Annotated in this window: 56 protein-coding genes and 1 tRNA gene (2 of these 57 running past the window's edge); 21 read left to right on the top strand and 36 right to left on the bottom strand. The window is 66.9% G+C overall.

Annotated features, from left to right (window positions below):
• From ALTAJ2_RS01180 to ALTAJ2_RS01205, 6 genes are all read left to right on the top strand, one after another.
• On the top strand, positions 1–218 hold the 3' portion of the coding sequence (locus ALTAJ2_RS01180) for an NAD-dependent epimerase/dehydratase family protein (protein ID WP_007108699.1). It extends 712 nt beyond the left edge of the window; only the last 218 of its 930 coding nucleotides appear in the window; the start codon falls outside the window, past its left edge; its stop codon occupies positions 216–218.
• A gap of 133 nt (positions 219–351) precedes the next feature.
• On the top strand, positions 352–1518 hold the full coding sequence (locus ALTAJ2_RS01185; RefSeq protein ID WP_007108698.1) for a lysylphosphatidylglycerol synthase transmembrane domain-containing protein: 1167 nt from the start codon (positions 352–354) through the stop codon (positions 1516–1518).
• A gap of 14 nt (positions 1519–1532) precedes the next feature.
• A complete protein-coding gene (locus tag ALTAJ2_RS01190) occupies positions 1533–2714 on the top strand; it encodes an alpha-1,4-glucan-protein synthase (protein ID WP_007108697.1) in 1182 nt (393 codons plus the stop codon).
• A gap of 39 nt (positions 2715–2753) precedes the next feature.
• The gene (locus ALTAJ2_RS01195) at positions 2754–3914 is read left to right on the top strand and encodes an extracellular solute-binding protein (RefSeq protein ID WP_007108696.1); all 1161 of its coding nucleotides are present in this window, start codon (positions 2754–2756) and stop codon (positions 3912–3914) included.
• On the top strand, positions 3911–5524 hold the full coding sequence (locus ALTAJ2_RS01200; protein ID WP_007108695.1) for an ABC transporter permease: 1614 nt from the start codon (positions 3911–3913) through the stop codon (positions 5522–5524). The genes ALTAJ2_RS01195 and ALTAJ2_RS01200 overlap by 4 nt, the downstream gene beginning before the upstream one ends.
• Entirely contained in the window at positions 5521–7581 is a 2061-nt protein-coding gene (locus ALTAJ2_RS01205; RefSeq protein WP_007108694.1) for a DUF7846 domain-containing protein, read from the top strand. The genes ALTAJ2_RS01200 and ALTAJ2_RS01205 overlap by 4 nt, the downstream gene beginning before the upstream one ends.
• A gap of 80 nt (positions 7582–7661) precedes the next feature.
• On the opposite strand, the gene ALTAJ2_RS01210 is transcribed toward ALTAJ2_RS01205, so the two are convergent.
• From ALTAJ2_RS01210 to ALTAJ2_RS01255, 10 genes are all read right to left on the bottom strand, one after another.
• A complete protein-coding gene (locus ALTAJ2_RS01210; RefSeq protein WP_007108693.1) occupies positions 7662–8417 on the bottom strand; it encodes a dolichyl-phosphate hexose transferase in 756 nt (251 codons plus the stop codon).
• 173 nt (positions 8418–8590) lie between these two features.
• Complete coding sequence (locus ALTAJ2_RS01215; RefSeq protein WP_007108692.1) at positions 8591–10240, bottom strand: GMC family oxidoreductase; 1650 nt, start codon at positions 10238–10240, stop codon at positions 8591–8593.
• Complete coding sequence (locus tag ALTAJ2_RS01220) at positions 10237–10755, bottom strand: gluconate 2-dehydrogenase subunit 3 family protein (protein WP_007108691.1); 519 nt, start codon at positions 10753–10755, stop codon at positions 10237–10239. The genes ALTAJ2_RS01215 and ALTAJ2_RS01220 overlap by 4 nt, the downstream gene beginning before the upstream one ends.
• Before the next feature lie 88 nt (positions 10756–10843).
• Complete coding sequence (locus ALTAJ2_RS01225; protein WP_007108690.1) at positions 10844–11596, bottom strand: SOS response-associated peptidase; 753 nt, start codon at positions 11594–11596, stop codon at positions 10844–10846.
• A 776-nt stretch (positions 11597–12372) separates the two neighbouring features.
• Positions 12373–12453 (bottom strand) — tRNA-Ser (locus tag ALTAJ2_RS01230).
• Between the two features lie 27 nt (positions 12454–12480).
• Entirely contained in the window at positions 12481–12744 is a 264-nt protein-coding gene (locus ALTAJ2_RS01235) for a hypothetical protein (RefSeq protein WP_007108688.1), read from the bottom strand.
• Between the two features lie 7 nt (positions 12745–12751).
• A complete protein-coding gene (locus ALTAJ2_RS01240; RefSeq protein ID WP_007108687.1) occupies positions 12752–13138 on the bottom strand; it encodes a Rid family detoxifying hydrolase in 387 nt (128 codons plus the stop codon).
• A 90-nt stretch (positions 13139–13228) separates the two neighbouring features.
• The gene (ilvA, locus tag ALTAJ2_RS01245; RefSeq protein WP_007108686.1) at positions 13229–14440 is read right to left on the bottom strand and encodes a threonine ammonia-lyase; all 1212 of its coding nucleotides are present in this window, start codon (positions 14438–14440) and stop codon (positions 13229–13231) included.
• A gap of 430 nt (positions 14441–14870) precedes the next feature.
• The gene (gene citZ / locus ALTAJ2_RS01250) at positions 14871–16019 is read right to left on the bottom strand and encodes a citrate synthase (protein ID WP_007108685.1); all 1149 of its coding nucleotides are present in this window, start codon (positions 16017–16019) and stop codon (positions 14871–14873) included.
• 387 nt (positions 16020–16406) lie between these two features.
• Complete coding sequence (locus tag ALTAJ2_RS01255) at positions 16407–17063, bottom strand: helix-turn-helix domain-containing protein (protein ID WP_007108684.1); 657 nt, start codon at positions 17061–17063, stop codon at positions 16407–16409.
• A 219-nt stretch (positions 17064–17282) separates the two neighbouring features.
• On the opposite strand from ALTAJ2_RS01255, the gene ALTAJ2_RS01260 reads away from it, so the two are divergent.
• Entirely contained in the window at positions 17283–17477 is a 195-nt protein-coding gene (locus ALTAJ2_RS01260) for a cold-shock protein (RefSeq protein WP_006185778.1), read from the top strand.
• 169 nt (positions 17478–17646) lie between these two features.
• On the opposite strand, the gene ALTAJ2_RS01265 is transcribed toward ALTAJ2_RS01260, so the two are convergent.
• Positions 17647–18009, bottom strand: coding sequence for a cell division protein SepF (locus ALTAJ2_RS01265; protein ID WP_006185779.1), 363 nt, complete (start codon positions 18007–18009; stop codon positions 17647–17649).
• Between the two features lie 188 nt (positions 18010–18197).
• Here ALTAJ2_RS01265 and ALTAJ2_RS01270 point away from each other — a divergent pair, with 188 nt between their 5' ends.
• On the top strand, positions 18198–18962 hold the full coding sequence (locus ALTAJ2_RS01270; RefSeq protein WP_007108683.1) for a DUF1028 domain-containing protein: 765 nt from the start codon (positions 18198–18200) through the stop codon (positions 18960–18962).
• A 9-nt stretch (positions 18963–18971) separates the two neighbouring features.
• Here ALTAJ2_RS01270 and ALTAJ2_RS01275 read toward each other — a convergent pair whose 3' ends face one another.
• A complete protein-coding gene (locus ALTAJ2_RS01275) occupies positions 18972–19421 on the bottom strand; it encodes a CBS domain-containing protein (protein ID WP_007108682.1) in 450 nt (149 codons plus the stop codon).
• A 175-nt stretch (positions 19422–19596) separates the two neighbouring features.
• Complete coding sequence (locus tag ALTAJ2_RS01280) at positions 19597–20076, bottom strand: RNA-binding protein (RefSeq protein WP_007108681.1); 480 nt, start codon at positions 20074–20076, stop codon at positions 19597–19599.
• 137 nt (positions 20077–20213) lie between these two features.
• Between ALTAJ2_RS01280 and ALTAJ2_RS01285 the strand changes: the two genes are divergently transcribed.
• Positions 20214–20510: a DUF7562 family protein gene (locus ALTAJ2_RS01285; RefSeq protein WP_007108680.1), complete on the top strand. Its 297-nt coding sequence runs from the start codon at positions 20214–20216 to the stop codon at positions 20508–20510.
• Positions 20511–20513: 3 nt separating this feature from the next.
• Here the strand turns inward: ALTAJ2_RS01285 and ALTAJ2_RS01290 are convergent, their stop codons facing one another.
• Together ALTAJ2_RS01290 and ALTAJ2_RS01295 are read right to left on the bottom strand one after the other, a co-directional pair.
• Positions 20514–21305, bottom strand: coding sequence for an ABC transporter permease subunit (locus ALTAJ2_RS01290; RefSeq protein ID WP_007108679.1), 792 nt, complete (start codon positions 21303–21305; stop codon positions 20514–20516).
• Positions 21302–22210, bottom strand: a complete 909-nt coding sequence (locus ALTAJ2_RS01295) for an ABC transporter ATP-binding protein (protein ID WP_007108678.1) — start codon at positions 22208–22210, stop codon at positions 21302–21304. The genes ALTAJ2_RS01290 and ALTAJ2_RS01295 overlap by 4 nt, the downstream gene beginning before the upstream one ends.
• A 141-nt stretch (positions 22211–22351) precedes the next feature.
• Between ALTAJ2_RS01295 and ALTAJ2_RS01300 the strand changes: the two genes are divergently transcribed.
• Positions 22352–23650, top strand: coding sequence for an RNB domain-containing ribonuclease (locus tag ALTAJ2_RS01300; protein WP_007108677.1), 1299 nt, complete (start codon positions 22352–22354; stop codon positions 23648–23650).
• A gap of 191 nt (positions 23651–23841) precedes the next feature.
• Here the strand turns inward: ALTAJ2_RS01300 and ALTAJ2_RS01305 are convergent, their stop codons facing one another.
• From ALTAJ2_RS01305 to rtcA, 5 genes are all read right to left on the bottom strand, one after another.
• Entirely contained in the window at positions 23842–24129 is a 288-nt protein-coding gene (locus ALTAJ2_RS01305) for a hypothetical protein (protein WP_049900039.1), read from the bottom strand.
• Positions 24130–24178: 49 nt separating this feature from the next.
• A complete protein-coding gene (locus ALTAJ2_RS01310) occupies positions 24179–24856 on the bottom strand; it encodes an IS6 family transposase (RefSeq protein WP_007108675.1) in 678 nt (225 codons plus the stop codon).
• 233 nt (positions 24857–25089) lie between these two features.
• Positions 25090–25632 (bottom strand): GNAT family N-acetyltransferase, encoded by a 543-nt coding sequence (locus ALTAJ2_RS01315; RefSeq protein WP_007108674.1) that lies wholly within the window; start codon positions 25630–25632, stop codon positions 25090–25092.
• 193 nt (positions 25633–25825) lie between these two features.
• On the bottom strand, positions 25826–26779 hold the full coding sequence (gene kdgK1, locus ALTAJ2_RS01320; RefSeq protein WP_007108673.1) for a bifunctional 2-dehydro-3-deoxygluconokinase/2-dehydro-3-deoxygalactonokinase: 954 nt from the start codon (positions 26777–26779) through the stop codon (positions 25826–25828).
• A 182-nt stretch (positions 26780–26961) separates the two neighbouring features.
• Complete coding sequence (gene rtcA, locus ALTAJ2_RS01325; protein WP_007108672.1) at positions 26962–28065, bottom strand: RNA 3'-terminal phosphate cyclase; 1104 nt, start codon at positions 28063–28065, stop codon at positions 26962–26964.
• A gap of 111 nt (positions 28066–28176) precedes the next feature.
• On the opposite strand from rtcA, the gene ALTAJ2_RS19880 reads away from it, so the two are divergent.
• On the top strand, positions 28177–29016 hold the full coding sequence (locus tag ALTAJ2_RS19880) for a hypothetical protein (RefSeq protein WP_239647680.1): 840 nt from the start codon (positions 28177–28179) through the stop codon (positions 29014–29016).
• Between the two features lie 239 nt (positions 29017–29255).
• Here the strand turns inward: ALTAJ2_RS19880 and mutL are convergent, their stop codons facing one another.
• From mutL to ALTAJ2_RS01380, 9 genes are all read right to left on the bottom strand, one after another.
• Entirely contained in the window at positions 29256–31475 is a 2220-nt protein-coding gene (mutL, locus tag ALTAJ2_RS01335; RefSeq protein WP_007108670.1) for a DNA mismatch repair endonuclease MutL, read from the bottom strand.
• A 108-nt stretch (positions 31476–31583) separates the two neighbouring features.
• Positions 31584–32384, bottom strand: a complete 801-nt coding sequence (locus ALTAJ2_RS01340) for an SDR family NAD(P)-dependent oxidoreductase (protein WP_049900034.1) — start codon at positions 32382–32384, stop codon at positions 31584–31586.
• An 829-nt stretch (positions 32385–33213) separates the two neighbouring features.
• Positions 33214–35907 carry a DNA mismatch repair protein MutS gene (gene mutS / locus ALTAJ2_RS01350; RefSeq protein ID WP_007108667.1) on the bottom strand — a complete coding sequence of 898 codons (2694 nt, stop codon included), beginning with the start codon at positions 35905–35907 and terminating at the stop codon, positions 33214–33216.
• A gap of 278 nt (positions 35908–36185) precedes the next feature.
• On the bottom strand, positions 36186–36485 hold the full coding sequence (locus ALTAJ2_RS01355; RefSeq protein WP_239647681.1) for a hypothetical protein: 300 nt from the start codon (positions 36483–36485) through the stop codon (positions 36186–36188).
• Positions 36486–37151: 666 nt separating this feature from the next.
• Entirely contained in the window at positions 37152–37421 is a 270-nt protein-coding gene (locus ALTAJ2_RS01360; RefSeq protein WP_007110638.1) for a hypothetical protein, read from the bottom strand.
• Positions 37422–37516: 95 nt separating this feature from the next.
• Complete coding sequence (locus tag ALTAJ2_RS01365; protein ID WP_007110637.1) at positions 37517–37747, bottom strand: hypothetical protein; 231 nt, start codon at positions 37745–37747, stop codon at positions 37517–37519.
• A gap of 130 nt (positions 37748–37877) precedes the next feature.
• Positions 37878–38123 (bottom strand): DUF7861 family protein, encoded by a 246-nt coding sequence (locus ALTAJ2_RS01370; RefSeq protein WP_007110636.1) that lies wholly within the window; start codon positions 38121–38123, stop codon positions 37878–37880.
• 78 nt (positions 38124–38201) lie between these two features.
• Entirely contained in the window at positions 38202–39020 is an 819-nt protein-coding gene (locus ALTAJ2_RS01375) for a hypothetical protein (RefSeq protein WP_007110635.1), read from the bottom strand.
• Entirely contained in the window at positions 39017–40129 is a 1113-nt protein-coding gene (locus ALTAJ2_RS01380) for an ABC transporter ATP-binding protein (RefSeq protein WP_007110634.1), read from the bottom strand. The genes ALTAJ2_RS01375 and ALTAJ2_RS01380 overlap by 4 nt, the downstream gene beginning before the upstream one ends.
• 125 nt (positions 40130–40254) lie before the next feature.
• Between ALTAJ2_RS01380 and ALTAJ2_RS01385 the strand changes: the two genes are divergently transcribed.
• Positions 40255–41007 carry a universal stress protein gene (locus tag ALTAJ2_RS01385; RefSeq protein ID WP_007110633.1) on the top strand — a complete coding sequence of 251 codons (753 nt, stop codon included), beginning with the start codon at positions 40255–40257 and terminating at the stop codon, positions 41005–41007.
• Between the two features lie 69 nt (positions 41008–41076).
• Here the strand turns inward: ALTAJ2_RS01385 and ALTAJ2_RS01390 are convergent, their stop codons facing one another.
• The 5 genes from ALTAJ2_RS01390 to ALTAJ2_RS01410 all read right to left on the bottom strand — a co-directional run bounded on the left by ALTAJ2_RS01390 (position 41077) and on the right by ALTAJ2_RS01410 (position 46920).
• Positions 41077–41826: a universal stress protein gene (locus tag ALTAJ2_RS01390; RefSeq protein WP_007110632.1), complete on the bottom strand. Its 750-nt coding sequence runs from the start codon at positions 41824–41826 to the stop codon at positions 41077–41079.
• A complete protein-coding gene (locus tag ALTAJ2_RS01395; protein WP_007110631.1) occupies positions 41823–43244 on the bottom strand; it encodes an APC family permease in 1422 nt (473 codons plus the stop codon). The genes ALTAJ2_RS01390 and ALTAJ2_RS01395 overlap by 4 nt, the downstream gene beginning before the upstream one ends.
• A 95-nt stretch (positions 43245–43339) precedes the next feature.
• The gene (locus ALTAJ2_RS01400) at positions 43340–44335 is read right to left on the bottom strand and encodes an LLM class flavin-dependent oxidoreductase (protein WP_007110630.1); all 996 of its coding nucleotides are present in this window, start codon (positions 44333–44335) and stop codon (positions 43340–43342) included.
• On the bottom strand, positions 44332–45693 hold the full coding sequence (gene thiD, locus ALTAJ2_RS01405) for a bifunctional hydroxymethylpyrimidine kinase/phosphomethylpyrimidine kinase (protein WP_007110629.1): 1362 nt from the start codon (positions 45691–45693) through the stop codon (positions 44332–44334). The genes ALTAJ2_RS01400 and thiD overlap by 4 nt, the downstream gene beginning before the upstream one ends.
• A gap of 168 nt (positions 45694–45861) precedes the next feature.
• Positions 45862–46920: an AIR synthase family protein gene (locus ALTAJ2_RS01410; RefSeq protein WP_007110628.1), complete on the bottom strand. Its 1059-nt coding sequence runs from the start codon at positions 46918–46920 to the stop codon at positions 45862–45864.
• A gap of 234 nt (positions 46921–47154) precedes the next feature.
• On the opposite strand from ALTAJ2_RS01410, the gene ALTAJ2_RS01415 reads away from it, so the two are divergent.
• The 7 genes from ALTAJ2_RS01415 to ALTAJ2_RS01440 all read left to right on the top strand — a co-directional run bounded on the left by ALTAJ2_RS01415 (position 47155) and on the right by ALTAJ2_RS01440 (position 53479).
• Positions 47155–47814: a heme NO-binding domain-containing protein gene (locus ALTAJ2_RS01415; protein WP_049900926.1), complete on the top strand. Its 660-nt coding sequence runs from the start codon at positions 47155–47157 to the stop codon at positions 47812–47814.
• Positions 47807–49435: a methyl-accepting chemotaxis protein gene (locus ALTAJ2_RS01420; RefSeq protein ID WP_049900922.1), complete on the top strand. Its 1629-nt coding sequence runs from the start codon at positions 47807–47809 to the stop codon at positions 49433–49435. The genes ALTAJ2_RS01415 and ALTAJ2_RS01420 overlap by 8 nt, the downstream gene beginning before the upstream one ends.
• Positions 49436–49518: 83 nt before the next feature.
• Positions 49519–50415, top strand: a complete 897-nt coding sequence (locus tag ALTAJ2_RS01425) for a dihydrodipicolinate synthase family protein (RefSeq protein WP_007110625.1) — start codon at positions 49519–49521, stop codon at positions 50413–50415.
• Between the two features lie 81 nt (positions 50416–50496).
• On the top strand, positions 50497–51600 hold the full coding sequence (locus ALTAJ2_RS01430; RefSeq protein ID WP_050031411.1) for a putative sulfate/molybdate transporter: 1104 nt from the start codon (positions 50497–50499) through the stop codon (positions 51598–51600).
• 41 nt (positions 51601–51641) lie between these two features.
• Positions 51642–51773, top strand: coding sequence for a hypothetical protein (locus ALTAJ2_RS20220; RefSeq protein WP_275574376.1), 132 nt, complete (start codon positions 51642–51644; stop codon positions 51771–51773).
• A complete protein-coding gene (locus ALTAJ2_RS01435; protein WP_007110622.1) occupies positions 51766–52245 on the top strand; it encodes a DUF7384 family protein in 480 nt (159 codons plus the stop codon). The genes ALTAJ2_RS20220 and ALTAJ2_RS01435 overlap by 8 nt, the downstream gene beginning before the upstream one ends.
• A gap of 103 nt (positions 52246–52348) precedes the next feature.
• Positions 52349–53479, top strand: coding sequence for a guanosine monophosphate reductase (locus tag ALTAJ2_RS01440; RefSeq protein ID WP_007110621.1), 1131 nt, complete (start codon positions 52349–52351; stop codon positions 53477–53479).
• A 22-nt stretch (positions 53480–53501) separates the two neighbouring features.
• Here ALTAJ2_RS01440 and ALTAJ2_RS01445 read toward each other — a convergent pair whose 3' ends face one another.
• Complete coding sequence (locus tag ALTAJ2_RS01445) at positions 53502–54053, bottom strand: XTP/dITP diphosphatase (protein ID WP_007110620.1); 552 nt, start codon at positions 54051–54053, stop codon at positions 53502–53504.
• A gap of 169 nt (positions 54054–54222) precedes the next feature.
• On the opposite strand from ALTAJ2_RS01445, the gene ALTAJ2_RS01450 reads away from it, so the two are divergent.
• Positions 54223–54489 (top strand): cupin domain-containing protein, encoded by a 267-nt coding sequence (locus tag ALTAJ2_RS01450; protein WP_007110619.1) that lies wholly within the window; start codon positions 54223–54225, stop codon positions 54487–54489.
• 25 nt (positions 54490–54514) lie between these two features.
• Here the strand turns inward: ALTAJ2_RS01450 and ALTAJ2_RS01455 are convergent, their stop codons facing one another.
• Positions 54515–55165: a helix-turn-helix domain-containing protein gene (locus ALTAJ2_RS01455; RefSeq protein ID WP_007110618.1), complete on the bottom strand. Its 651-nt coding sequence runs from the start codon at positions 55163–55165 to the stop codon at positions 54515–54517.
• Between the two features lie 83 nt (positions 55166–55248).
• On the opposite strand from ALTAJ2_RS01455, the gene ALTAJ2_RS01460 reads away from it, so the two are divergent.
• Positions 55249–55561, top strand: partial view of an NADH-quinone oxidoreductase subunit D gene (locus tag ALTAJ2_RS01460; protein WP_007110617.1) — the beginning only. 1358 nt of this gene lie beyond the right edge of the window; only the first 313 of its 1671 coding nucleotides appear in the window; it begins with the start codon at positions 55249–55251; its stop codon lies beyond the right edge, outside the window.

Consider the following 55561-nt stretch of genomic DNA (forward strand, 5'->3'; position numbering starts at 1 on the left):
CGACGACCTCGGTCGACCGGATCGCGACCATCGTCGCCGAGGAGTTGGGCGTCGATCCCGACCGCGAGTACACCGGCGGCGAACGGGGCTGGACCGGCGACGTGCCGAAGATGCGCCTCTCGATCGAGAAACTCTCCGCGCTCGGCTGGGAGCCCCGACGCTCGAGCGACGAGGCGGTGCGACGGGCGGCCCGCGAGATCATCGACGAACTGCAGTAAGCCGAGCGGCCCCGCGTTGAACCGACCGGCTGCCGTCGTTTTCTGCCCCGGAAAACATACTCCAGAGTGACGTTATCGCCCGCCAGGAGGTGTTTTAGGTGGGCTTAAATATCTGGGCTCGAAGGACCCGAGCATGAACGACGGGGGCGAGGGATCGGGCGCGCGAGACGCCGACCGCGAGTCGGGGAGGGAGGGCGAGCGATCCGCGAGGGATCGGCTCGCTACGGCGCTGACTCGTCGTCGGCTGACGATCGCGGGAACGATACTCGTCCTCGTGGGCCTGCTCGTCGCCCTCCGAGGGATCGATCTCCGGACCGTTGTGGCCGAGATCTCGAGCGCCGATCCGTTCGTGATCGGGGCCGCAGTCGCCGTCTACGCCGCCTCGTGGCCGCTTCGGGGTCGCCGGTACGGCGACGTGCTAGCCGCGATGGGATATCGAGGGGGCACGGTCGTGCCGACGCTGGCCGTCTTCGTTAGTCAAACGGCGAACCTCGCGATTCCCGCACGGGCCGGCGACGCGGTTCGCGCGTACGTGATGCGGACCCACCGCGATGTCCCCTACGCCGCCGGGTTCGCGTCGCTGGCCGTCGAACGGGTGTTCGATCTGGCCACGATCGCCGCGCTCGCGGGGCTGGCGACCGGCTGGCTCGCGCTGGGCGGCGGGACCGGGCCGCTCGAGATCGTCTCGGCGGCCGGCGGTGCGCGGACCGCTCTCGTCGCCGCGGCGGCCGTGAGCACGGCGACCGCCGGCGTCGGAATCGTCGTCGTCACGTCCGCTCGAGCCGACCACGGCCTGGGCGCGTGGCTGCTGACGCGGGCCGATGGCCGGCCGCGGCTCGCGGGGGCGCTCGAAGCCGGGCTCCGATTCGTGGGCGACGTACAGATAGTCGCCCGGCAGCCGAAAGCGGTCGCGGCGATCGGCGTCGGGAGCCTGCTGGTGTGGATACTCGACGTTCTCACGGCGGTGCTCGTGCTCGCGGCACTGGGCAGCGGGCTGGCGATCGGACCCCTGCTGGCCGTCGGGACGCTGGCGGTCAGCGTGGGCAACCTCGCGAAGGTCCTCCCGCTGTCACAGGGCGGCGTCGGGCTCTACGAGGCCGCGTTCACGGCGCTCGTGGTCGGACTCACCCCGATCGGTGCGAGCACGGCGCTGGCGGCGGCGATCGTCGATCACGCGCTGAAAAACGGTGTGACGCTGGTCGGCGGGGGCGGTGCGGTCGCCTCGCTGGGACTCTCGATTTCGGCGGTGACGGCGGAGAGCGGCGACGCGGAAGACCGACAGGCTTTTAGGCGAGCCTAAAAGACTGCGGGGCAATGAGCCAGGATATCTGCGTCGTCGTCCCGACGATCCGGGAGTACGAATGCATGCGCTCGTACTTCGCGAACGCCCGCAACCACGGTTTCGACCTCGACCGATTGCACGTCGTCCTCGTCACCGAGGACTTCTGTGAGACCGACGAGATGGAATCCATGCTCGAGGACGAAGGTGTCTCCGGCGAGGTCTTCGACGGCAGCCGCCGCGAGGAGTGGTACGCCGACCACGGCGTCTCCGAGTACGGCCACATCGTGCCGGCGGCGAGCCATGCCGAGACGAGTTTCGGCCTGCTTTACATGTGGGCTCACGACGAGTTCGACTACGGCTTCTTCATCGACGACGACACGCTTCCCCACGAGGACCAGGACTTCTTCGGCACGCACATGGAAAACATCGCCTTCGAGGGCGAGGTCGAGGAAGTCTCCTCCGACGAGCAGTGGGTCAACGTCCTCTACCAGAACGCGGACGTTCACGGACTCTACCCGCGCGGCTATCCTTACTCGGCGATGGGCGAGACCGTCGAGACCGATACGACCGAGATCGGCGGCGGCGAGGTCGTCGCCTCGCAGGGCCTGTGGACCAACGTCCCCGACTTGGACGCCGTCCGCATCCTCATGGACGGCGACCTCGAGGGGCAGGCCCAGACCCGGACCTCGAGCGACGACTTCGGCGACGATTTCGTCGCCGCTCGCGGGAACTACCTCACCGTCTGCTCGATGAATCTCGCTTTCCGGCGGGAGGTCATCCCCGCGTTCTACCAGCTCCCGATGGACGACAACGAGTGGGACGTGGGCCGGTTCGACGACATCTGGTCGGGCGTGTTCCTCAAGCGGGCCTGCGACGTGCTCGGCACGCGGATCTACAACGGCGCGCCGCTGTGTGAGCACAACAAGGCACCCCGGAGCACCTTCGACGATCTGAACAACGAGGTGCCGGGGCTGGAACTCAACGAACACCTCTGGCGCGTGATCGACGACGTCGGCGGCGACGCGGACTCCTATGCCGGCGTCTTCGAGGCCATGGCGGACGAACTCGCCGACGGCGACTGGGAGGCGTACAACAACGGCGAATTCTTCAACTACGTCGGCGAACACATGCGCGACTGGCTCGACTGTTTGGCGACGCTGCGCCCGGCGTCCGGTCTCGCGGCCGGCCGCGATCGCGTCGTCGCGGACGACTGAATCGTCAACTATAAGGTTTTAGGTCAACCTAAAGCGGGTATGAACGACGAGCAGGATGATCAGGGGGTTTCGCGTCGCCGAGCGTTACAGGTCGGCTCCGCGTTCGGCGCTGCGTCACTTGCGGGCTGTCTCGGGATTTTCGGCGACGACGAGGGCACGAACATCCCGTCGCTTGCGGAGTTTCGGGGCTCCGGGTCGCTGGTCGACGGCCGACCGGCACCGGGCGGGACTTCCATCGAGGAGTTGCCGGACCTCTCGGGGGAGCTCGCGCTCTACATCGGCGGCGGCGAAGGGGGTATCTACTACGAGTTCGTGGAGATGCTCCAAGAGATTTACCCCGACTTCGAGGTCTATCCGACCGATAACAACTCGGCGTCGCTGGCCCAGACGATCGTCGAGGAGGCCGGCTCCGGTGCATCGCAGGCCGACGTGTTCTGGTCGATCGACGCCAGTTCGCTCGGGTTCGTCGCGGAAAACGACGCCTACGAACCGCTGTCGGACGAGACGGTCGAGGCGGTCGGGAACAGTCAGTTCGTCGGCGACGACAACGCGTGGGCCGGCGTCGCCGGTCGCGCACGTGCCGTCCCGTACAACACGAGCCAGTTGAGCGAGTCGGACATTCCGAACACCGTTCAGGACTTCCCGGACACGAGCGCGCTACAGGACTCGATGGGGTGGGCTCCGACCTACGGTGCGTTCAAATCGTTCGTGACGGCGATGCGGCTGCTCCGCGGCGACGACGAGACCCGCAACTGGCTGCGCAGTATGAAAGACGCCGGGACTGAACGATACAGCAACGAGTACGCCGTCTCCGAGGCGGTCGCCAACGGTTCCCAGTCGGCCGGCTTCGCAAACCACTACTATGCGATGCGGGTCAAGAACAAGCGGCCGGACGCCCCGATCGATCTGGCCTTCACCGAAGGCGACGCCGGGGCATTGATCAACGTCGCCGGCGCACTGAAGGTACAGGGCACCCAGCGCGGCGACCTGGTTGACGACTTCGTCCGTCACCTGCTGTCGTCGGAGGCACAGGAGTTCTTCGCGACGATCAGCTTCGCCTACCCGATGATCGACGGCGTCGATCCGGTCGGCGGCCTCCCGTCGATCGGCGACCTAAGCCCGCCCGAAATCGATCTCGCGGAACTGGCGAACATCGAGCCGACCCTCGAGTTGATGGACGACGCCGGCGTCTCGGGATGAGCGGTCGGGAACGCGTTGCGAAGGCAGTCGAGCGAACGGGCGACGGCGGGAGCGGTGCCGCCGGCGTCGGACTCACGCTGCTCGCCGCGGCCATCGCAGCCGTTCTCGTGCTCCCGCTGCTCTGGCTGGTCGTCGATGCCGCCGGACTCGGCACGCGAGCGTTCGAACTCGCCGTCGACCCCCGGACGATCGAAGTACTGGTCCGGAGCGTCGCCCTCGTCGCGATCGTGACGGGGGCGAGTATCGTCATCGGCGTGCCGCTCGCGGTGTTGACGGTCCAGGGGGAGATCCCGTTCCCCCGGTTCTGGACCGTCCTCATCGCGCTCCCGCTGGCCGTCCCAAGCTATCTCGGCGCGTTCGCGTTCGTCTCGGCGTTCGGGCCACAGGGCGAACTCGTCGGCTTCCTCGAGCCGCTGGGAGTCGACGCGCTCCCGTCGGTCTACGGGTTCGCCGGTGCCGCGTTCGTACTGACGCTGTACACCTACCCGTACGTGTTCCTGACGACGCGTGCCTCCCTCCTTTCGATGGACGGCTCGCTCGTGGAGGCCGCTCGCACGCTCAACTCGGGCCGCTGGGAGGCGTTCCGCCGGATCACCCTCCCCCAGATCCTGCCGGGAATCGCGGCCGGTGCCCTGCTCGTCGCGCTGTACGCCCTCGCCGACTTCGGCACGCCGAACATCATGCGCGTCGAAGTGTTCACGCAGTTCATCTACGCCAGATACAACGCCTTCGCCCGCGACTACGCCGCGTTGCTATCGCTGCAGCTGTTGACGGTGACCGCGATCATCCTCGCGATCGAATCACGGATCGGGGTCGACGAATCGGGCGCGTACGAGAGCGGCGGCGATCGCGGCACCGCCGACCTCGAGCTCGGCGCGTGGCGCTATCCGGCGCTGCTGTTGCCGATCGCGATCGCCCTGCTCGCGATCGTGCTCCCGATCGCCATCTTCTGGATGTGGCTGAACACGGGCGGCCCCGGCTATCAGGTCGGCCGCTTGAGCTTCGACTGGGAGTACGGGTTCAACTCGGCGTACGTCGCTTTGCTGGCCGCCGCGGTCTCTATCCTCGTGGCGCTACCGATCGCGATCGGATCGGCAACCACCGACTCGCGGATAGCCACGCTGGCTGACCGAGCCCCCTACGTCGGCTACGCGACGCCGGGGATCGTGCTGGCGATCGCGTTGCTCAGTTTCAGTCTCGACGTGCTACCGCAGATTTACAAGACGGTCCCGTTGCTGATCTTCGCCTACGTCGTCCGATTTATGCCCCAGGCGATCGGGTCGATTCGGACGTCGACGCTGCAGGTCGACCAGAAGTTAGTCGAGGCGGCCCGAACCCTCGGCCGGTCGCGCTTGAACGCCTTCCGATCGGTGACCCTCCCGCTGATCCTCCCGGGCGTGGCCGCCGGGGCCGCACTGGTCTTTCTGACCACGATGAAAGAGCTGCCGGCGACGCTGATGTTACGTCCGCTGGGATTCGAGACGCTGGTGACGTACATCTGGCGGGTCGAGGAGGCCGGTCTCTACGGCCAGGCGGCGGTCCCGGCGCTCGTGTTGGTCGCCATCTCGGGGCTGTCGATGGCCGTCATGCTCGCACAGGACGGACGATGACGAACCTGACACCGGCGCTCCGACGGGCGAAGACCGCAGTGCGAAAGCGACGGTGGCAGGCCGCGGTTGCCGTCGTCGCGATCACCGGTGCCGTCGCCGTCTGGCTGGTCGCGACGCGAACCTTTCCGTACCACTCGCTCAACCACGACGAAGGGGTCTACCTCCAGCAGGCGTCGATGTTGCTCGAGGGGCGACTGTTCGTGCGGCCGCCCGTTGCGGACGCCTTCCGTCCCTGGTTCTTCGTCGAGGACGGGGACCGGCTCTACCCGAAGTACTCGCCGGTTCCCGCGGCGATCTTCGCGATCGGCAAGCTCGCGGGTGGCTCCCGGCTCGTGCTCCCGGGACTCGCCGCCGCCATCCTCGCGCTCGTGGCGCTGGTCGTTCGCGAGGTCTTCGATCGACGAACCGGCCTCGTCGCCGCCATCGCAGTGTTGTGTTCGCCGCTGTTCCTGATCGAGACGGCGGTGTTCCTGCCGTACGCGCCGACGGCGATGCTCAACCTGAGCTTCGCCTACGCCTATCTCAGGGCCGACCGAACGGGTGACCTGCGGTGTGCCGGTGCCGCCGGCGCCGCGATCGGCGCGGCCTTCTTCGCGCGACCGTACACCGCCATCCTGTTCGCCGTCCCCTTCATCGGCCACGCATGCTGGACCCTCTCCCGTGATTTCCGGCGCGCGCTCCCCAGACAGGCCACAACGGCGGTACTCGGACTGGGCGGCGTCGGACTGGCGCTGAGCTACAACGCCGTCGTGACCGGGTCGCCGCTGTTGTTCCCCTACGAGGCGTTCGCCCCGCTCGACGGACTGGGATTCGGTCGGCGGCGGATCCTCGAGCACGAGATCGAGTACACCGCCGGACTCGCGCTCCGGTCGAACGCGCTGGTACTGCGGTCGTTCGTCACCGAGTGGCTCGTCGGCGGACTGGTGGGTGCGGCGCTAGCCGCGGCCGGAATCGGTGTCGCAGTCCGCCGCGGCCTCTCAGCACGCGCGGCGGTCCTCGCCGGTCAGGCACTCACGATTACCGTCGGCAACGTCTACTTCTGGGGGAACTTCAACATCCTCGGCGACATCGACCGCGCCGGAACCGGGCTGATCGCCACTCACGGTCCCTACTATCACTTCGATCTCCTGCTCCCGGTCGCGGCCTTCGCCGCCGTCGGCGCGCTGGCGCTGTTCGACGCCGTCCGCCGACGGGCCGACCGGTCCCTCTCACCGCAGGGCGCGCGCGCAGCCGTCGTCGCGGTGGTGCTCGTGAGCGCGCTCGCGGTCGGCGGCGTGACCGCGACGACGCTCGACGGGAAACTCGAGCGAAACGAGGCCGTCACCGAGACCTACGAGCGGGTTTACGACCCGCTCGATGACGGGACGATCGAGGAGCCGGCGGTCGTCTACCTGCCGACGCCGTACGGCGACTGGCTCGCCCACCCGTTCCAGGCGCTTCGTAACGACCCCGGGTTCGACGGGGAGCGCATCTACGCCCTCGATGAGCGACCGTTCGACGTAGCCGACGAGTATCCCGACCGCTCGCTGTACCGACTCGCGTACCGGGGAACCTGGGCACCCCACGCCGGGTCACCACAGGGTGCCCGTCTTCAGCGGGTCGATCGGGTCGCCGGCGAGACGGTCGCGCTGAACGTGAGCGTCGGCGTCCCGAAAACGGCCGGCAGCGTCAGCGCGACGATCACGACCGACGAGGGAAGCGCTACCTACGTCGCCGACGGCGTCTCGACCGCGTCCGAGGCGCAACTGCTCGTCACTGCCGACGCGGTGCGATTGCGCGGGACGGGCTGGAACACCACCAGCACGGTTCCCGTCGGGGAGGGAGACGACATCGCACTGACCGTCTTCGTCGACCGCGGACCCGGAAGCAGTTACAGCTATCGGCTCGAGTTGCCGGTACGGGCGGAAAACGGGACGGTGCGGGCGCTGACGCCCAGCGTGGAACGGTGTAGCGCGATTCGGGAGTGCGGTGGCGAAGCGGCGTACCTGCCCGATAGCGCGCCGGAGGGCACGTTCGTTCGGACCGACCTCACCGCGCTGAATCGCGAACGGGATTGAGGCGTGTGCCGAGCGAGGACCGAGTTCCCAAGTGAATCATGACGACCCGCCTCGCTCAAGGACGTAAGAACCGGCCGTGACTACTGCGCCGGTCGGTGCGGAAGTTCGCGGAGTCGTTCCTCGAGCGAGACCTTGACGATCGAGCGTGCGATCTCGAGGCCGCCCTGCAGCGGGTCGAGTTTCGTCTGGCCGGCGCGCTCGCGGTACTCGATGGGGTGTTCGCGAACGTCGTAGCCCCGCATCAGCGGGCGGATCAGGAGTTCGGCGGAGAGGCCGGTGTTTTCGGTCCACTCGATCGACTCAACGACGTCGCGACGGTAGGCCCGCATGCCGGTCGTCGTGTCGTGGACGCGAGTGCCCATCAGGATGCTTGCAGCCGCCGCGAAGACCTGATTGCCGAAGCGATTGAATCCAGGCATCGCGTCCGCTCCGTGGTAGAGTCGATCGCCGCTGACGACGTCGTGACCGTCGTTGATCAGCGCGAGGAACTCGGGCAGTTGCTCCATCGGGTAGGTGTCGTCGCAGTCGGTCGTGACAACGATCGGTCGATCGGGCTCCAAGATCGCCGCGCGCACGGCGACGCCGTACCCCTGTGGCTCCTGTTCGATGACCGTTGCGCCGTGGTCGCGGGCGATCTCCGGCGTTCGGTCCGAGGAGCCGTCGACGCAGACGACCTCGGCTTTCCCGTCGGTGACCTCGTCGATGTCAGTCAGTACTTTGCCGATCGCTTCCTCCTCGTTGTACGTTCCCATGACGACGCTGACATCGTTGAACGTGAACTGTTCGCCCGTCTCGTGGCTCCGTTCTGCCGGTTCGGTCGGCTCTCCGTTACCCATTGGGGGGTACTCGCTGCCCGCCGTATTTATGTGTTTAGGTTCGCCTAAAACGATCACGAACCCGACGATCGAACCAGTGAGCCCGAAAACGACGACACACGACCGGGCCGGTGTCGTGCGTCGTTGTTTCAGTACGGGTTCCGTGCCTCAGAGGTGACTGCAGTGCAGACGCTCTATCGGATTGGCAACTCCGTCTCAAGAACGTGGTCCGCGGCCTTCAGTGCCAGCGCCGCGATCGTCAGCGTCGGGTTCATCGCCCCGCCGGTCGGGAAGACGCTGCTCGAGGCGATCCAGCAGTTCTCGAGGTCGTGCGTTCGCAGGTCGGGGCCGACGACGCTCGCGGTCGGGTCGTCACCCATCCGGGTCGTCCCCATGTGGTGGTAGGCCGGCCCCGTCCCTTCGGGGCCGACCTGCCAGGTGATCTCCGCGCCGAGTTCGTCGAGGATCCGTTCTTGGATCTCGTTGACGCGCTCGATCGTCTCGAGCACGCGGTCGCCGACGGACCAGTGGATCTCCGGCACCGGGTTGCCGTGATCGTCGGTCGTCGAGGGATCGAGTCCGACGTAGCTGTCCTCGCGGGGGAGCTGTTCGACGAGCCCGCCCATCCCGATGTGGGTGCCGTAGTCCGAGCGGAGTCGCGCGAGCAGGTCGTCGCCCCAGTCGTCGCCGGTCAGCGCCAACTCCACGGGCGAGGGGCCGTCGTAGTTGAAGAACTCGAGTTTGAACGGGGCCTGCTCGGCGTCGGCTTCGTCGTAGAACTGGTGGGACTCGCTGGTCAGGAAGCCGACGTGGTTCTGGCGCGTGGGCTCGTCGAGGACGCCGCCGGTGCCCGCGAAGAGGTGGTCCATGAAGTACCGCCCGACGAGGCCGCTCGAGTTGGCCAGGCCGTCGGGGTAGTGACTCGACTCGGAGAGCAGGAGCAAGCGGGGCGTCTCGACGCCGCCGCAGGCGATGACGAAGGCGTCGGCCGACTGGCGGTGACGGTCGCCGTCGGGCGTCGCGTAGACGGCCGCTTCGATCGCGTCGGGTCCGTGAACGAGTCGCTGGACCGGCGCGCGGTCGATGACGGTCGCGCCCTTCCGCTCGGCGCGCTCGACGTGGACGGTTGCGTCGTATTTCGCGCCGGACGGACAGACCGGCTGGCAGGTGCCGTAGCCGACGCAGGCGCTACGGCCGTCGTACCCCTCCGAGTTGCGCGCGTTCGGCACCGAGTGCATCGCGATCTCGAGTTCGTCACAGGCCGCGGCGAACAGCGAGTCGCTGTAGGAGGGAGGAAACGCCGGCATCGGATGAGGGTGCTCCCGCGGCGGGGCGAAAGGGTTGTCGGCCGCGCCGGCGACGCCCAGTTCCCGCTCGGCCGCGGCGTAGTAGGGCCGCAGGTCCGCGTAGTCGATCGGCCAGTCGGCCCCGACGCCGCGGACACTGGCGGAGTCAAAGTCGTCCTCGTGGAGTCGCATCACCATCCCCTGCCAGTGCAGCGTCGAGCCGCCGACGCCGCGAGCGCGGGCGTGGTTCAGCGGATAGGGACGCTCCCCAGTGGATTCGTAGGCGTCCCGCTCCGGATCACCATCCCAGACATCCGGGCGGTCGTAGGCGGGACGGATCGCGCGTTCCTGGCGGGCGAGCCGATCGTCGGGATCGAACCGCGGCCCGGCCTCGAGGATCACGACCTCCCGACCGGCCTCGGCGAGGCGGTCCGCGACGATCCCGCCGGCCGGACCCGCACCGATGACGCAGACATCGGCGTTCGCGACGGGGGTCCGGTCCGCATCATCGTCGGCCCCCGACTCCGCCGAACCGGCGGGTGCTCGGTCCCAACTCACGCGTTCGGCCCCCGCTGATAGGTCCCGATCCCGCCCGCGTGGCCCTGCGGGTTCTCGAGGCCGACCAGTTCGCCGCCGGTCGGCGAGGCGTACAGCGCCAGCAGGAGGTCGTTGACGACGTAGTACCGGACCCGTTCGCTCGCCATCCCCGATGGGTCCTCGTCGGCGTCGTCGGCCCCCACGTTCCGCAGGACTTGCTCGCGGTCGGCGACCGATAGCGCCGCGAACTCGGCGTCGTACCAGACCCGCGCGTTCCCGTCCAGTTCCGCCACCGCCTCCTCGAGTCCCGCGACGTGAGTCGGGTCCGCGAGTCGCCCCTCGAGGAAGGCCGCGACGAACGGTTCGATCCCGGACACCTCGCTCGGGTAGACGACCGCGGCGGCCGCGACCAGCGTCTCGCGGAGCCGATCGGTATCGACCGGCTCCGAGCCGGGCGGGGCGACACAGCCCGCCAGCGTCCCCCCGAGGCCGAGCGCAGACAGCGCGGCGACCGCGTCTCGCCTCGTCAGTTCCATGTGGACGGATTAGGTAGACCTAAACCATATATGCGTTGGAACGGAACGGTCGCGCGGCCGCTCCGGAAACGACTGACAGCGGTCCGTATCAGACCGTCTCGGCCGGTTCGACCAGCGACGGCTCGTCCGTCGCCGGATCGTTGACCGCCGGGGAGACCGGATACGCCGTCATCCCCTCGGCCGGCCGGGGCTCGAGCAGTTCTCGGCCGGCCTCGCCCGACAGCCACCGCCGCTCGTCGTCGGGGTCGAGGATCACCGCCATCCGGTGATGGAGGTCCGAAACGAGGTCGTTGGGCTCGGTCGTGACGATCGTAAACGTCTCGAGGGGGCCGGTCTCGGTCTCGCCATCGAGGCCGCCGCCGAAACTGTCGAGTCCGGTCTGGGTCGTCGCCGGCTCCCAGCGCTCCCACAGCCCCGCCATCGCGAACACCCGTTCGTCCTCGAAGGCGACCCGATAGGGGCGTTTCCCGCCGTCGGATCCCCGATCCGACGAGGCTCGCGAATCGCCGATTCCCTCATCACCGTCGGTCTCGACCCACTCGTAGAACCCGTCCGCGGGAACGAGACATCGCCGTCGCTCGTAGGCCGCACGAAAGCTCGGCTTCTCGTCGACGGACTCGGCCCGCGCGTTGATTAGTCCGCCGCTGTCGTCGTCGGCCCACGACGGTACCAGCCCCCACTCGAGGCGTCGAAACGCTTCAGGGGCTTCGTTCGTGATCACCGGGAGTTCCTGTCCCGGGGCCATGTTGTACCGAGATTCGAACCCCGAGTCGGGAAGCCGAGCGTCGAACCGCGCCTCGAGGTCGTCCCCGTCGACGGTGAGCGTGTAGCGACCGCACATACCCGCTCCTCGGACCGCCGGCCCAAAGGATTGTCCGGTCGCGACTCGCCGACCGTCGGCGCGACGGGCCGTCGGCGGTCCGTTCGAGCGACCGGCCGAACGGGTTTGGGGGCGGTAGGATACCGTTACTCCGACCGAACCGCCGGGTACGGACCGCGTTACGATACCCGATCCCGGTCGACTCCTCGATGGGGTCGACATGGACGATCGATACGAAATGGTGGTGTGTCAGCGCGGCGCGCTCGAACTCCGAGATCCTGACGACCCCGACTGCTGGATCGCGACCGACACCCCTGTCGAGATCGAGCAGTAGCGCGTTCCGGTCCCTCTCCCCGTTTCTGCCGTCGAAGGCAACGACACGCGAGCCGCCGGGTCGCCGTCCGCTCGCGACTCGAGGGCGAAATCGGTGACCTCGAGGACCGCACCGAGGAGCGGGAGTACCCGTCACTCGGTTCGGGCCTACTCACGCCGCTACACGCGTCGTAGCGAGTAAAATCACGAAAAGACCGGACAGGGGTTTGGACAGTTGCGAGACGATCGGCCCCACTCCGTTCGGCCGCTCCGACTCGCGTGTTCAAATTCTTCGGTTGCATGTCGTCGAAACCGCGACCCACTCAGTCACGCATCGCTCGTCGGTCGGTTTCGACAGAAACGCCAGGACAGGGATTCGAACCACGGTCGGACGTGCTCGTTCGCTACGCTCACTGTGCGCGACTTCTCTGATTCAAATCCCGACGTTGTGGTTTCGTCGCTCACGAAGTTGTTCGCGACAAAAACGCCAGGACAGGGATTTGAACCCTGAATCCCAAAGGGAACACGCTTTCCAGGCGTGCGCCTTACCGTTCGGCCATCCTGGCTCAGGTCATCCTAACCGCGTCTGTCGTTTAACCCTTACGAGATTCGTTTCCCGTCCCGCGATCGGCTGCCCACGCCGCGAATCGCGGCTCGAGCAGGTACGCTCCGGTTCCCGCACCGAAGCCGACCAGCAGTGCAAGCCCCAGCGCTCGCGTGATCGTCACGAGCGACTCGACGAGCAGGGCGTAGCCCTGGACGAGCACCAGAAACGACAGGCAGCCGACGACGCCCCACAGGGCGGCGGATTTGGCCCGGGGATCGAATCCCATCTTCCCGGCGGGATAGCCGCTCACGCCGGTCTCACTCGTCTTCGACGGACGCGATGGCTTCGATCTCGACGCCGACGCCCTTCGGGAGCGCGGCGACCTCGACGGCGCTGCGGGCCGGCGGCCGGTCGTCGAAGTAGTCGGCATAGGCCTCGTTCATCGCCTCGAAGTCGTCGATGTCGTCGAGGAAGACGGTCACTTTGAGGACGTCCTCGTAGCTCGCGCCCGCTTCGTCGAGGACGGCGTCGAGGTTGTAGAGGGCCTGCTCGGTCTGGTTGTCGATCGGTTCGTCGTCGAGCAACTCGCCGTCGGCGGTCATTGGAATCTGTCCCGCGGTGAACACCAGCGAGTCGGTCCCGGTCGCTTGACTGTACGCACCGACTGCAGCAGGCGCATCGTCAGTTTCGATGATTCGTTTCATACCCGAAGCCTCACACCGAGGTGGCATAAAAGCGGGCGAAGTTACATTCCCGCCGGACGGAGAACGGGACGCGTCGCCACCCAGCCCCGCTCAAGCGAGCACGTCGACCGGGTACCCCTCATCCCGCAGATCGGCGAGGAAGTTATCGACGTGGTCGGGGCCGCGCATCTCGAGTTCGATCTCGACCTCCGTATCGTTCATCTCGACATCGCGGGAGGTCCGGTCGTGGTGGATCGCGTAGATGTTGGCCTGATGGGCGGTAAAGACGTCCAGGAGGTCCTCGAGCGCGCCCGGCCGGTCCTTCAGTACGGTCCGGATCTTCAGGTAGCGGCCCGTCTCGACGAGACCGCGAACGATGACGTTCGTCAGCGTGTTGAGGTCGATGTTGCCGCCACAGAGCGCGGAGACGATCGTCTCGTCCGCGTCGTACTGGAACTTCTCGAAGAGAACGGCGGCGAGCGGGACCGCGCCGGCCCCTTCGACGACGGTCTTCGATCGTTCGAGCAGGTAGACCAGGGCGACGGCGATCTCGGGATCGGAGACAGTGACGACCTCGTCGACGTACTCCTGGATGTGGGGGAACGTCTGCTCGCCGACGCTGCGGGTCGCGATGCCGTCGGCGATGGTGTCGACGCCGTCGAGGGCGATGCGCTCGCCTTTCTCGAGCGACTTCGCGACGCTCGAGGCACCCTCGGCCTGGACGCCGACGACGCGTGTCTCGGGTTTCTGCTCCTTAATCGCGGTCGCGATGCCGCTGATGAGCCCGCCGCCGCCGATGGGGACGACGACCGTGTCGACGTCGGGGCAGTCCTCCAAGATCTCGAGGCCGATCGTCCCCTGACCGGCCATGACGTACTCGTCGTCGAACGCGTGGACGTACGTTCGGTCCTCCGCGCGTTCGATCTCGTGGGCGCGTTCGGCGGCTTCGTTGTAGTCCTGTCCGGAGAGGACGACCTCCGCCCCGTAGTTCTTGGTTGCCTTGACCTTCGAAATCGGCGCGTGCTCGGGCATGACGATCTTCGAGTCGACGCCGGACCGCGTGGCCGCGAGCGCGACGCCCTGTGCGTGGTTGCCCGCGCTCGCGGTGACCACGCCCGCGTCCTTCTGTGCCTCGGAGAGCGTCGCGATCCGGTTGGTCGCCCCACGGATCTTGAACGAGCCCGTGCGCTGGAAATTCTCCAGTTTGAGGTGGACATCCGCCCCGGTCATCGATGAGTAGGTATGGGAGTGCTCGAGCGGCGTGTGCCGAGATGTCTCCCGGACCCGCTCGCGTGCCTCGAGAATCGCGTCGAGTTGCAGCATATGCCTGTCTACTCGGCGTGGGGTGTAAGGATTACTGTCGGGGATCGAACGGGCCGTCGCCGGACCGCCGATCCGCACAGCGATGTGCCATCGATTCTGGATGGCACGACAGGGAATACAGGGAATGCACGGCGTGTGACGTGCGAATAGAGAAGCGGACCGGGACCATATAAAACTCATGCACCCGGAGCGGAAGTGAAACCGCAAGCAGGCGGCGGGAAGATGTCGCCGTCAGACGCGGGACAGACGGGCGTCATTCGAGGATTCGAACCGCGAAATCGGTCCCGAAACGCACCCCCTCACGCGGCCCCGGAACGACCCGGTTCCGGGCTCGGTCGCGTTCGGTGTCGTCGATGAAAGCCGATGAGAGCGATCGTAGCGGTGATACTGACGTGTCAGCACGGAAAGGGCAGCGAAACCGGGAGCGGGCTTATCGTTCCTCGAGCGGAACGAACTCCTGGTCCTGGGGCCCGGTGTAACGGGCGCGCGGACGGATGAGGCGGTTGCTGTCCTGATACTCGAGGACGTGGGCGATCCAGCCGCCGGCGCGGCTCATGGCGAAAATGGGCGTGTACATGTCGATCGGGATGCCGAGCTGATAGTAGACGGAGCCGGAGTAGAAGTCGACGTTCGGGGCGATCCCCTTCTCGGTGAGGCCCTTCTCCTCGGAGAGGTACTGTTCGATGGTGGTGGTGTAGTTGTACCACTTGTCCTCGCCGTTGTCGGCGAGTTCCTTGCTGCGTTCCTGGAGGATCTTCGCGCGGGGGTCCTTGACGTTGTAGACGCGGTGTCCGAAGCCGGGGATACGACGGCCCTCTTCGGTCGCCTGCTCGACCCACGCGCGGTGGTCGAGGTCGCTCTCGTCGATCTCGATCAAGACCTCCATGACGTCCTGATTCGCGCCGCCGTGAAGCGGTCCCGAAAGGGCGCTGATGCCGCCGGTGACGGCGCTGTAGATGTCGGCCATCGTCGAACCGATGACCATCGAGGTAAACGTCGAGGCGTTCAGCCCGTGGTCGGCGTGGAGGATAAGCGCCTGATCGAAGGTTTCGGCGGCGATCTCGTCGGGCTCCTCGCCGGTCAGCATATAGAGGAAGTTCGCGGCGAGACCCAGATCGGGGTGGGGGTCGACGGGTTCCTCGCCGAGACGGTAGCGCTCGAAGGCCGCGAGCGCGGTCGGAATCTTGGCCGTGATCCGACGCCCCTTCCGGAGGGTCGCCTCGAGGTCCTCGGGATCGGCGTCGTCTTCGGGTTCGTAGGCCGAGAACATCGAGACTGCAGTCCGGAGCGCGGCCATCGGCTGTTCGTCGGCGTCGGCGAGTGTCTCCATCGTCGCGAGGACGTCGTCGTCGACCTCGCGTTCGTCCATGAGCGCGTCGGTGAACGGCTCGAGTTCGTCCTCGGTCGGGAGGTGACCGTTCCAGAGCAGATAGAGGACTTCCTCGTAGCTCGCGCCGCGAGCGAGGTCCTCGATCGTGTAGCCGCGGTAGATCAGCTGACCGGCATCGCCGTCGATCGAACTGAGCTCCGACTCGGCAACCAACACACCCTCGAGCCCTTTCTTGAGGTCGTCAGACATAGTCAGGAATTTCGGACGCCAATGGAAAAGCATTATCGTTTGCCCGGTGCCGGCGATCGATACCGGTGATGTTCGGGTTTGCCGGTTTTACGACTACGGACGAACGCTCGTTTCGTGATCGAACGAACAGACAGTCAGTCGATGACCGGCCGAATGTCTATAATTGTTTTTCGTTAGAGTAGGCGGCCGGAGCCTCGTCCGGATCGGTCGGAGACGGGCGTCGTGGACCCCTCGACGGCCGAACGGCCCGAGACGGAGCCGGGTCACGGAGCGTCCGGCCCGCAGACTCGTCGGCGCTCGCTCGACGGCCCCGTCGGTACTGATGTCCATGCCCCACGCAGAAACGGAGCCGTTACCGGAGTACTGAGACGGTGCGACCGGTTACGGTCAACACCCCTCTGCCTCGAGAATCGCGTCCATTAGCTTCGTCTGGGCCGCCGCCAGATGCTCGGTGAACGTCGACCGTGCGACGCCGAGTTCCTCGGCCACGTCCGTCGCGTTCGCGCCCTTCGGATAGTCGAAGTAGCCCATCTCGTGGGCCGTCTCGATGATCTCCCGTTGTCTAGTCGTGAGTTTCTCGCGGTCGACGACGACCGGGTCGGCGGACACGTCCTCGTGGTCCTGCGTGAGTTCCTCGACGACGACGCCGTCGAAATACGCGCGCAACTTGTCGACGATGTCGGCGATCTCGGCCAACTCGAGGGTTCGAAAGGAGAGGAGCAACGCCCCGTTCTGGGCGCGAACCGACGAGACCGGCGTTCCCGTTCCCTCGATGACCTCACAGGCACAGTCGGCGGCGCTGTCGCGCTCGAACCGATAGATCGCTTCTCGGTCGTTGGACTGGACCGGCGTCAGTTCGACATCGTACTCCCCCTCGAGGGAGGCGTCTGCGTCGACGCCGAACTCCTCGACGACCGTTCCCTCGGCCGTCGTCTGCGACGACCGGGAGACCGATTCGACCGGGTCCTCGAGGGAAGCGGAGACATCGGCCACCGGACAGTCCGCCGGTTCGTCGACGACGACCGTTGCACGAAAGCCCGACATACTGACACGGACGGCCGCATGCGGCATAACTGGAGGCGGGAATTCCCGCCGGGTGAAAATTCCACACACCCGCGGACGGCCGACGAACTGCAGACGAGCACCGCTCGCTTCGGTGTCGTAGCCGACCGAATCGTCACAGCGATCGGGGACCCAACCGACGGTCGTGATACCGTGACCCTCGGAAGTGTTATCCCCCGATCGACCCTACGTTTGTTTGTAATGGCGAAAGGAAGCGTTGATTTCTTCAACGACACAGGCGGCTACGGTTTCATTGAGACGGACGACGCGGACGACGACGTGTTCTTCCACATGGAAGATGTTGGCGGTCCGGATCTCGAAGAGGGCACAGACATCGAATTCGATATCGAACAGGCTCCCAAGGGCCCGCGCGCGACGAACGTCACGCGCACGTAAGTTCTCAAGAACGCGTCGCCCCCGGTGACGCGACAGTACCAGTTCATTTTTCGCGACGCAGCCAACCGCGAGCAGCGTCACCGTCCGGTTCGCCGAGAACAGTCCGAAAGCGGCGAATGCGACACCGAAGAGAGATCGGTCGATGAGAAACGCCAATCGAGGACCGCGGTTAGAGCTTCTGGCCCAGCTTTTCGCGGCTGATATGGACGCCCGTGGGCGTGATGATCATCTGATCCTCGCCCTTCCGGACGATGTCGCCGTCGACCTCCTCGGCGACCTGCCGGAGTTCGTCGACGATGTGTTCGACGGTACTATCCTCGGTCCGCAAGCGCGTGATGTCCGCGATGACGATGTCGCCGTCGTAGACGGCGTCTTTGATATCGATCGCGTCGGCCTGACTGCCGACCTCCGCGATGTGTACCTGCATCGCCGCCTCGGCGGAGCCCGTCGAGACGTCCTCGAGGTTCAGTTCCGAGTAGTCCTCGACGGACCGAGACTGGCTGCCGCCGAGAATTTTGCTCATGAGTCCCATTGGCGGTATCCACCGCCGCCGTCAGTATAGTTCTTACGTCAGACACGGTCCCGGCGGCGGGACTGTCCGTGGTGGCGACGGATCGCCCACGCCTCCGTGGCGACAGGAGACCAACCCAAATCGGCCTGCCGTCCGAGACGATACTGACCGCCCCTAGGTTTTTCAACGACAGTCGCTACGCGCAAATTATGACGTTCAGCATCTGCGTCCGCGAGGAGTACGAGACCGAACGCGGTGCCTGCCACCGCCGCTTCGGCGTCGCGGTCACGACGCGGTTGCCCGGCGTGGGGACGCTGTGTCCGTTCGTCAGCGACCGGGGTGCCGTCGCCACCCAGAGTCTCGTCAACGTCGACCTCGGCGCACGCGGGATCGACTACATCGACGACGGGTTGGCCGTCGACGACGCCCTTCAGGCTCTGCTCAACGCCGACGACGGCGCGCCACAGCGCCAACTCCACGGCGTCGACGGCGAGACGACCTTCGCCTTCTCCGGCACCGAGTGCGTCGACGAGTACGGCCACCGCGAGGGCGACCACTACACCGTCGCGGGGAACATGCTGACCGGCGACGCCGTTCTCGAGGCGACCGCCGAAGCCTACGCGGCCAACGCGGTCCACGACGCGACGGACCGCTCGACCGGTCCGCGCGCCGTCACGGCGGACATCGAGACCGACCCGCTCGCGAAGCGATTGATCGACGCGTTGGCGGCCGGCGACCTCGAGGGCGGGGACAAGCGCGAGGAGCTGTCGGTCCAGAGCGCGGCGGTGGTCGTCGAGACCACGGAGTCACACGCCGTCGAGCCGCCGTACAACGACCTGCGACTCGACGCGACCGAGACGCCGATCGCGGATCTCCGAGCGACCTACGACCTCGCGAAACGGGGCTATAGCGACACCCTCGCACAGTACGAAGGTGCGTTCGACGCGGACTCGCTCGGCGCGGCCTCGGAGTGACGCCGGGACTCAGTCGCCCACGGTGAGTTCCTGACCCTCTGTCGCTTCCAACCGCATGGGCTCGTCCCGCCACTCGATCTCGAGGCGGTGGCGCGGCAGGTACGGGGCCAGCGTGCGAACCGAAAGCAGGCCGCGGTAGACGCCGTCGCTGACGACGGGGAGGTGTTTGACTCCGTACGTTCGCATCGTCTCGGCGGCGTCGGTGATCGTCGCGGTCGGCGAAACCGTCGTCACCGGGGCCGACATGATCGTTCGAGTCGCCGGGCGGTCGTCCGTTTCCGCGACCAGTGCGACGATATCCGACTCGGTGACGATGCCGACGACCGACTCGTCCTCGAGGACGGAGAGCGCGGACACCGTTGGCCGACGCAGGGAGTGGGCGGCCTCGGTCACGGGCGTTTCAGGGGTGATCGTCGGCGGCGAGCGGAGGTCGACGGATTCGACTGTGGTCTCGATCATCGCTGTCCCGTGATACCACGAACCAATACATAGGCCTAATGGACAAACGTCTATTAGGAACTAGTATTGCTAACAGATGGAGGTTCTGATCCGGGACAAGATGTGATATTCGATATCGGAAGTCGAGGTACGGGGCTATTTGTGAAGTTTATTCGATCCGCTACCGCGGCGGAGCTTACCCGGTGAACTCGTAGAGTTCGTCGCCGACGTGGTGCAGCGAGTCGACGACCTTCCCCTCGTCGCCGGCCATCTCCACGCCGTCGACGCGAGCGCGGCCGACGGCAAGCACCTTTCCGTGGGACTCCTCGGCGATAACGACCAGATCGTCCGGCGAGATGTCTTCGGTCGCCTCGGTGATCCCCGGCCGCATCACGTCGGCCCCGTCGCTGACGAACGAGACGGCTCCCGCGTCGACGGTAACGAGCCGCTTCTCGGGCTCGTAGGCGTTCGCCCCGCGAACCGTCAGAAAGAGGTCGTCGCCGAACGCTGCGACCTGTGGCTCGCCGTCGATGAGGACGACCTCCCAGTCGGTGTCCTCGAACTCGACGCGCTCGTAGGCGTCGCCCTCGGGCGAGACGCCGAGTTGCTCCTCGAGAACGTCCTCGAGATCTGACACCGCATCGCTACGGAGGTGATGTCGGGACTTGACTTGCATGTCCGGAGCAACGCGCGGTCCGGAGTTAAAAGGCGCGTTCCGGGGACCGGTCGCCGGCCGCGAATCGGGACCCCCGGCGGCCAGCACGGGGGTGTCGCGTGATAATCGATAAGTATCCGCACGCCGTCGGCTCACGCATGTGGCCCTCCAAGAGTCGGACGGAGACGGTCACCTGTCTCGCCTGTGGGGCCGAGCGCCCCCGCGACGAGGCCCGTGAGTACGATAAGCACGGTGACCGCTGGGATCGCGACGGCAAAACCTTCGAACACCTCTGTAAGTCCTGTCACGGTGACCTCTGTCATCACCCTCGCGACGAACTCGAGGCGCTACTGGTCGACCTCGAGGCCGGCGAGCGAGACCGGGCCGCCTTTCTGACGCGCTATCTCGCGACGGTCGAGGAGCGGTACGGCACGCTCGAGGAGCGAGAGCGGTAATCCCTAGAGGTCGGTCGCGACGAACCGCCGGTAGCCGACGACGGGCGCGACCACACCCCACGCCAGCAGGACGGCGGCGCTGAACCAGACCAGGGTGCGATCGGCTGCCGACCCGAGGATGGGTTCAAGCAGCCGTTCGTAGGCCAGACTCGGGGAGAGCGCGCCGACGTATGCCGTCCACCACGGTCGCGTCGTCGGTTCCTCGAACCCGGCGGCGGCGTAGGCGAGCGCTTCGGGCACGAACCGCCAGACGAACAGGAGGAGGAGCAACGCGCCGAAGACGGCGAACGTCGCCCACGTCTGGGTGCGGACCGTCGCCGAGATACCGATCGCGATGGCGAGGTACGCGAGCCCCAGGCCGGCGCTGGCGAGGAGGTACGCGAGGACGGCGATCGTCGGAACCCCGTGTCCGGTCCCGAAGACGACGGCAACGCCGGCGAAGACGCCCGCGAGCAGGGACGCGAGGAAGATCGCGTATCGACCGACGTACGTCCCGAAGACGATATCGCGTCGGTCGTGTGGCAGTCCGAGCAAAAGCGTCAGTTGCCCGTTCGAACGCCGCCTGACGATCGCGCTCGAGGCGAGCAGCAGTCCGGACACCGGCACGAGGAGCATGCCGGGCAGCGCAAACTGGTCGACGAGGTCGCCGGAACCGGCGTATCCCCGGTCGACCTGCCTGACGTGGAGTTCGGCGAGGACGGCAAAGACGAGCGCGAAGGTCGCGGCGAGCGCGTACAACTGCCGGTTTCGGATCGCGTCGCCGATCTCCTTCCGAGCGATCAACTGCCAGTTCATGTCGCCCCCTCCGTGTAGGAGACGAAGAGTTCCTCGAGCGACGTCTCACCGGTCGAGAAGTCGCGGATCGTCGCCCCGGCGGCCCGGATCTCGTCGAGCACCCGGAGTTTCGCGTCGGCGGTACAGCCGACGACGAGGGCGTCGTCGCGTTCGTCGACCGTCGATACCCCATCGAGGGACGCGACGACGGGCGCGACCGCGGCCGGCTCGCCGGTCAGGTCGACGATCAGCTCCGAGCCGGCGTCGACCGTCTCGCGGAGCCCGTCGATCGTGTCGACGGCGACGAGGTCGCCCGCACGGAGGATGGCGACGCGATCGGCGACCGCCTCGACCTGTGCCAGAATGTGACTCGAGAAGAAGACGGTGGCACCACGGTCGCGTTCCGCACGGACGATTTTGCGCATGCGCCGGACGCCGTGGGGGTCGAGCCCGGTCGATGGTTCGTCCAAGATCAACACGTCGGGCGACCCGACCAGCGCCATCGCGAGCGCGAGACGCTGTGTCATCCCCGTCGAGTACGCCGCGGCCGACCGGTCGGCGGCGTCGGCGAGACCGACCCGCTCGAGCAGGGCCTCGGGCTCGTCGTCGGCGTCGGCCGATTCGATCGCGTACGCGAGGTGCTGGCGACCCGTCATCGTCTCGAACGGTGCGAAGCCCTCGGGGAGGATGCCGACCCGTTCCCGGACGGCGACCGGGGCTTCGGTGACGTCGTGACCGAGTACGTCGACCGAGCCGCTCGAGGGATGCGTATAGTGAAGCAGGATGTCGATCGTCGTCGACTTGCCGGCACCGTTCGGTCCCAGGAAGCCGAACACTTCGCCGGACTCGACGGTCAGATCGATACCGCGGAGGGCGTGAACGTCGCCAAAGCGCTTGGTAACGTTTCGGAGGGCTATCGCCGGCATTTACTCCGCCTATCTGTTGGATATAAAATATACGTTCCGATCGAAAGGCCATCGAACCGCGGCCTCGGCGGGCCGGGCGCATGTGGGCGGGCGGATTCGCATCCCGACACGACTTTCACTCTTACGCGCGTAGCCCTCGTCATGAGTGACGACGCACAGGCCGACGCCGGAACGGTGGAAGGCCAGGGTCCCGTCGAGGTCTCGGAGGATCTCGCGCGCCATCTCGAGAACAAGCGCGAGGAACTGTTCGAGAAGTTCGAACTCCGCGACGAGTTCCCGCCCGAGGTCTTAGAGGAGGCCGAAGCCCGAACGGAGGGTGTGACGGCCGAGATAAGCGACGAGATCGACGAGCGGAAGGATCTACGCGAGCTGACGACCTGGACGACGGACCCGATCGATGCCCAGGACTTCGACGACGCGCTCTCGATCGAGGAACGCGACGACGAGTACGTCCTCTGGGTCCACATCGCCGACGTGACCCACTACGTCAATCCGGAGACGGCGATGTGGGACGAAGCCGTCGAACGGGGCAACACGGTCTATCTCCCCGGCTACACGGTCCACATGCTGCCGCCGGTGCTCGCCGAGACGGTCTGTTCGCTGGTCGCCAACGAGGACCGGCTCGCCCACACCGTCGAGATGCACCTCGACAAGGAGAACTTGAGCTACGAGAACATCGAGATCTACAAGTCGGTCATTCAGTCCGACGAGCGACTCACCTATGCGGAGGCCGAAAGCCGTCTCGAAGACCCGGATGCGCCCCTCCACGAGGAGAACAAACTGGTCTACGACCTCGCCGAGCAGATGCACGAACAGCGCAAGGAGGACGGGTCGCTCGTCCTGAACCCGAGTCGCGACCGGGCCCACACCATCATCGAGGAGTGCATGCTAAAGGCCAACAAGGCCGTCACGCACGAACTCATGTGGAACCGCGGCGTCGAGGCCATGTATCGCGTCCATCCCCAGCCCAGCCCCGACGAGTGGTCCGAGGCGCTGCGCGAGATCCAGGATCTCGACGGGGTTTCGATCCCCGGCAGTACCTGGGACGACCCCCGAAAAGCCGTCAACGCGACGCTCGAGGAAGCGCCGGGCCGCCAACTGGACAAGATCCAGTGGGCGGTGATGAAAGTGATGCCCCGGGCGCGGTACATGAACGACCCGTTCGGCGGCCACCACGCGCTGAACTTCGAGATCTACGGCCACTTCACGAGCCCCATCCGCCGACTCAGCGATCTGATCAACCACTGGATCGTCTACCAGAACGACGTCCCCGAGAACCTGATCGAACTCTGCGACCGCGCCAGTGACAAGCAAAAGGACGCCGAGCAATGTGAGCGCGAGTACAAGGACTTCCTCCAGGAGGTCGGCCTCGATCCGATGGCGGTCAACAACCGCGGGATCGAAGTCGTGGATTCCGCGGAAGCGGACAAGACGATCTGACCAGCTTTCGTTGTCAGAACTTCTTTTGTGAGCGGTCGTGTTCGGTACTGTGCGATGTACCGGGGAGCGGTACGTCAACGTGTGATTCAGTTGGTTGTCATGCGATGCCCTTTGCGCGCGGCAAATTTGCTGGCAAATTATTTTCCCGGGTGCCACGTATCGTCACGGACGTGCTAAGATGGGTCCGTTCGTCACCGAAAGCGGCTCAACAGGGATGTGACGCCCGTGGCCTCCGCAGCGATGATAAATCCAACCACACTTACGCTTATCCCCCAGACGAGACTGGGTGTCCCCGAGTTAGAAAGCGCGAGGTCGAGACCACCGAAGACGAAGAACGCTGCAAGCCCCAGGTACACACCTGTCGCAACCGTCGCTAGCATCGCATCTTTGGTTGCGGAATAGACGGTAGTATAGAGTTCTTCTTGGTCGATACCAGGGGACGTACCACCATCGGTGGCTATTTTCTCTTCAGATCTCATATCTGTGTTAATTGCATCTGCGGCTATAAAATTTGGCTACCGGCACTGTCTAGTTCTGCACCTCCTCGATCGGCGTCTTTCCGTCGAGAGCTTGATGCGGTCTCTGACGGTTGTAGTAGTGCATGAATTGTTCAAACCATTCGCGTGCGCTCGACCGACTGCCCACCCACGAGTTGTGGAAGCGGTCGATCCGCATTTTGAGGGTGTGAAACCACTTTTCGATGCGGTTTCGCTCGGTGTAGTTGACCCGACCGCTCAAGCCTAATCGAGCAAGGGCAGTCCGATACCCGAACTGATCGACGAGAAATACGGTGTCGGAGAGGTCGTATTTCTCGTCGAGTCGATGCAGAAACGCAGCTGCCGGATCGGTGCCATGCCGACCAAACAACGCGACATCGAGAATCAGCTTCGTCTCGGTGTCTATTGCAGCATATAGCCAAGACCATTCGCCGTTGATCTTGACAGCGGTTTCGTCAACAGCGACCCGCGACGGCGACGCCGTCGGCGGGTCGCGTCCGCTGTCAGCCAGCCGATGCACCCAATTCCAAACCGCACCATGTGAGCGTTCAACGCCTAATTCAGATAAAATTTTTGTTATCTCTCGAAGAGAACAACCAGTCTCGTGGAGGCGGACGGCGAATGCCCTGACGGGCGTCGCCGTCCGCTCGTTCTCCCAAGATTCTTCTAAATCCGCGTCGTAGCTCTCACTGAGCAGGTCTGCGAGCATCTTTGGACAAGAAACTCAACGACCTGCTCACTTCTCAAACTGACTCAACTAGACAGTGCCAAATAATAGAGTTGATCAAATTTTTGTGAGTCATATATCTTCATCACTTGTATTACCGCGGGATCGAAGTCGTCGTCGCGGGCGAAGCCGAGAAAACGTTGTGAGCGAGGCGCTGGCAGGCGGGCAGTGAGACAGGGGACCGTCCGTCCAATTGCGAGACCCGCTCGAGCGGGCTACTCCTCAACCGACACCGATTTTTCGTAGACGTGCTCCTCGAGCCCCGCCGCCAGATCGGATTGTCGGGTCGTGACGCGTTCGAATCCCCGGGATTCGTAGAACGAGATGCCGATATCGTTGGCCGCGAGGACGGCTAACCGGAGGCGATCGAACTCCGTTGCGAACGCCCGCTCGAGGGCCTCGAGCAACGCGGTTCCGATCCCCTCGCTCCAGTTGGCGGGCCGGACGTAGAGGCGAGCGAGAAACGCGACCGACGCGTTCTCCGGCCAGGGGACGGCGTGTGCGAACCCGTAGTAGTCGGGCTCCGAGACGGGACTGACGGCCGGCGAGTCCGTCGCAACGAGAAACGCGGCGTCGTCGCGGTCCGTCGCCGTCGCGATCGACGACTCGAGGTCGCCGATCGCGTACCACTCGTCGACGACGTCGGCGACCGTTTCGGGACCGAGAACGTCGTCGTAGGCGGCGTGCCAACTCTCGCGTGCGACTCGATGGACGGCCCAGACGTCGTCGACCGTCGCCGGGCGGACGTCTCGACTCACGACCGAGCGTAGCACGGCGGTCGGTAAAAAGCGGGGCCCGACCCCACGCGATCCGTTACGGTCGTTGTGCGATGAATTCGAGCCCGACGGACGCGTTCGCCGCCGCCTCGAGCGGCGACGCCGATCAGGAGAGCAATCGGCACGGATACCGAACCCGGAGGTGCTGTCCTCGCCGTCGCACGGCCCGGACGACCTACCGCGAAATGTCCTCGCCCTGGTTTTTGACGACGGTTTCGACCTCCTCGGCGGTGACGAGCGCGACGTCGCCGGGGATCGTCCGCTTGAGCGACGCGGTCGCCGCGGCGTACTCGAGGGCGGTCGGCACGTCGTCGCCGTTGAGACGACGGGCGATGAACGCGCCGGCGAAGGCGTCGCCGGTGCCGATCGGATCCACGGTCTCGGTGTCGTAGGCGTCGTGGTCGTGGACGACGCTGTCGTGCCAGCCGACCGCCCCCTCGGAGCCGCGGGTGACGACGACGGTCGTGAAATCGTACTGCGAGCCGAGCTTGTGTGCCAACTGTCGCGGGTCGCCCTCGAACCCGAGAACCGTTCGCGCGTCGCGGGCGGCGATGACGAGGACGTCGATCCCCGGGAACAGCCGCGTCAGCGTTTCCTTGGCCTCGTCGGGTGACCAGAGCTTGCGCCGGTAGTTGAAGTCGAAGGCGGTCGTCGTCCCGCCTTTCCGAGCCGCTTTGAGCAGGTTGAGCGTCGTGTCTCGCAGCGTCGAGGAGAGCGCGGGCGTGATCCCGGTCGTAAAGAAGACCTGCGCGTCCCGGATCCGATCGAGATCGAACTCGCGAGCCTCCGCCGTCGAGACGGCGGTGTTCTCCCGGTCGTAGATCACGTTCGTCCCGCGGGGTTTGCCCGCGTGCTCGAGGTAGTACGTCCCTTGCCGGCCGCGGTGGCTCCAGACGACGTCGGTCTCGATCCCGTGACCACGGAGTTCGCCGACGACGCGCCGTCCGAGCGCCGTCTCGGGTACTTTCGACAGCCAGGTCGCCGAGACGCCCAGCCGACTCGCCGCGATGGCGACGTTGCTCTCGGCCCCGGCGGCGCGAACCTCGAACTCGTCCGCGTTCTCGAGTCGTTCGTCGCCCGGCGGCGACAGTCGGAGCATCGTCTCGCCGAAGGTGACGATATCACTCATCGGGGCCACCCCTGTACCGCGTCGGAACTACGACGGTTCGCGTCGCTCATATCTCAATAAGTGTGTGACTGTGGTATAAATGGTGTCGGTAGGTACCGTCTCCCGATTCCTCGCGAACCCGTCCGTCTCCGACGCCCGATCGACATCGCTGTCCGGGATCGGAACCGCACGCCAAGCGGGGACTACTTACAGCCCTCGGATGAGAGGACGACCGTCCCACCGTCGCGCTCGCGGTCGATCCCCGCGCCGAAGGACGCGAGGAGGTCACACCTCGTCGCGACGTGCTCCGTCACCACGGGTACGCGAATCCGACCGCCCGCGAGCGCGAGAAAGACGAGCAACTGGTCGGCCATGTGTCGGTCGACCGGTGCCGCCCCCTCGAGGAACCGGTGGGCGGCGTCCGCCGCGGCTTCGCCGACGCGCTCGGCTGGTTTCCCGCGCTCGCCGAGGGCGGAGAAGCCGGCGATGCCGGTTCCGTGGTCGACTCGGAGGACCAAGGCAGAGCCGGGCGACGGGCTCGTCACGGTCGTCTCGTGGCGCTCCGTCACCCCGAGCCCCGGCACCCCGTCCAGTCGCTCGAGTGCCCCCTCGGCCTGCCGATGCGCCACGTCGCGATCGGCCAGCGACGCCGATTCGGTCGAGTAGAGTCGGAGCCCCTGAAGCGCTCCCCGCCCGGCGAGGTTGATCCGCTCGAGGCGCGAGGGGGCGAGCCGAAGCGTGACCTCGCCACCGCCGTCGGGATAGAACCCACGACGATCGACTTCGCAGGTCGCCTCGAGACCGAACCGGCGGAGCAACGGGAGTGTGACGGTCCGGAGGTAGTCCAGCGGCGGCGACCACGCCACGTCGGTCCCGCCGGTGGCCGTCACCGACAGCGGGGACTCGAGGATCGTCGCCAGCGGCAGGAGGGCGTTGCACAGCAACGTTGTGCTGCCGGCAGTCCCGATGTCGACGGCGTAGCTGCCGCCCTCGAGTCGGCCGGTTCCCGGCCGACCGGCGGACGCGAGTCCCGGATCGAACTCGATCGTCTCCGAGCCGAGTTCGTCGCCCGAGACGTCGGCGTCGCAGAGTTCGACCATCGTCTCGAGGACCGCCAGATGCTGGTGGCGGAGCCCGGGCGTCGAACGGTCGCCGCGGACGTTCTCGATACGAACCGGCTCGTTCTCGAGGACCGCCAAGCCGAGCGCGGTCCGCAGGAACTGGCCGCCGGCACTCGAGCCGTCTATCTCTCGAACGGACATGAAAGAGATGAGGGTATCGACGAGTGTAGCAGTGGCGATACGCATGGGAAACCCGGCGATTCGGATCGGAAATATATGGAACTATTATGTACAGTTTCAATATCTGAATGACTCTATAATCTATATCTCTTCCCTCCTATCATTAATGCATGCAGTATGGGAGATAAAGACACCAACAGCAAGCGGAGAGACATACTGAAAGGGATCGGCATAGCAGGCAGTGTCGGTTTCATCGGACTGGGCTCCGTACAGGCACGAACCCGGGACGAATCGGTGTCAGCGGAGACCGCCTCGGAAATCCTGCGACGCGAGGTGTCGAAAGCGGCACTGGAAGCGGCCGGTATCACTCCGCCGAACCCGTCGGAGGCAAAGAGAGTCGACGTCTCGGGGCCGAAAAATAACACGGAACGATGGATCGCGATCCCGGCTGCCGAGGGCACCACGTTTAGTTACAACGAGAATGAAAACATCGCCGAAGTGCAGCGTGACTCGGAATCGTTCGTCCGAGCGACGGCTCGTGACGGTGACATCATCGTCGAAGACGTCAAACTGGGCGACGAAGTCACTAATAGAGCCCTTCGGATACTACAATCGAGCGACGAGTTCGACCAGGCGCTCGACAACGCCGATGTCGACGATGTGATGACCGACAAGGTCGCCGCTAACTTCGACCGCGAATCGGGGATCACCCGGGCGTTCGTTCCGACGACGCTCGAGAACGGAGAGACCCTCATGCTGATGGCTGAGATCGACGAAAACGAGAGCCTGAAGTCGGTCTACGGACTCCCCTCCTCGTCGTCGGGAATCAGCACACAAGATGACGATGACATCGAATGTTGGATCGGCTGTATCTCGTTCGGCATTACGTGTGCGAACGTGTGTACACCGTGTGCCTCGGCTCCGACGATCCCGACCTGTGCGCCGTGTGCCGTCTGTGTCGGCGCGACCGCTGCAGCGGCCTGTGCACGTGAGTGTGATATCCCCAAGTTCTGGTAGCTACTGGACCTCCCGTTCCAACTGAACCGGCTTCGCATCCCGATCGCACAGCAGTTGTGCGATCAGGCGTGCGATGATGTCGGTGGCTACCGGAGGGGATCCCCAGCCAGCGGTCGCGGACCCGAACCCATACCGCTGTACGGGGTTTCGCATCGAACGAAACGCGACTCCGAACTCGAGTCCGCTACCCCCTGCCGCGTCGAGTGATGGATGTCACCACCCCCGCTCATTGAGCTCCATCATCCCTGATGACCGGGGTAATCCCGTTCGAATCGCTCCTCGAGTTCGCGGTCGTCGAACCGGACGAGTACCGGTCGTCCGTGCGGGCAGGAATAGGGATTCTCGCAGTCGTCTAATGCGTCCAAGAGGTCGACGACCGACCCCTCCGTCAGTGACGTGTTCCCGGTGAGCGACGGATAGCAGGCCAGATCGCCGAGGAACTCGTCGGCCATCGCGTCGACCGTCTCGGCACCGGCCTCGCGGTCGCCGTCGACGAACGAGGCGAGTACGTCCCGCAACCGTTCGGGCTCGAGCGTCTCCGCGAGCACTGCGGGGACGGTCGTCACGGCGACCGTCCGATCGTCGACCCGGTCGGCGTAGAAGCCCAGCCGCGAGAGCGCCTCGCTGTAGTGTTCGAACGCCTCCGCCTCGGCCGCGGTCAACTCGAGTTCGACCGGCTCGGCGAGCGCCTGCGCGGTCGGGTCGTCCGCGAACGCGGCCTGCAGGCGTTCGTAGTTGACCCGCTCGTCGGCGGCGTGCTGGTCGATCAGGACGAGGCCGTCGGGAGCCTCACAGACCAGATAGGTGTCGCGGAGTTGGCCGAGCACTCGCAGGGTGGGCAGCGAGTCGAACGCGGTCTCCTCGCCCGTCGCGGTTTCGCCGGTCAGCGTCCGCTGGTCGGTCGCAACGTCGAACTTGCGCGCGGTACTCGAATCGCGACTCTGGTCTCGATCCCCGGTCAACTCGGCGTTTCGCTCCGACTCGGCCCGACTTGAACCATCTCCCGTTCCGCTCGGCTCGGCCGCAACGTCGCCGACCGTCTCCGATCCCGGCTCGGCGCTTGCCGCCGTCGCGTTCGTCGATGGGGCGTCCGTGTGACTCGAGGCAGCGTGCGGGTCCGCGGAGCGCCCGTCGCCGGGACCGTCCGAGTCGCTCGAGTGGGTCCCGGACCCTGCGGTCGCGGACTCACCGGACGGTAGCTGGGCGTCCGGGTCTGCCTCCCCGTCCGAGGCTGCCGGTTCGGTTCCGCTGTCGGTCGCTTCCGTGGCGGTCGACGCCGCCTCGAGACCGGTTTCGAGGGTCGCGGATTCACCGCCGGGATTCCCGGACGCCGTATCCGCGGTCCCGCGATTACCGGGATCGACTCGCGTCTCGCCCGGTGCCGACCGACCGCGGGGGGCGCGGGATCGAAGGAGACCGTGCTCGAGCAGGGCGCTCTCGACCGCCGCGTCGACCTGCCGGCGGACCGCGTCGTCGTCGTCGAAGCGGACCTCCCGCTTGCGCGGGTGGACGTTCACGTCGACCGCGTCGCCGGGCACCGCGAGAAAGAGGGTGACGAACGGGTAGCGGTCGCCGCCCAGTTGCGTGCCGTAGGCTCCCATGATCCCCTCGCGGACGGCGTCGGCGGTCACGGCGCGACCGTTGACGTACGTCGCGAGGTAGTCACGACTCGAGCGGTTCGTTTCGGGGTGGGAAACGAGGCCGGAAACGGACTCGAGGGGGCCCGGCGGGAGGTCGTCACCGTCGGCCTCGACGGGGATCATGGCCGAGGCGACTTCGCGACCGTAGACCGCCAGCACGGCGGCCTGTCGGTCGCCCTGGCCCGTCGTCGAAAACACCTCGCGACCGTCGTGGGTCAGCGTGACCGCCACGTCCGGGTTCGCGAGGGCGTACCGCGTGACGACGCGGTTGACGTGGGAAAACTCCGTCGCGGTCGTCTTGAGGAACTTCCGGCGGGCCGGCGTGTTGTAAAACAGGTCCTCGATTTCGACCGTCGTCCCCTCGGGACAGCCCGTCGGCTCGACGCTGGTCACGTCGCCGCCCTCGTAGACGAGTTCCGTCCCCGCGCCGTTCCCGCCGCGGGGCCGCGAGCGAACGGTCATGCGCGACACCGAGCCGATCGTGTGCAACGCCTCGCCGCGGAAGCCGAGCGTGGCGACGCCGGACTCCAAGTCCTCGAGTCCGTCGATCTTGCTGGTCGTGTGCTCGCGGACGGCCGTCCGGAGGGCGGCCTCGCTCATCCCGTGGCCGTCGTCGACGACCCGGATCAGTTCGGTGCCGCCCTCCTCGACGGTGACGTCGACGCTCGAGGCGTCGGCGTCTAAGCTGTTCTCGACGAGTTCCTTCACCGCGCTTGCGGGCCGCTCGACGACCTCACCGGCGGCGATGCGGGCGACGGTGTCTTCGTCTAATTCGTGGATCTCGGTCGCGTCCTGCGGGGGGGTGTGCTCGTCACTCATGATGGGTCGGCGTCGGCACGGGGATCACCCCGACGCGCCTGCTGTGTCGGCTACAGGTACAGACGGCGTGTGGTTAGGTCTTACGTCCTGGGCAGTCCCGTCCGGTCGTCAGTCCTCGAGACCGAGGTCCTGTGACATCGAGTTGCCGGCGCGGGGAACGCCTTTCACCGTCACCGTCTCGCCGGTCACGAAGGAGGCGGCCGGGCTGGCGAGAAACTGGACGACATCGGCGATCTCCTCGCCGTAGCCGATGCGGCGATCGGCCTCTTCGCGGGGCGGCATGGCCTCGCTGTCGATGCCGAGCGTGTCGGCGACGCCGGGCGTCTGGATCAGGCCGGGTGCGATGCAGTTGACGCGGATGCCGTGCTCGGCCCACTCCGTGGCGAGGGTCTCGGTCAGGCTGATGATCGCGGCCTTCGACGCGCCGTAGTGGCTCTCGCCGGGCGCGGCGTGCTGGCCGTTTACGCTCGAGAGGTTGATGATGACGCCGCCCGACCCCTCGCGCATGACCTCGCCGGCGAGTTGCGTACAGTGGACGGTGCTGTTGAGGTTGAGGTCGACGATGGTCTTCCAGCCGTTGGCCGAGATGTCCTCGAACGGCGCGACGAACTCGCCACCGGCGTTGTTCACCAGGATGTCGACGTCGCCGAACTCGTCGACGGTGTCGTCGACGAGAGCCTGGACCTGGTCGCGCTCGCGGACGTTACACTCGACGGCGATGGCCTCGCCAGCGTCCGCGGCCTCGTTGATTCCCTCGGCGACCGGTCCCACGCGGTCCATCGACCGGGAGCAGATCGCCACGTTCGCGCCGCTCGCTGCGAGCGTTTCCGCGATGGCTCGGCCGATTCCCTGACTCGCACCGGTGACGATCGCGGTCCGCCCCACCACGTCGAAGTCTGGCTCATGCATCGTGCTAACGGGTGTCCTAGAATCTCAAAATTCTACCGATGGTGAACAGTTGCCGTACTCGACCAGCACCACCTAGAGGCGACACTCGAGCCCGACGGATGGGAGCAGCCAGCTCGAGTCGCGGGTACCCGGGCAGTGACGGCGTCGTCCGGTCCTGTCCGTGGTGTTGAGCCCAGTCCGCGGACGGTGAAAGGTCTAAGGGCACGCCGATAGTCGATACCCCCGTCGAGTTCGGAGACGGAGTGTTCCATCACCATGCACAACTACACCGTCGACGTCCCCGAGAGGGGAGAACGAGGGATTCGAATCGAATGTACCGACCACGGTGAATGGGAGGAGTTTCAGCCCGGATACCGGACGGTCGCCTTTTATTGCGAGGGCTGCGGGCTCGAGCTCGAAGTCGATCTCCGCAATTGTTACGACTGGCGCGATTTTGGCGAACTGTGCTAACGTCCCGTTGGTGGCTGTGGAGCGAGCCCGATCGCCGAGTCACGCCACAGGACTGAGCCGCGGTTCGCCGACGGAACCTCCCGGTTCGATTCCGCACCTCGCGAGCGCCGTCCCGAAGACCCGCGCGGCCCGAGCGGAACGACGAGTCAAGCGGAGAGGGAGCAACGGGGGCCGCTGCCGAGTCCGCTCTCGGGGCGGACGGAGCCCGCGGCCGACGCACCGAAACCGCAGGCCGACGCGGGGACAGGGCGGCCGGAGCTTCCGGCGGCAGCAGTCAGCGTTCACCGGAAACGTGGTGTGTCACTAGGTAGCTAAGGAGTCGGGAGGATATTGACTCGCACTTCGGCGAGTTCGAACGTCCCACCGCCCTCGCATGTCGTCACTCCTCGAGTCGCTCCTGGAGGTCCTGGACCGTCGAGACGAGTTCGATCGGCGGCGTCGTGTTCACGTCGAGCGACTCGAGATCCTCGAGCACGGCTTCGGTTTCGGGGTCGATCGAGCGCGTCTCGGACTCGGCCTCCGTCGGGCCGCCGTCGGTCGACGCCGTCTGAGACGGGGCCTGTCCCTGGGCCGCCGGTTGCGTCCGCATCGTTCCGCTGCCCAGATCGAACGTGGCCTGGACGGGTTCGCTCGAGCCGCCGCCCTTCGCCTCGATGGCTTTTTCCTCGCGGAGCCGTTCCAGGACGTCCCTCGAGCGGTCGACGACGGGATCGGGAACGCCGGCGAGGTCGGCGACGTGAATCCCGTAGCTGCGATCCGTCGGGCCGTCGCGAACGGTCCGGAGGAAGGTGACTTCGCCGTCGCGCTCGTCCGCGGCGACGTGGACGTTGGCCACGCGCGGGAGGGTGTCGGCGAGCCCGGTCAGCTCGTGGTAGTGAGTAGCAAAGAGTGTCTTGGCCTTGACCTCGTTGTGGAGGTACTCGGTCGCAGCCCAGGCGATCGAAATGCCGTCGTAGGTCGCCGTCCCGCGGCCGACCTCGTCCAAAATGACCAGCGACTCCTCGGTCGCGGTATGGAGGATGTTCGAGAGTTCGCTCATCTCGACCATAAACGTCGAGCGACCCTGTGCGAGTTCGTCCAACGCGCCGACGCGGGTGAAGATGCCATCGACCAGCCCGATCTCGGCCGCCTCCGCAGGGACGAAGCTGCCGACCTGAGCCAGAAGGACGATACAGGCGACCTGGCGCATATAGGTCGACTTCCCGGACATGTTGGGCCCGGTAACCACGAGGAAGCCGCGATCCTCGTCCAGCCGCACGTCGTTGGGAACGAACTCCGTCGTCTGCTCGACGACCGGGTGTCGACCCTGTTCGATCTCGAGCCGGTCGCCTCGATGGAGGTCGGGCTGTACCCAGCGGTTCTCGGCGGCGTGTGTCGCCAGACTCGCGAGCGCGTCGACCGTCGCCAGCGCCCGGCCGACGTCTTGCAACAGTTCGGCCTGCGCGGCGACTTCCTCGCGGAGGTCCGCGAAGAGCTCGTACTCGAGGTCACCGCGCCGGTCCTCGAGTCGGAGGATTTCGCGTTCCTTCTCCTCGAGTTCGTCGGTGGTAAAGCGCTTCGAGTTCTTCAGCGTCTTGATCTCTTCGTAGTGGTCGGGGACGCCGTCGGCGGCGGATTTGCCGACCTGAATGTAGTAGCCGTCGGTCTTGTTCCGGTCGACCGTGACGTGTGAGAGTCCGTACTGGCGCTTCTCGCGGTCGGCGAGCGTGTCGAGCCACTCCGTGATCGCCTCGTGGCGCTCGATCACCTCGTCGAGTTCGTCGTCGTACCCCCGCTGGAGGAGCTCCCCCTGCGTCACCGTCGATGGCGGGTCCTCGGCGATGGCGTCCGCGAGCGTGTCCCGGAGTTGCCGGGCGGCATCCCGATCCGGTCGGTCGACGATCTCGGAGAGCGGCGAGTCGGCCAGATCCGGGTTCGACTCGATCGAGTCGGCCAGCGCGGGCAGCACTGCCAGCGTCTCCCGGACCGCGAGGAGGTCCCGCGCGTCGGCGCTGCCGTGGGTCGCCTTCGAGGCGAGGCGAGCCAGATCGTAGGCCTCGCCGAGCGTCTCCTGGATCTCGTCGCGGGCGAGCGCTGCCGTCGAGAGCGCGGCCACGCTCTCCTGACGGTCCTCGAGCGTCGCGATCGAGCGCCGCGGGCGCTGGAGCCACTCCTTCAACAGGCGGCCGCCGGCGCTGGTCTCGGTGTGATCGATCGTCGCGAACAGCGAGCCGTCGCGCTTGCCTTGCATCGTCTCGGTCAACTCGAGGTTGCGCTGGGTGGTCGCATCGAGCGTGACGTGGTCGTCGCCGTGGTGGGCCTGAATGCGGGTCATCGAGGCGAGGACGCCCGCACCGGTCTCCGCGACGTACGAGAGGATCGCGCCGGCCGCCGCGATGGTCGGCTCGCCGACCGAGAGCCGGTCGACGGTCTCGGTGCCGAACTGCTCGCAAACCGTGTGGGCCGCCCGCTTGGGCGCGAACGACTCGGTCTCGTGGAGGGTCAGGGTGGCTTCGATACGCTCGCGGACGGTCGTCAGCAGTTCGTCGTCGGTTCGCACGGCCGGTCCCGGCAGGACCTCGACCGGATCGAACCGATAGAGTTCCGTCAGCGCGTCGTCGGCGTCGTCGGCGTCCGCAACGAGGAATCGGCCCGTCGTCACGTCGGCGACGGCGAGTCCGTACCCGGATTCACCGCCGCTCGAGCCACCGGTGTTCCCGCCGTCGACGACCGCCGCGAGGTACTGTGCGTCGGCGTCGCTGGTCTCGAGAAGCGTCCCGGGGGTCACGACGCGGACGATCTCCCGCGCGTGGCCGGACTCGGTCTCGTACTGGTCGGCGACGGCGACGCGATAGCCCCGCTCGACGAGGGCCTTGAGATAGGGCGTCAGGTCGTCGAGCGGCACGCCGGCCATGGGATAGGACGAGCCGTGAGAGGACTTCTGTGACACCTTGAGGTCGAGTTCCTCGCTGACGAGTTCGGCGTCCGCGCCGAAGAACTCGTAGAAGTCGCCACACTGCATCGCCAGTAAATCGGCGTCGGTGCCCTCTTTGAGGGAGAAAAACTCTCCGACGATCCCCGTCGCCTCGGTCATACTCGGTGACTGTCGTTCCACCGCAAAAACCCTGCGGGATCCGCGGTGAAAGCGGTCGGGCGGCGACGGGAACGGGGGCGGACGCCGATCCGTTACGAGACCACGATTACTCTGTTGGTCGCGTCAAAAACGGCTTCGAAGAACGGTGTCGACTACTCTCTGAGGCCGCTGATGAAGGTATTCGCTCGAGTCCGGACAGCGGACAGCACTCCCGGTCCCTTATGCCCTCGCTCCGGTTCGAGCTCGCGGTCGGTCTTCGGTGAGCGGCCCATGGTTATCTATCCCTTTCTTCTCGCCACCGATAAAACTGCGGCAATCCCGAGGACGAGGAGCGTCGTGAACAGCGTCGGATAGAGGAACTCGTCCGGACTCCCGTCCAGCGTTAAAACGGCCGAGAGCAGGAGGCAAAGTACGCCCGCGACCAACGAGAAAAGCGTCGTGTGTAACCCGACGACGTTCGTCTGATTCGTCTCCCGCATCGATTCGGTCCACTCGTCGTATTCGTTCAGTTGAAAACGGAGCCACTCACGCTCCGTGTATCCGCCCGCAACAACGTCTTTCCGGTGGTCACTACTCACGCCGAAACTCGGATCTGACACGGAATACGTCCAGATACCGGCCACGATCGAAGCGAGCAAAAACACGACGCCACTGGTCGCTAATCTGAACGGCCACGTTCCGATCTCCTCGGTCGTTATCGAGTCACCGCTGATCTGAATCGCAGAGATAACGAGGCCGTTGACATCCTCCTCCGGGTAAACGCGGAGGAATCCCGAGCGGTAGGAGTTTCAGGTTCGCAGTCCAGTCACCGGACTCCCAGTTCTTTCGGGCACGGGTAGTCCTACACATCGAACTGGTGGACTGCTGGCGGTGCCAAACCGCCGTTACCCCTCTCCTCGACCGTGTGTGGTGTCCCGGTGTTGTTTTTGCCAGCGGGACGCCGGCAGGTGTCAGCAGAGTCGGGGGTATCGTGGTGCTCGCTTTGAACAGTCAGCACAGACACACTCTTCTGGAATGTGCGTTCACCGACTGCCGTTCCGGATATTGCCTCGTTTCGTGGGCGGACAGGCCGCCTCCGAAGGACGGTTCGGAATCCGATCCGTTCCGACCGATTCCTCCTCTACAGTCGGTCGCCTGCCACTTAACCAGCACCATGGGAAACTCGGGGTGGCGTTTGAACGGTGAGTTGTTACGACAAGTGACGGCTCGTATCCACGCCGTGAACGGCGTGGTATTGCGCCTGTTCAGCCTATAAAGAGAACCGCAGTTCGGACCGTCCGCATAGTCTTACCATCGATGTCACCCAGCAGCGATATCTGTTCCTCGAGTACCTCACGGGACTCTTTTCGAACTATCTCGAGCGCTTCGATATCGACTTTCTCGGCCGGGGTTTGCCGTTCGTTCGGTTCAGAACCGTTGGAACTCGCTGTCGATCCAGAACCGTCGATGGAGCGACTATCGTTGCCAGATTCGGACTTCGATTTCGAATCGGAGTCCGATTCGTTCTGGCCCATTAGTCATCCGAACGACAGGACAGGTACTATAAAGATGTTCTTACTTTCGTCCGGACGTGGACTAATCGTCCGAATTCCGACCGCGATGTCCGAATTCAGTATACCACCCCACCAAGCGGCACGTCCTCGTCGGGCGAGACCAACACGGGATACCCCTCCTCGCTGGGAACCCCGACAGTCAGCGCCTCCGATTCGAACCCCGCGATCCGCACGGAGCCGAGGTCGATCCACAGTTTGGTCATCTTCGGCTTCTCGGCCTCGGGGAACGGTTCGGCCTCGAGTATTTCGCCCACCTCGATCTCGACGTCGAACGGGCTCTCGACCATGCCACGCGGTCCCGTCGCCACCGAAAACTATAGTAGCAACTGAAACGATTTACACACTGATCGCAACGCCGTCGTGCGATCAGGTGCACAATGACTTTCAGTTGCTACTAGAGGTGTCGATCCGCGGCCGTCAGCCGCCGTGCGTTCGGTACCAGACGCGGGCACCGATCGGCGACTCGTCGGCCGCGAGATCGAGTCGCCGGAGGACGAGGTCCCGGATCGCGACCGTCACGACGAGTTCGACCGACTCGCCGTCCGCGGTCGTCACCGCGAAGACGGCGTGGCCGTCCCGTTGGTCGACGGCGTCGATCGTCCCGACGGACCACTGCTCGAGGTCGTGGGTTGGTTTCCGCGCGTGGATCCTGTCGTGGGCCATACGAGACCGAACGAGGCCCGAACGGGAGAGCGTGGCGGGTCCGTGGTTCCGGGGCGATCGTCGACGACGGGGAACGGGTCAGTAGTCACCGAGGACGCCGAGCCGGCGCGCCCGGCGAGTGGCATACTGGAAGACCGCATAGCCGAGCACGACGTAGCCGACGGCGACCCCGACGAGGACCGCGAGATCGGCCGCCGGGAACTCCCAGAGGCGGACATTATCGATCATCGTCCGCTGGAGGAGCGCGCTGCCCTGGGCGAGCGGGAAGAACCGCAGCCAGCCGAGGCCGAACGCGGGCGCGGAGATCAGCACGATAAAGCCGAACTGGAGCAGGTTGAGCCAGTTGCCGACCCGCTTGTAGAGGACGGTTACGCCGCCGGCGGCCAGTCCGAGGCCGAGTACCGAGACGATACTGAGCGTCGCGACGACGACGATCGTGACGACGTTCAACTCGAGGCTCCGTCCGGTGATGAGCAGCATTACCGCGAGCAGCACCGACGAGGTGACGAACGAGCGGACGATCTTGGCGAGACCCTTCAACAGCGCGACGGGGGCGAAGCCGAAGGGCGACATCACGTGGCGCTCGAGGGTTCCCCACTGGACCTCGCTCCCGATGTCGTTCGCGATCGAGGAGTACGCCCCGACCGAGAGCGACCACAGGAAATAGCCGACGATAATTCCCTCGATGGAGTCGGTCAGCGCCTGCCCGGCGATCGCCCGGCCGCCGTAGAACAGCAGCCCGAAGAAAAACACCGAGGCGATGAGCCCGCCGATGGCGTTCGCGGGATAGCGAACGAAAATCAGGTACTCGCGGTAGAGGACGGCCCGCGCGAGGTGCCGGTAGCCGGCCGGTCGCGGTGCTTCGGTCGCGTCCGGCCGACCCGCGTCCGCGGTCATCGGTCACCCCGGTCACCGCTCGTCAGTTCGACGAAGACGTCCTCGAGGTCGGGCTCGACCGTCCGGACGCGCTCGAGCGTCACGCCGGCGTCGCGGAGCGTCGCCAGCAGCTCGTAGAGGCCGTCGCTGTCGGTCACGACCTCGATCCGGTGGCCGGCGTCGCGTCGCTCGGCCTTGATCGCATCGAAACGCCATCGCAGCCGCGAGACGAGCGCGGCGTCGATGTCGGCGCTCGTGATCCGAACGCAGTGGCGGTCCGTGTCGGAAAGCAAGGCGTCGACGGTGTCGTCCGCGATGATCTCCCCGTCGGACATGATGAGGACGCGGTCACAAACCGTCTCGACGACGTCCATGTCGTGGCTGCTGAGGACGACCGTGAGGTTCTCCTCTTCGGCGAGGCGTCGCAGTTCCCGCTGGAGCGTCCGGGAACTCTCGATATCCAACCCGAGCGTGGGTTCGTCGAGGAAGACGACCTCGGCACCCCCGGCGAGGACGCTCGCCAGCGACACCTTCTGTTTCATCCCCCGGGAGAGATCGCGGACCGGAACGTCCGCCTTCGCCTCGAGATCGAGCTGGGCCAGCAGCCGGTCGTGGCGGTCGCGGACCGAGTTCGGGTCGACGCCGCTGATCGTGGCGAAGTACCGCAGGTTCTCCCGGACGGTCAGCCGCCAGTAGTCGTTGCGCGCCCCCTCGAGCATCGCGTCGACGGCGCTGTAAGCCGCCCGCGGTCGCTCCCGGAGGTCGATGCCGCGGATCCGGACGCTGCCCGCGTCCGGCAGGACCGTCCCGAGGATCGACTTGATAAGCGTCGTCTTGCCGGCACCGTTCGGCCCCAGCAGGCCCACGATCGAGCCGGTCCCGATATCGAAACCGACGTCGTCGACCGCGGTGACTGCCGTCTCGCCGTCGCCGAACCGCTTTGACAGCCCGGTGACGGAGACGGCGACGTCGCGGTCATCCGTCGCCGACGGCTCGACGCTGTCCGGGCGCGTCTCGACCTCCCGATCGGCCCCCACCGCGTCGTCGCCGGGAGCCGCGCCGGCTTCCTCACCGAACGTGGCCGCGGCATCCGTTCCGTTCGTCGTCCCGCTGTTTTCTCGCGGCGTCACAGTGCTGTTTTAAGTCGCCGAGCTACAAAAACGCGCGGCCGCTCCCGTGTTCGGGCTCGAGAGGAGTTCCTGCGTCCGTAGTCCGGGATATATTACGCTGCCCGTGGGAGGACGACTCGTCAGCCATGTCAGACCGCGACCATCGCGTGTTGATCCCGGTCGCCATCTTCGAGGGGGAGAGCGTCCCGCGGACGATCGTCGACGCGCTCGCGTCGATCCCGGTCGTCCTACTCGGCTATCGCGAACTCCCCGATCAGACCGGAACGGATCAGGCACGCGCGCAGTACGGCGACCGCGCGCGGGCCGAACTCGAGGAGTTGCGGACGATCTTCGAGGAGGCGGGCTGTGACGTGACGTCGCGACTGGCCTTCACCCACGACCGGCTGGAAACGTTCGAACGCGTCGCCGTCGACGACTCCTGTGACGCCGTCCTGGTGCTCAATCCGGCACCCGTCCTCGAGACGATACTCGTCGCGATTCGAAGCGACGTCAACGTCGAGCACATCGCCCGACTGCTCGCGACGATCCTCGACGGCACGACCCTCGAACTCACGCTCTTTCACGTTGCGCTGGACGAATCGAAACGGGCGGCGGGGGCGGAGCTACTCGAGACGGCCCGGTCGGAACTGGTCGCTGCGGGGGTCGACAGCGGCCGGATCGACAGCACGGTCGTCGTCGACGAATCGCCCACGGACGCGATCGTCGAGGCGGCGGCCGACCACGATCTCTTGGTGGCCGGCGAGAGCCGCCCGTCCATCCGTCGGGTCATCTTCCGGGACCGCGTCAAACGACTGGCCCGACGGACGGTCGATCCGGTGTTGGTGATTCGCGGCGAGTACCTCGAGCCGGCAGCCGGCGAGGACACGGCCGACGGCTAACAACCGGGACCCAACGGCCGGGCGTATCGCGGGGGCGAGGGCATCGACCGGTCGACCGGCCCCAGAACCTCAGTCCTCGCGTTGCGACGCGCGATCGGCGTCGATCCCCTGCTCACGAGTCGTTGCCGCGTCGGTGCTCTCCTCGCGGACGACGAGCACCGGCCCGACCGCCTCGGCAGCGACGCGATCGGCCTCCTCGCCGAGGAGGAACGACCGAAGCGACGGGGACCGTTCGCCCATGACGATCGCATCGTGGGTCGTTGCGGCCTCGACGAGCGCCTCGAGGGGCGGCTCGTCGACCGCGAGGATGGTCTCGATGTCGAGCGCGCGTTCGGCGAGGGAGTCGGCAGCCGCCGCGATCGAGTCCCGGCCGCCGGGTTCGTCGTCGGTCGCCAGAAAGAGCGTAACGCCGATCTCGCGGTCGCCGACCAGTTCGGCGACGAATGCGGTGATCCGATCGACAACGAGGTCGCCGGTCAACGCCACGAGGAGGCGATCGACCGATCCGGTCGCGCCCGTGACGGCGTAGGCGTCGGCGGCGACCTCGTCGGCGACCCGATCGACCGTTCGCTCCCGATCGTGGGTGAACACGAGGCGATGGTCGGCGCTCCCGCCGGCCGCTTCGAAGGCCCCGACGAGATCGGTGAGGGCGGCGGTCGCCCGGTCCTCGTACTGGAGGCGAGCCTGGTCCGGCGGCGTCTGCTCCGGGAGGACGTGGTAGCCGAGCACGGTCACGTCCATCGTCGCGAGCAGCGTCGGGAGGCCGGTCGAGACCGACTCGCCCTCGAGAATCGCCAGCGGAACCAGCACGCGCGTCATTCGACCACCCCCTTCAGCGTCACGTCACGGCCGTAGTAGGCGTACCAGCCGGCGGTTGCGAGCATGATCCCGATACCGACGAGCTGTGATGTCCGTTGCATGAACCCGATCAGGGCGAAGCTCGCGAGCGCGCCGAGTATCGGGACGACGGGATAGCCGGGCACCCGGAAGTCAGGGTCGTACCACGACGGGTCGGCTCGCCGCAGTGCGAGCAGGGCCACGCAGAGCAGCCCGTACGTGACGAGATGGAGGAACGATGCGACCTCCGCGAGCAGTTCCACGCGACCGGTCGCGACCAGCACAAGGATCGGCCCGCCGGCCATTCCCAGCGCGACGTGTGGCGTGCCGTATCGGAGATTGATGTGGCTCGCGCGCCGCGGTAACAGGGCGTCCTTCGAGACCGCGTAGATGGCTCGCGACGTGCTGAGCACCGATGCGTTGGCGCTGGACATCGTCGCGAGCAGTCCGCCGAAGACGATCGCGACCGCACCGGCCGGGCCGAAGTAGTGGCGGCCGACCTCGACCATCGCCGTTTCGCCGAACGTCGAGAGCCGCTCGCTCCCGAACGCACCGGTCGCGACGAAGATCGCCGCGACGTAGAGGACGCCGACGACGAGGACGGAGCCGACCATCGCGAGGGGCAGGTTCCGTCCGGGGTCGCGTATCTCGCCGGCGACGGTCGCCACCTGCGCGAAACCGAGATACGAGGTGAACACGAGCGCCGCGGTCGTCAACACGGGCATCGTTCCGAACGGCGCGAACTGTTCGGGAGCGGACGGCTCCCCGACGATCCCCAGCGCGTCGAGCCCGCCGTAGCCGAGGAACACGATCAGGATCGACAGCAGCAACGCAACGATCCCGTTTTGCAGTTTCGCCGCGTTTTCCGTCCCCGTGACGTTCAGCACGGTCACGCCGGCACCGAACAGCAGCGCCAGCGGGATGACGAGGCCATCGCCTACCGGGACGCCGAGTTCCGCGAGCGTGTCGACGGCGTAGTAGCCGAAGCCGACGAGGTAAAACGCCGTCGCGAACACCAGTCCGAACCACAGCGACAGGCCGACCACGGCCCCGGGGAGCGTTCCCAGACCGCGCGAGATGTAGTAGTAGCCGCCGCCGCTTTTGGGCATCGCCGTCGCGAGTTCGGACGCCGGCAGCGCGACCAGGAGGGCGATGAACGCACCGATCGCGAACGACCCAGCCGCCGCGGGCCCGGCCCGGCCGGCAGCCAACCCCGGAAAGACGAAGATACCGGCCCCGATCATCGTCCCGATCCCGATAGCGAGGCCACCGGTGAGCCCGAGCGTCCGCTCGAGTTCGGCGTCGTCGGTGATCGTCACCTCGTCAGTTTCGATCGTCGGCTCGACCCGTGGTGACTCTCCCTCGACGTTGGTCCCACCGGCCGACGACGGATCACTCATATCGGGGCCGTCTCTCGCCTGCCCTATAGCTCTGCTGTCGAATGGAGATGGCTGGGAGCGAGCGGTTCGGGCACCGGCCCGGATCGGCCGGCCGTCTACCCGGTGAGTTCGTCGGCCAGCAGCCGGAGGCTCCGGTCCCCATCGGCGGCCGCGTCCGGAACCGCGAGCATGACCTCCTCGATGCCGGCGTCGGCGTAGTCGGCGAGCTGGTCGCGTATCTCCGCCGGCGTCCCCGTCGGCGCCGTCTCGAGGTAGCCGGCGAGGAAGAACTCGCGGGGCTCGCTCGGTCCGTCGTCGGGCAGGAACTCGTGCCGGAACGCCTCGCGTTTGTCTTCGGCGGCCTCGGTCGTCTCGGCCGCGAAGACGAACAGTTCGGCGGATTTTCGGATCTCGTCGTATCGAGCCTCGCTCTCGCAGTGCTCGCGTAAGACCGCGAGTTTCGCCGCGAAGCCCTCGGGCTCGAGGGTGCCGTAGTTCCAGCCGTCGGCCAGGGCGGCGGTGTAACGCAGCGTAAACGACTCGCCACCGCCGCCGATCCAGATCGGCGGATGGGGGTCTTGCACCGGCTGGGGCTCACAGAACGCCTCGTCGAGGGCGATCTCGAGGTGCTCGCTCTCGTGGCTGTACGTCTCGTTCGTCCAGAGCCCCTGCAGGATCGTAACGGTCTCGGCGAGTCGGCGGAGCCGTTCGGCCGGCGGCTCCCGAAACGCGTAGCCAAAGCGGTCGTACTCCTCGGCGTACCAGCCGCCGCCGAGGCCGAGTTCGAGGCGGCCGTCGCTGATGCGGTCGACCTGCGCCGCCATCTTCGCCAGCAGTGCGGGATGGCGGTAGGACTGGCTCGTCACGAGCGTGCCGAGCCGCACCTGCGCCGTCGCCTCGGCGATCGCGCTCAGCGTCGTCCAGGGCTCGTGGACACCGCGTCGCGGGTCGCCGATCCACGACTGGAAGTGATCCTCGAGCCAGACCGCGTCGTAGCCGAGCGATTCGGCCTCGAGTGCGGTCTCCCGAACCGTTCCGATGTCGGTGCCGTACTGCGGAAGGATGAGGCCGACATCGAGGTCGGTCGCGGACCCCGATTCGTCGGTGCTCATTCGGTCACCTCTCGGTCGAGCGCCAGCGTTCGATCGGCGAGCGTCTCCGGATCGTCCGCGACGAGTTTGACGAGCGCCTCCTTGCCGACCGCACCGCGGTCGACGACGGCGACGGGGGGCTCGTCGCGATCCGCGAAGGCCTGCCGGGCACCCCATCCCATCGTACTGTCCGCCGTCTCCCTGATCTCGTCCGGCTGTCGGTCGCGGTCGTACTCGGCGACCGGCCACGCGAGGGCCTCGAGCGCGTCCTCGACGGCCGCGTCGAACCGGCAGTTGACAGCGACCCGCAGGTCGGGGGCGAACTCCCGTGCCGAGAGGAGGAAGCGAGCGACGTGACTCGAGGCGCCGAACCGAACCCCGCGGTTGGGCTGGACGCCCGACAGCGTCCGCGTGATGCGGCCCTCGACGGCGGCGGTCTCGGCGACGGAGTCGGCGTAGGGCGTCGCCCCGACGACGTTCATCCCGACCTCGGGGACCAACGCCGACACGTCGGCCTCGACGAACCGGTCGACGACCGCCTGGACGTCCTCGGCGGTTCGCTCCCTGGCGGCCTCGTTTCGCAGCGAGACCATGTGGTTGACCGCGCCGTGGCCCTCGCCGACGTCGTAATAGTAGCGCACTGCGCGTTCGAGGAACTCCGTGGCACCCTCGACGGCCGTCTCGAGCGGGTCGCCCGCGGCGAGACGGGCCGCGATCGCCGAGCCAAGCGTACAGCCCGAGCCGTGGGTGGCCTCGGTGCCGACCCGCGGGTGCTCGAACGTTCGGACACTCCCGTCGGTGACGAGGATGTCCCGAACCGTCTCGCCGGGGAGGTGGCCGCCCTTGACGAGGACGGCGTCGACGCCCGTCTCGAGGATCGCCTCGCCGGCCGCCACCGCGCTCTCATCGTCGGTGACCGCGATGTCGGTCAGTACTTCGGCCTCGTCGGTGTTGGGCGTCGCCAGCGTCGCCCGGCCGAGCAGTTCCTCGTAGGCGCGTTCCGCATCGGGCTCGAGCAGTCGATCCCCGGAGGTTGCGACCATCACGGGATCGACGACCAGCGGGAACGTGAACGTCCGTGCGTGTTCGGCGACGGTTTCGATCACGTCGGTCGTCGCGAGCATTCCCGTCTTCGCCGCGCCGATCGCGAAGTCGTCGGTGACGGCCTCGAGTTGGGCGTCGATCTCGTCGGTCGGGAGGACGTGCGAGGACGAGACGCCGCGGGTGTTCTGGGCGGTGACGGCGGTGATCGCCGACGTGCCGAAGACGCCGTGGGCGGCCATCGTCGCGAGGTCGGCCTGGATTCCCGCGCCGCCGCCGGAGTCGCTGCCGGCGATCGTCAGCGCGACCGGTCGGCTATCGGGTGCTGGTGTTCGCATACGGGATCGTATTCCCGGCTTATACTAAGCGGTGATGGTCAGCGACGGTGAGGGTCCACACGGGTCGCTTCGGCCCCGTCGCCGATCCGCACCCGTTCGTGACGACGCCCGGCCCGGTTCCGGGGCCGACACGCCGCCCCGCTCGTCCCCTCGTGACGGCACGCCGGCCTACTGGCCGGCACTCGAGGACCGTCCGTCGCGCTCGGCCGCCGCGGCCGCAAGCTCGGCGTAGGCCTCCCACGACGGATCGACGGTCGGATGCTCGAGCGGCTCCCCATCGACGAGCACCTCGCCGCCCTCGGCTCCGATGGCCTCGACGCGGCCGATGTCGGCGACCGGCGTGTCACGGTCCTCGAGTGCGGCACGCACGGCCTCGACGCCGTCGGGATCGACCGCGAGCAGGAGCGACCCGCAACTCGTCGCCGCCCAGGGGTCGATTTCCAGGGTGTCACAGACCGCGCGGACGCCGGGACGCATCGGGACGGCCGCGCGGTCGATCGCGAACCGAGCGCCGGCGCCGTCGGCCATCTCGTTCAACGCGCCCGCGAGGCCGCCCTCGGTCACGTCGTGCATCGCCCGCACCGGCCCCGCGGCGGCCGCGGTGAGCGCGTCGCGGACCGAAAACACCTCCTCGAGACGGTCCTGTGCGTCCGCGATCACGCCGTCCGGGAGTGCAAGCTGGTCGGCAAAGAGGGTACTCAGCAGACCGACCGATTCGACGGCGGGGCCGTTCGTCAGGAGCAGGCGGTCACCCGGACGGGCACCGTCGGGGCGGACGATATCGTCGTGCTCGCCGACGCCCATCGCGGTGGCAGCACCGACCCACGGATGCGACGGATCGGCGTAGCGCGCCGTATGCCCCGTTACGACGGCGACCCCGAGATCCGCACACTCCGCGTGGATCGTCTCCCAGACCGTCGCGAACTCGGCGTCGGTCATCGACTCCGGGAGCGTAAAACAGATCGAGAGGTGCGACGGCGGGACGCCGCTGACGGCCACGTCCGCGAGGACGAGATCGAGGGCAAAGCGCGCGGCCCGCTCGAGGCCGAGGGCGGGGAGGATCGAGAGCGGATCGGTCGCGGTGACCAGCGCCCGCTCGCCGATATCGAGGACGCCGAAGTCGACGCCGTGGGTCGGTCCGAGGGCAACGTCGTCACGGTCGGCACCGAGGTTCGGCGCGATGTGCCGGTCGAAGAACGCGCGGTCGATTTTTCCGAGGTCGCTCACGGCCGATCGATGGTGGGCGGCCACCTTATCCGTGCTGATTCGGCGTCCGCCCGTACTCGAGCGGGATGGGCCTCGGAGGAGCGGGTCGAACCGCCCACACGCGCGATCGGCGCACGGACCCAACAATGCAGGGAGAACTGGTAATCCGGTCGGGTCGCAAGAGGGGGTACCACTCATGGCGGCTGATATGTTCCGACCACTGACTGTCAGACGAACGGGAAAGCGGGGGAACGCGTGCACGGCATAATTCTACAAACGTTGCAGGCCTTCGTCGTCGATACCTACGGCGAGGACGCCTGGCTCGCGATCCAGGAGGAGGCAGCCATCGAGGAGACGGTCTACGTCCCCGTGACCGTCTATCCCGACGGCGACGTCTACGAAATCGCACGGACCGCCGGCGCGCTCACGGAGCAGAGCCCCCGAACGATACTCACCCAGTACGGGACGTGGGTGCTGCCGGCCCTGCTCGAGACCTACAATCTCCATATCGACGACGAGTGGGACGGGCTGGAACTGATCGCGAATATCCAGCAGTTTCACACCTCGCTACGGACGCGGGACATGACGACGCTGACGACGCCGCGAATCCGCTCGAAGCGACTCGACGAGAACCGGGTGCAAATCATCTACGACTCTGACCGGAAGCTGTGTGACGTCGCTCGCGGCGCGATCCAGGGCGTTGCCGAGCGCTTCGACGAGGAGTTAGTCGCCGACGAGCGGACCTGTATGCACGAGGGGGACGACGCGTGTCGGTTCGACATCCGACGAACGGTGGCCGACAACGCCGAGACCACAGCGGAGCCGCGAGCCGGGAGCGATGGCGACTCGACGTCGGGGTTCGAGTTCGAATCCGATGCGACGGCCGACGCTTCCAGCGGGGGAACGGATGACTGAATCACCCGACGCGGGCGTCGAGAACGATTCGGCTTCGCTTCCGACGGCGATACAGTCCGAGCGGCCAGTCGGGTTCGGCGCTGTGGCGACCGTAGCGGGACTGCTCGTCGTCGCCATCGCTGCCGTCGTGCTCGGCGACCCGACGGCGACAGTCCTCGGAATCGGCATCGTCGGCGTCGCCATCACGGGCGGCACAGCGACCGCACTCGCCGCGGCCTCGGACGCCCGATCCGCACCGGGCCAGCGCGACGACCTGCGCGCGGGAATCGCCGACGTGACCGAGCGGGCGGTCAGACTCGAGAACGAGGAGTACGACGTCTCATTCGCGACCGATCGGAACGACGAGTTCGAGGCGCTCGAGGCTGCGCTCGCCTCGATCCGAAACCAGCTCGCGGCGGGCGAGCACGCGGATCGCTCGCTGGGCGAACTCGAGCGCACGGTCGCGGCACACGCCGAGACGACGCAGGCGGTCGCCGCCGGGGATCTCACGCGGCGGCTCGAGCGTCCGGGCACCCACGATGCGATCGACGAACTCGCCGGCAACACCAACGCGATGCTCGCGGAGATCGAGGATACCTTCGGGACGCTGAAGTCGTTCTCCGGCGAGGTCGTCACCTACAGTCGCGAACTCACGACGAGCATGGAGACGGTCCAGGCCGAGGGCGAACGCACCAGCGAAGCGCTTACCGAGGTCGTCAGCGACAACAGAGCACAAAACGAGCAGCTGCGATCCGTCGCGACCGAGATGGAGTCGTTCTCGACGACGATCGAGGAGATCGCCGCGACGGCGTCGGAAGTGGCCGACACCGCGGACAAGACCGCCAGGGTCGGACGGGAGGGGAGCGAAGCCGCGAGCGATGCGATCGAGGGCATGGACGTGATCGACGCGGAGACCGCCCGGACGCTCGAGGAGATCGAGAGCCTGGAAGCCGAGGCCGAGCGGATCGACGATCTCGTCGAGTCGATCAGCGACATCGCCGAGCAGACGAACATGCTTGCGCTCAACGCCAACATCGAGGCCACGCGCTCGACCGACGGCGACGGCGACGGGTTCAGCGCGGTCGCCGACGAGATCCAGACCCTCTCCGAAGAGGTCTACGATTCGGTCCAGGCCGTCGAGGAGCGCCTCGAAGGGCTCAGGGAGCGTGCGATAGCGGCGGCCGACGAGGTCCGGACGAGCCGCGGTCGCATCGAGGAGAACGTCGCCGAGGTCGAAGCCGCCGCGAACGCGCTCGAGCGGATCGCCGGCCTCGCCGAACGGACGAACGACGGGGTCCAGGAGATCTCCGCGGCGACCCAGCAGCAGGCGTCGGCGACCGAGGAGGTCGTCGTGTCGGTCGAAGCCGCCGCGGAGACGAGCGATCGGACAGCCGAAACGTCCGCGAGAGCGGCCCGCCGAGCGTCCGCCCAGGCCGATGCTCTCGCCCACGTCGCCCGCAGCGCGACCGTCCTCACGGAGCAGGCCGGCGAGTTGAACGCCCATCTCGAGCGCTACGTCACCGAAAGCGGCTACGAACTGCCGGAGGCGCGAACCGCCGACGACGTGGACCCGGACGCGGTCTCGACGGCGGCGACGCCGGAGACGATCGGCGACGGCCGCGGCGAGAGCGAGATCCGGTAACGACGGCAACGGGATGGGTCCCGGCCCTCGAGCGGACGACAGAACCGCCCGGTATTTAGACCCGTGCCGTCCTTCGCTCGTGCATGCACGGTACCGGTGTGCCGCTCGTGACGCCGTTCGATTCGGCCGGCCGCGTCGACCGCGCGCGGCTCCGATCCTTCGTCGACTGGCTCGAAGACGGCGGCGTCGACTTTCTGGTTCCCTGTGGCTCGTCGGGCGAGGCACCGCTGTTGACGACGGACGAACGGATCGAGGTCGTCGAAACTGTCGCGGAGACGACGACGCTCCCGGTGCTTGCGGGGACCGGGCAGGAGGGCTACGAGCCGACGCTCGAGACGACCGAACGCGCCGCAGCGGCCGGAGCCGACGCGGCGCTCGTCGTCACACCCTCCTACTACGCGTCCGACGACGCGGCCCTCGCCGCGTACTACCGAGCCCTGGCCGACGACGCGCCGATCCCGATCTACCTGTATAGCGTTCCGAAGTTCACCGGCCACGCGCTCTCGCCGCGAACCGTCGCGTCCCTGGCGACCCACGAGAACATCGCCGGGATCAAGGACTCGAGCGGGAGCCTCGAGTCGATCCAGCGACTCGATCACCACACCGCCGACGAGTCGTTTGCGGTGTTCGTCGGCAGCGGGAGCATCTACGCGGCCGGTCTCGCGGCGGGTGCCGACGGGGGCGTGCTCGGGATGGCGAACGTCGTTCCCCGGCGGGCGAGTGGGATCTACCGACTGGCCAACGAAGGCGACGGTGACGCGGCTCGAGCACGCAACGCCGCCCTCGTCGAACTCAACCGCGCCGTGACGGCCGAATACGGCGTTCCCGGGCTCAAATCGGCCCTCTCGCTCCGGGAGCGGCCGATGGGCGAACCGCGGCGGCCGCTCCAGTCACTCGGGGAGCCGGCACGGCGGGAACTGGCGTCGGTACTCACGGCGGCGCTGGACGCGACGCCGACGGACCGCGATCGACGTAACTGAAAAACGGTTCATCGGTGGGCGGATCGAACCGCGAGCGGTTACTGGCAAGAGTCAAGGAACGGAGCCCCATACCGGTTGTAGATGGCGTATTCGTTCCGGTCGCGGTCCGGTTCCGACCTCGAGTTCTCCGCGAGCGAACTCGCGGGTGCGCTAGGTGATTCGGTTACGGTCCTGCCGCTGCTCGTCGCGCTCGGAGCGACGACGAGCGTCTCGTTGCCCCACGTGTTGGTCGGGTTCGGCGTCTTTCAGATCGTCTGGGGGGTGTACTACGGACTGCCGCTTTCCGTCGAACCGATGAAGGCGCTGCTCGGGCTGGCGATCGTCGGCGCGCTGTCCGCTGCCGAACTCGCCGCCGCCGGACTGCTCGCCGGCGGGGTCCTCCTCGCCGTCGGGCGACTCGGGCTCGTCGGTCGGCTCCAGCGAGTGGTCGGCGAGCCGGTCATCCGCGGCGTACAACTCGCCGTAGCCTTGCTCTTGCTCGAGGCGGCGGTCGACCTCTCGATCGGGAACCCGCCGATGGCGGCGGGCGGGCTCGCCGTGGTCGGCCTGCTGGCGCTCGTCGGCTACCGGCAGGCCAGCGTGCTGGTCGTGCTCGGACTCGGGGCCGTCGCGGCCGTCGCGACGGCCGGCGTTCCGACGCCGACGGTGCCGGAACTCGCGGTGTTTCCCGCCGGCTCGCCGTCGCTCACCGGAGCCGCCGTTGAGGGGACCGTCGCCCAGTTGGGAATGACGGTCGGCAACGCCGCGATCGCGACCGCCCTGCTCTGTGGCGACCTCTACGACCGGGAGGTCTCGGCGGACGCGCTCTCGACGAGCATGGGCGTGACTTGCCTCGCGGCGATCCCGCTGGGTGGCGTCCCGATGTGTCACGGCAGCGGCGGCCTCGCCGGCAAGTACGCCTTCGGCGCGCGAACCGGCGGCGCGAACGTCCTGCTCGGCATCGGCTACCTCGCGCTCGCGCCGGTCGCCGCCGGGGCCGTACTCGCCGCCTTCCCGATGGCGGTTCTGGGCGTGTTGCTCGTCGTCGTGGCGCTCGAGTTGGCTCGCGCGGCGGTCGCGGCCGTCGCCGATCGCCGATCGCTCGCGGTGGTCGCCGCCGTCGGGGTCGCCGGGTTCGCCGGTAACGTCGGTGTCGCGTTCGTCCTCGGTACCGTCGGCTTCTGGCTCGTCTCACGGTCGGCGTAGGGTGCAAGCGGCGTCGGCGACCGCGAGCCGGACGACCTTTGATGCCGGAACCCCAACTGCCACCGATGCACGCGAGCTGGGCCGACCTCTTCGACCGCGGCGCGGAGTACGACGGCGATCGCGAGGCGATTCGGGATGCACTCGCAGCGATCCGGGAGGACAGCGATGCCTGACCGCGACGAACCGAACCCCGCCCGCGTCGTCGCCGACGCCGACGTGCTCGCGGCGGACCTGCTCGTCGGCGGCGACGCACGCGCGGCGCTGGATCACGTCCGCCGCCACTCCTGGATCGACCTCGTCGCCAGCGACCCGCTGCTCGAGCAGACGGAACGGCTCGTGACGTCACTGGCCGACGCCGATCTCGCCGCGGACCACCGCGAGCGGCTTGAGGCCGAGCGCGTCGCGGTCGACCAGCCCGAGGGGGACCATCCCGGGCTGGCGTCGGCCTATCAGGGGAAGGCGGCGCACCTGCTCTCGAACGACGACCGGCTTCGATCGGCGACGGCCGGGCTCACCCTGCAGCCCCGCGTCTCCGTCAGCATCCGCCCGCCGGACGCGTTCGCCCGCCTGTTCGACCCCGCGAGCCTGTACGCGGTCGTCGCGGACGGCGAGTACCCTGGGCCGGACCGAGATCCGCGCGCCTGACGGCGGTCTCGGCAACGCGATATCGGCTTCCCGGCAACGCCCTCGCGGAGCCACCTGAGTTCGGGACCCTTATCAGCCAGGGACGCCTTAGTGGTAAGGGGTAATGAACGATCTACGAACCGGGTTGAGCTATGGTGACGTGCTCCTCGTCCCGAACCGCTCGCCAGTCGATAGCCGCAGCGACGTCGACCTCTCGACGCGGCTCACGCCGTCCGTCGAACTGGACGCGCCGCTCGTCTCCGCCGCGATGGACACCGTCACGGAGGCCGAACTAGCGATCGAACTCTCGCGCGCCGGCGGGATCGGCGTCGTTCACCGGTTTCTCACGCCGGACGAGCAGGCCGAACAGGTCGAACGGGTAACGGCCGCCGACGAGCACGTGGCCGCCGCGGTAGGGATCAACGAAGACTACGTCGGCCGCAGCGCCGCGCTGATCGACGCCGGCGTCGACGCGCTCGTGGTCGACGTGGCCCACGGCCACCTCGAGCGATCGCTCGAGGCCGTCGAGACGCTCCGGGCGGAGTTCCCGGACACCGACCTCGTCGCCGGCAACGTCGCGACGCCGGCCGGCGTCGAGGACCTCGCGGCCGCCGGTGCGGACTGTGTGAAAGTCGGCATCGGTCCCGGCTCACACTGCACCACCCGAAAGGTAGCCGGCGCGGGCGTCCCGCAACTGACCGCCGTCGACGACTGTGCGACGGCGGCCGAGGAGCTGGACGTGACGATCTGTGCCGACGGCGGGATTCGAACGTCCGGCGACGCCGTCAAGGCCCTGATGGCGGGTGCCGACACGGTGATGCTGGGAAGCCTGCTGGCCGGAACCGAGGAAGCACCCGGCGCGGTCGTGGACGTCGACGGGGCGCGGTACAAGCGCTCGCGGGGCATGGCGACCACCACGGCCGCCGAGAACCGCGACGACAAGGACGCCAACGTTCGCGCCGACGAGGGCGTCGAGGCCCTGACGCCGTACAAGGGGCCGGTCGGCGACGTCGTCGACGAGTTCTGTGCGGGCATTCAGTCCGGACTCTCCTACTGCGGCGGGGAGACGATCCCCGCGGCGCGCCGAAACGCCGAGTTCATCCGCGTCGCCCCCAGCGCGAAGGAGCGGGAGGGGTACCACGCGGATCAGGACTGGGAGGGCGTCAGCGTCGATAGCGAAGCGAAGACGGTCACCGAAGCACAGCTCGCGGCGGACGACGACGCGGTCGAGACCGCCGCAGAAGGAGACGACTGACCGCCGATCGAGACCCGGTGCGTTACTCGTCGCGGCCGGCGTACCACTCCGCGAACGTCGCCAGCGCGCGGCCGCGGTGTGAAATCGCGTTCTTCTCCGCGGTGCTCATCTCGGCCATCGTCGTCCCGTTGTACTCGAAGATGGGGTCGTAGCCGAACCCGCCCTCGCCGCGGGGCGCGACGAGGGTGCCGGCGACCGATCCCTCGAAGGTCTCGGTCCCGTTCTCGTCGGCGTACGCGAGGACGGTCCGGAACGTCGCGCGGCGGTTTTCCTCCGCCTCCGCGAGTCGCCAGAGCCGCTCGACGCCGACGGTGTCCTCGACGTACGCCGAGTACGGCCCCGGAAAGCCGCCCAACGCGTCGACGAACAGCCCCGCATCGTCGACCAGTACCGGCTCGTCGCTCCCCAACTCCTCGAACGCCTCGCGCGCACCGTGGGCGGCGATCTCCTCGAGCGAATCGCTCTGGATCTCGGTGTAGTCGTACTCGATCTGCTCGACGGGCTCGATCCCTGCGAGGTAGTCCCGCGCCTCGCGGACCTTCCCCGCGTTGCCGGTCACGAATCGAATGGCCATGTACGAGGCGGGGTCCGCGGGCGGAAAATAGGCGTCGGTTGCCCGTTCGCCCCCCGACTCCCGATCCGCGAAAGAATCAAGCGGTGATGAATGGAGAACACGACGTCTGAACGTCACCGAGTGGGACGATCCCGACCGAATCGACGACCTCCCGGGCGGCGAGCGGCGCGTGCTGGCGGCCACCGACGAACTGATGCTCGTTCACTACTCGCTCGAGGCGGGCGCGGAAGGAGAGCCACACGCCCACGACGAGACGACGCAGGCGACGTTCGTTATCGAGGGGGCGCTCGAACTCCGCGGCGAGCGCTCGCGGACCCTCGAGGCGGGCGATTCGTACGTCGTCCCGCCGGGAACGGTCCACGGCGTGTGCGCCCTCGAGCCGTGTCGCGTCATCGACGCGTTCGCACCGCCGCTCGAGGCGTACACGTCGAAGTAGTGCCCGCGTTCGTGGCGGCTCCTCGCTACAGTTCGAGGGCGTCCACCACGGCCGCCTCCGCCTTCCGGAGGTGTTCGGCGGCCGTCCCTGGTGCACAGTCCAGTTCGGCCGCGACATCCTCGACGCCCGCCGATCTAGGGACATCGAAGTACCCCAATTCGCGGGCGACCCGCAGCGTCTCCCGCTGGCGCGCCGTCAGCGCGCCGACCGCGGCGTCGCCCCCGTCGTACTCGCCGACCCGGTCGACGGTCGTCTCGATGCCGTCGGGGATGCCCTCGAGCACGCGCCGGAGGTCGTCCGATTCGCCGACGACGGAAAACCGGACCGTCCAGTCCGACCGGTACTCCACCGGCGGCAGGACGACGAGACTACGCTCGGTGAACAGATCGAGGAGTCGGGCGTCCACCTCGGCGGGCAGATCGCGGACGTAGACGGTGAACGTCCGGTCGCCGGTCCGCGTGAGTTCGTAGTTGCTCACCCGTCCGGTGTCCGCGAGCGCGGCCTCGTAGACGTCCGGATCGCCGACGACGTGGAAGATGAAGGCGTTGTCGTCGTCCCCCGCGAAGTTGCCGTGGACCATCCGATAGGCGTCGAACGCGTCGCTTTCGGCGACGAAGCGATGCATCGGATGGATCGTCGCGGCGTCGTAGCGCAGCGTGAGTCGAACCGTCTTCACGGCCGGAGGGTCCGGTCTGCATATATAAATAGCCTAGCCAGTGACGCAGAATCGACTCGGCTCCCGCGTCCGAAACGGCAGCTATGACATCGGACTCGACGCTCGAGTCACCACCGACCGAGCGCGCCGATTCGATCGGGGCCGCGGAACTCGAGGCCCTGCTCGGCGACGCGGTCCTCGATCGTGACGACCACGAGAACGCGCCCGCGATCGTGATCCGGCCGGACGCGGTACAGGACGTACTCGCGACGCTCCGGGACGAGGCGGGCTTCGACCACTGTGCCTGTGTCACCGCCCAGGAGTACCCGGACCGGTTCGAGACGATCTATCACCTGCAATCCTACGCCGACCCGACGCGGGAGGTGAGCGTCGTGGTCCCGACGCCGACCGACGAGC

Origin of the sequence: Natrinema altunense (genome assembly GCF_000731985.1) — an archaeon.
GTDB lineage: Archaea > Halobacteriota > Halobacteria > Halobacteriales > Natrialbaceae > Natrinema > Natrinema altunense.

Excerpts from the sequence above, each read along its gene's own strand:
- ALTAJ2_RS01185 (WP_007108698.1), top strand. The coding sequence starts at position 352 with ATGAACGACGGGGGCGAGGGATCGGGCGCGCGAGACGCCGACCGCGAG.
- ALTAJ2_RS01190 (WP_007108697.1), top strand. The coding sequence starts at position 1,533 with ATGAGCCAGGATATCTGCGTCGTCGTCCCGACGATCCGGGAGTACGAA.
- ALTAJ2_RS01195 (WP_007108696.1), top strand. The coding sequence starts at position 2,754 with ATGAACGACGAGCAGGATGATCAGGGGGTTTCGCGTCGCCGAGCGTTA.
- ALTAJ2_RS01200 (WP_007108695.1), top strand. The coding sequence starts at position 3,911 with ATGAGCGGTCGGGAACGCGTTGCGAAGGCAGTCGAGCGAACGGGCGAC.
- ALTAJ2_RS01205 (WP_007108694.1), top strand. The coding sequence starts at position 5,521 with ATGACGAACCTGACACCGGCGCTCCGACGGGCGAAGACCGCAGTGCGA.
- ALTAJ2_RS01210 (WP_007108693.1), bottom strand. The coding sequence starts at position 8,417 with ATGGGTAACGGAGAGCCGACCGAACCGGCAGAACGGAGCCACGAGACG.
- ALTAJ2_RS01220 (WP_007108691.1), bottom strand. The coding sequence starts at position 10,755 with ATGGAACTGACGAGGCGAGACGCGGTCGCCGCGCTGTCTGCGCTCGGC.
- ALTAJ2_RS01225 (WP_007108690.1), bottom strand. The coding sequence starts at position 11,596 with ATGTGCGGTCGCTACACGCTCACCGTCGACGGGGACGACCTCGAGGCG.
- ALTAJ2_RS01240 (WP_007108687.1), bottom strand. The coding sequence starts at position 13,138 with ATGAAACGAATCATCGAAACTGACGATGCGCCTGCTGCAGTCGGTGCG.
- ilvA (WP_007108686.1), bottom strand. The coding sequence starts at position 14,440 with ATGCTGCAACTCGACGCGATTCTCGAGGCACGCGAGCGGGTCCGGGAG.
- citZ (WP_007108685.1), bottom strand. The coding sequence starts at position 16,019 with ATGTCTGACGACCTCAAGAAAGGGCTCGAGGGTGTGTTGGTTGCCGAG.
- ALTAJ2_RS01255 (WP_007108684.1), bottom strand. The coding sequence starts at position 17,063 with ATGTCGGGCTTTCGTGCAACGGTCGTCGTCGACGAACCGGCGGACTGT.
- ALTAJ2_RS01260 (WP_006185778.1), top strand. The coding sequence starts at position 17,283 with ATGGCGAAAGGAAGCGTTGATTTCTTCAACGACACAGGCGGCTACGGT.
- ALTAJ2_RS01265 (WP_006185779.1), bottom strand. The coding sequence starts at position 18,009 with ATGGGACTCATGAGCAAAATTCTCGGCGGCAGCCAGTCTCGGTCCGTC.
- ALTAJ2_RS01270 (WP_007108683.1), top strand. The coding sequence starts at position 18,198 with ATGACGTTCAGCATCTGCGTCCGCGAGGAGTACGAGACCGAACGCGGT.
- ALTAJ2_RS01275 (WP_007108682.1), bottom strand. The coding sequence starts at position 19,421 with ATGATCGAGACCACAGTCGAATCCGTCGACCTCCGCTCGCCGCCGACG.
- ALTAJ2_RS01280 (WP_007108681.1), bottom strand. The coding sequence starts at position 20,076 with ATGCAAGTCAAGTCCCGACATCACCTCCGTAGCGATGCGGTGTCAGAT.
- ALTAJ2_RS01285 (WP_007108680.1), top strand. The coding sequence starts at position 20,214 with ATGTGGCCCTCCAAGAGTCGGACGGAGACGGTCACCTGTCTCGCCTGT.
- ALTAJ2_RS01290 (WP_007108679.1), bottom strand. The coding sequence starts at position 21,305 with ATGAACTGGCAGTTGATCGCTCGGAAGGAGATCGGCGACGCGATCCGA.
- ALTAJ2_RS01295 (WP_007108678.1), bottom strand. The coding sequence starts at position 22,210 with ATGCCGGCGATAGCCCTCCGAAACGTTACCAAGCGCTTTGGCGACGTT.
- ALTAJ2_RS01300 (WP_007108677.1), top strand. The coding sequence starts at position 22,352 with ATGAGTGACGACGCACAGGCCGACGCCGGAACGGTGGAAGGCCAGGGT.
- ALTAJ2_RS01305 (WP_049900039.1), bottom strand. The coding sequence starts at position 24,129 with ATGAGATCTGAAGAGAAAATAGCCACCGATGGTGGTACGTCCCCTGGT.
- ALTAJ2_RS01310 (WP_007108675.1), bottom strand. The coding sequence starts at position 24,856 with ATGCTCGCAGACCTGCTCAGTGAGAGCTACGACGCGGATTTAGAAGAA.
- kdgK1 (WP_007108673.1), bottom strand. The coding sequence starts at position 26,779 with ATGAGTGATATCGTCACCTTCGGCGAGACGATGCTCCGACTGTCGCCG.
- rtcA (WP_007108672.1), bottom strand. The coding sequence starts at position 28,065 with ATGCGTATCGCCACTGCTACACTCGTCGATACCCTCATCTCTTTCATG.
- ALTAJ2_RS19880 (WP_239647680.1), top strand. The coding sequence starts at position 28,177 with ATGGGAGATAAAGACACCAACAGCAAGCGGAGAGACATACTGAAAGGG.
- mutL (WP_007108670.1), bottom strand. The coding sequence starts at position 31,475 with ATGAGTGACGAGCACACCCCCCCGCAGGACGCGACCGAGATCCACGAA.
- ALTAJ2_RS01340 (WP_049900034.1), bottom strand. The coding sequence starts at position 32,384 with ATGCATGAGCCAGACTTCGACGTGGTGGGGCGGACCGCGATCGTCACC.
- mutS (WP_007108667.1), bottom strand. The coding sequence starts at position 35,907 with ATGACCGAGGCGACGGGGATCGTCGGAGAGTTTTTCTCCCTCAAAGAG.
- ALTAJ2_RS01360 (WP_007110638.1), bottom strand. The coding sequence starts at position 37,421 with ATGGGCCAGAACGAATCGGACTCCGATTCGAAATCGAAGTCCGAATCT.
- ALTAJ2_RS01365 (WP_007110637.1), bottom strand. The coding sequence starts at position 37,747 with ATGGTCGAGAGCCCGTTCGACGTCGAGATCGAGGTGGGCGAAATACTC.
- ALTAJ2_RS01370 (WP_007110636.1), bottom strand. The coding sequence starts at position 38,123 with ATGGCCCACGACAGGATCCACGCGCGGAAACCAACCCACGACCTCGAG.
- ALTAJ2_RS01375 (WP_007110635.1), bottom strand. The coding sequence starts at position 39,020 with ATGACCGCGGACGCGGGTCGGCCGGACGCGACCGAAGCACCGCGACCG.
- ALTAJ2_RS01385 (WP_007110633.1), top strand. The coding sequence starts at position 40,255 with ATGTCAGACCGCGACCATCGCGTGTTGATCCCGGTCGCCATCTTCGAG.
- ALTAJ2_RS01390 (WP_007110632.1), bottom strand. The coding sequence starts at position 41,826 with ATGACGCGCGTGCTGGTTCCGCTGGCGATTCTCGAGGGCGAGTCGGTC.
- ALTAJ2_RS01395 (WP_007110631.1), bottom strand. The coding sequence starts at position 43,244 with ATGAGTGATCCGTCGTCGGCCGGTGGGACCAACGTCGAGGGAGAGTCA.
- ALTAJ2_RS01400 (WP_007110630.1), bottom strand. The coding sequence starts at position 44,335 with ATGAGCACCGACGAATCGGGGTCCGCGACCGACCTCGATGTCGGCCTC.
- thiD (WP_007110629.1), bottom strand. The coding sequence starts at position 45,693 with ATGCGAACACCAGCACCCGATAGCCGACCGGTCGCGCTGACGATCGCC.
- ALTAJ2_RS01420 (WP_049900922.1), top strand. The coding sequence starts at position 47,807 with ATGACTGAATCACCCGACGCGGGCGTCGAGAACGATTCGGCTTCGCTT.
- ALTAJ2_RS01425 (WP_007110625.1), top strand. The coding sequence starts at position 49,519 with ATGCACGGTACCGGTGTGCCGCTCGTGACGCCGTTCGATTCGGCCGGC.
- ALTAJ2_RS01430 (WP_050031411.1), top strand. The coding sequence starts at position 50,497 with ATGGCGTATTCGTTCCGGTCGCGGTCCGGTTCCGACCTCGAGTTCTCC.
- ALTAJ2_RS20220 (WP_275574376.1), top strand. The coding sequence starts at position 51,642 with ATGCCGGAACCCCAACTGCCACCGATGCACGCGAGCTGGGCCGACCTC.
- ALTAJ2_RS01435 (WP_007110622.1), top strand. The coding sequence starts at position 51,766 with ATGCCTGACCGCGACGAACCGAACCCCGCCCGCGTCGTCGCCGACGCC.
- ALTAJ2_RS01440 (WP_007110621.1), top strand. The coding sequence starts at position 52,349 with ATGAACGATCTACGAACCGGGTTGAGCTATGGTGACGTGCTCCTCGTC.
- ALTAJ2_RS01445 (WP_007110620.1), bottom strand. The coding sequence starts at position 54,053 with ATGGCCATTCGATTCGTGACCGGCAACGCGGGGAAGGTCCGCGAGGCG.